The following is a 56007-nucleotide window of genomic DNA, read 5'->3' as shown; positions in this document are numbered from 1 at the left end:
GCATTGTTGAGTTGGATTTTCTTCGCCATGTCCGTCTTGCATCTGGAGCGTGGGCAGCCCAGGAATCGTGAGGCCGCCGGTCAGTCGATTCTCGGATTGTGGTAATACTTTGGTATGTCATTTGACAAGTCGTCCGTACCTGATGACTTGGAGTGAGAACTAAGTCACAGAGGATCGGGCAGGAACCGCGTGGGATCGGACGCAGTCTTCCAAACGCTCTGCGATAGGATGAAATCCCGCATCAACAGGGCGACCACATGTTTGTGATCACGCTGACCTACTTGCGGCCGCTGGAAGAATTGGACGCGCTCATGTCTCAGCATGTCGCGTGGTTGAAAAAGCACTACCAAAGCGGCCTCTTCATTGCGTCCGGCCGGCAGGTTCCGCGCCAGGGCGGCGTGATCCTTGCCCGTTCGGGCAGCCGCGAAGAACTCGAGACCCTTCTCGCGCAAGATCCTTTTGTGAAAAGCGGTTGCGCTCGTGCGGATGTCGTGGAGTTCACGCCGAGCATGACGGCGCCCGGCGCGGAAGTGCTCAAGGAACTCTAGGCCGGGCGAGGAAACTGGAAATGACCCCATCGAAAGGCTCCAGCCTCCCGTCGCTCGCGAGTCTCGCGCAGCGCGTGGGAGCCGCATTGAAAGAGCGCAAGGAGACGATCGCGGTGGTGGAATCGTCTTGCGGCGGGCTGGTTTCGGCCGAGCTGCTTGCCCTACCGGGCGCGTCGAGTTTCTTCCTGGGGGGTGCGGTCGTCTATTCGAGGCGAGCAGGCAAGGCGCTGCTCGGTCTGACGGCGGTCGACGTCGCAGGCATGCGCGCAGAAACCGAGCCCTACGCCGTCATGGTCGCAGGCAGAATCCGCGACAGTCATCGCGCGTCGTGGGGCATCAGCGAAAGCGGTGCGGCTGGCCCCTCGGGCAGTCCCTATGGGGACGCGCCGGGTCACGTGTGCATCGCCATCGTCGGCGCGACGGCGCTGAGCAGAACCATCGAGACCGGCAACGGTGATCGCGCGGCGAACATGGACCTGTTCGCACGCCACCTTCTTCAGCTGTTCGAGCAGGCGCTGCTTGGCGGCAGGGTGGACTGATTCTGGCGCAGAGTGACGCGGTCGCGGCGGCAGCGACAATCTGCAGTTCCCTGGAATGAACTCACCGATGCCTCCCGCACAGTACCTCCTCCTCTCCCTGGCGGATCACCCGTTGGCGTCGCAAGAGGCGCATCGGCACGATGGGGCGCCGGGCGCCTACATACGCTGCCTCAATGTCGCGGGCCGATGGGCGGTCCATGGCACCACGCACACTCCGCTCCTCGTGTGGCATGCGACGCAAGCAAGCGCTGCGCATGCGGCAGGCGAGCGGGCGTCCCGGGCTCGCAACTGCCCGGTCGAGGTGGTGTCGCGAGGGGATGCCGGCGGGCCGGAAGGGCGCCAGATCCAGCTGTTCACCGATGCATTCGAATCGGCTCTCCTTGGATCCGCCGCCCGGAGCGAAGCCAGGTCGAGGCGCTTGCGCAACGAGGCTGACAGACTCGCTGCCTTCTCGCTCATCGTCCGCGCCGCTTCGACCGCCGCGGACCAGGAGGCGTTCGCCGAGGTCAGTCGTGCCGCGGCGAAGGCGCTGCGCACCAAGTTCGGCGGCGGTTCGATCACGTCGACGTTCGCCTGGCTGGCGGGCCAGGCAGGGCGGGACGCGCTGGAGAGCGTGCTTGCCGGTGAAGTCGAGCTGACCGGACCGTTGTCGCTTCGGGAGGTCGTCGAGGCCGCGGAGCTCGCCCAGAAGGCGGAGCGCCTCCGGGAAGAGAGCTGATCTGCTCGCTCAGGAGTGGCACACCAGCCCGTCGCGCAGCTGTGCGATCTCCAGGCGCAGGTTGCCTCCGCGCGCGATGCGCGCCCGGTCCAGCGTGCCGTCGGATTCCCAGCGTCTGAGCGCGGCCGAGAGGTAGTCGCGAGAAGCGGCGTCACCCTCTGGCAGCCGCACGCCGGCGCCGTCGGCGGCATCGAGTGCGCTCACGAGCGGCCGGTAGAACCGCCATTGTTCGTCCTGCAGCAGGCGCTCCAGGACTTCTGCGTCTTCCACCAGTGCGGCGCATTCCCCCGCCATGAAGGCCGAGACCGCATGCACGCCGGAGGGATAGCGCTTCGGAACCGCGCCGTAGCGCGAGCTCACTGTGCGGGCGTAGCTCGACCCCTCGCCAGCGCACACCGTGGCGCCCCGTAGCGCCGTCGTGTCCTGGATGCGGCCCTTGCGGAGCGCCACGACCATGCCGCGACCCGGGCTGTAGTCGCCCGGTGCGATGGCCACACCCTCGGGCGCACGGGACTCCGGGACGCCCGCGAAGAGCACGTCGACCTCGCCCTGGCGCAGGGCGGCTGTCTGTGCCTCGGACGCCAGGCCCACGAGTTCCAGCCGTACCCCCAGTGATGCTGCCAGCCGGGCAGCCAGGGTCGCATCGAAGCTGTCGGGCTCGGGGGGTGTCGGCGCTTCCGGCGGTGCGGGCCGTGGATAGCTGCGGACGCCCACGCGCAGCACACCCCGCGCGACCGCGCGATCCAGGACGGGGCCGTGCGGCAGGGCCGACAGCGGTGTCTCGCTCCGCCAGGCTGCAGCCCCGGCAGCGGCGGCAACCAGCGCCGCGACCGCGAGGCCGATGCGCGGGGCGGGCCAGCGTCTCTTGCGGAGTCCGGGCGTTGCGCGCTGCGGTGCGGCCTCAATCATCGAGGCTCAGTCCCTTGCGCCAGCGCAGCAGCCGGCCTTCCAGCAGGGCCAGCAGGTAGTTGAGCAACAGGCCCGTGACCGCCAGCAGCAGGATGCCGCTGTACATGGTCGGGATCTGGAAGGTCTCCTGCGAGTTCAGGGTCAGGAAGCCCAGGCCCGAATGCGCCCCGATCATCTCGGCCGCAACGAGCGCGGTGATGCAGTAGGCACCGGCGAGCCGCACGCCGGTGAAGATCGACGGCAGCGCCGCGGGCAGCACCACCTGGAAGAAGATGAAGCGCTGCGAGGCGCCCATCGAGAGCGCCGAATTGACCAGCAGCCGGTCGACCTGCTTGACGCCGCCGATCGTGCTCAGCAGCACCGGCCAGAAGGAGGCCCAGAAGATGATCGCGACCTTGGACAGCTCGCCGATGCCCAGAAACAGGATGAAGACCGGGAACAGCGCGAAGGCCGAGGTCTGGCGGAACAACTGGAGGACCGGGTCGACGATGTTCTCGAGCCTTCGCCATCCACCCATCAGGAGCCCGAGCGACACCCCGGCAGCGATCGCGAGCAGCAGGCCCCAGAGGGAGCGTTGCAGGCTGGCGGCGAGGTGCTTCCAGAGCTGCCCGTCGAGGCCGAGCTGGACGATGGTGCCGAGCACTGCGGAGGGCGGGCTCAGGTAGGCGTCGCCCACGATGCCGAGGCGAGGCAGCGCTTCCCACAACGCGAGGAAGAGGAGGATGCCGAGGCCTCGCTCGACGATGCGGCCGAAACCGCGCAGCCGCCGGGCCAGGGAGGCGATCGGCCGCGGTGCGGCGAGATCCCGGGGCTGTGCAATCGCCTCGAGAGCTCCCTGGTCATGGAGGGGATCGACCGCGCTCACGCAACCTCCTGCAGTTGGCGCAGAGGGCTCGGCGCTGTCGAGCGCGCGACGGCTGCGGGATGCACGCCGAACTGAACTTCGTCCTTGAGCACGTCCCAGGCGCGCTGGCGCAGCGCGACGAATTCGGCCGAGTTGCGGATCTCGTTCGAGCGGGGACGCGCGAGCGGGATGTCGATGATGTCCTTGATCCGGCCGGGGCGCTGCGTCATCACGGCCACCCGGTCCGAGAGATAGATGGCCTCGTCGAGGCTGTGCGTGATGAAGACGATGGTCTTGCGATCCTGTTCCCAGATGCGCAGCAGTTCGGTCTGCAGGATCTCGCGGGTTTGCGCGTCGAGTGCGGCGAAGGGTTCGTCCATCAGCAGCACGTCCGGCTGGTAGGCCAGCGACCGCGCGATCGCGACGCGCTGCTTCATGCCGCCCGAGAGCTCGTGCGGATAGCTGTTGCCGAAGCCGTGCAGGCCGACGCGCTCCAGGTAGTCCTGTGCGGTGCGCCGCCGCTGCTCGCGGCTCACGCCGCGGATCTCCAGCCCGACGGCGATGTTGTCGAGCACGGTGCGCCACGGGAACAGCGCATAGCCCTGGAACACCACGCCCTGGCTGCGGTTGATGCCTGCAAGCTTCTGGCCGCCGATGCTGATGCGTCCGCCGGTGCGCGCCGTCAGTCCGGCCAGGATGCTTAGGAAGGTCGATTTGCCGCAACCCGAGGGCCCGAGCACCGACAGGAACTCGCCTTCTCGCACGTCGAGGTCGAAGCCGTGCAGCACCGACACGCGCTCCTGCGAGCCGCGCGCGGGAAACTCCATGCGCACGTCGCGCGCCGAGATCTTGACCGTCATCGCCGGGCCTCGCCTCAGGCCTTCGCCGGCTTGGCGGCGAAGGGGTTGAACTCGTTGGTGTAGACGTCCTTGATCGCCACCTTGCCCGCGGCAATCTTGCCCTCGGACTGCAGGATGTCGATGTAGTAGTGGATCGGCGGCTCCGTCACGACCAGATCCTCCACATAGGCATAGCGGTCGACGTTCTCGATCGCCATGTTGATGCGCTTGGACACCAGCTTGCGCGCTTCCTCCGGGTTGGCATTGACCCAGTTGCCGGCCTTGGCCAGGGCCACGACCACGTCGCGCACCGCCTCGGGATGCTCGCGAATGAACCTGCCATGGGCACTGTACGGCGCCATGCCACCCAGGCCGCCGTCGAGGTCCCAGTCGCTCCACAGTCGCACCAGCTGGTCGGCATGATCGGCGCGGCCCGAGAAGGGCGCGTGGATGATCGCCAGGTCCGTGTTGCCCGTGACCAGCGTCTGCTCGGCCTGCTCGTCGGGAATGACGAGGAAGTTGATCTTGTTCACGTCCACGCCTTTTTCGCGCAGGTACTTCTTCGTCACGAACTCCGCGCAGGCCCCGAAGCTGTTGAAGCCGATCGTCTTGCCCTCGAGATCCTTCGGCGTTCGGATGCCGGAGTCCTTGCGCACGAAGTACTTCATGTGCGGCGCTTCCTCCAGCGTCTTGCCGCCGGCCGCGACGACCTTCAGGTCGGCGCCCGAGGCGATCGCGGAGATCACCAGCGGCACCATGCGCGAGCCGAAGTCGATCTCGCCCGTGCCCACGAGCGGAATGATCTGCGGCGCGGCGATCTTGCCCACGTACTCGGGCCGCGTGTTCGTGCCTTCGAAGTAGCCGAGCTCGTCGGCCAGGTAGATGAGGTCGAAGGATGGATTGTTGGGGTACTTGAATGCCACCTTGTCGCCGGTCTTGCCGACGACCGCAGGACCGCCGCCCGCGGCGGAAGCGCCGGCACTGTCATGGCGCGAGCAGCCAGCGAGCGGCAGGCCACCGGCGCCGACGGCGATCAGCGAGGCCAGTGATCTCAGGGCGCGGCGGCGCGATGGCAACTTGGCCAACGAGGAGGGGGTGGTGATGTGTGAGGCCATGATGAATCCTTGTCAGGCGTCGTTGACGCGCCAGTTGTCCAGGTTGAAATCGCGATCGATGAGTTTCTCGGCCAGAAGGAAGTTCTTGACTTCGGCGAGCAGCGCCGTCCCCTCGGCCGGGTAGGCGGCCTCGGGATACTGCGAGAGCGGGTGCGAGACCTTGACCACCTCGAGCGGAAAGCCGCTGACCTCGGCATGGAAGGCGTAGTAGGCCTGCGGGTCGCGGTGGATGTCCGCGAGCGCCGAACGCCGCGCGCGGGTCCACGCTGCGGCCAGTCCCGGCCTGGCTTGCAGCACTTTGTCCGAAGCGACGATCACCGAAGTCCCGCGCAGCGACGGGTGCTGATCGGCCTGGTCGATGACCGGATAGCCGCGCGAGGCCAGCAGCGGGCCGACATCGATCTGGGCTGCGAACGCGGCGATGGAGCCGCGGTCGAGCGCGGCCTCGCCATCGCGCGGGAACATGTGAATCACCTTGACCGATTTCTGCAGGCCGTGCGCCTTGAGCAGGCCCAGCACATAGCGGTGCATGTAGGAGCCGCGCGCCACGCCGATCGACTGGCCCTCGAGTTCCTTGACGCTGCGCACACCGCCGCGCGGGGTCAGCAGCCACACGTTCATGCCGACGGCATCGAAACCGATCAGTCGATTCTCGAGCCCACGCGAGTGCGCGACGATGGCTGGCGTGTCGCCGTAGATGCCCACGTCCAGGACGCCGCCTGCGAAGGCTTCGTTGAGGTCGGGGCCGTTGGGGAAATTGCGCGTCGAGATCTCCTGGATGCCGAGCGACGCGAGCTCGCGCTGCAGCAGGCCCTGCCGCAGGGCCCAGCCGGTGGCGGCAGCCGGCTTCTTGCCGGGGCCGATGTAGCCGAGGCGCAGCACGGCGTCGGTGCCCTGGGCGTTGGTGAAGGCGGGCAGGGCGCTCGCGATGGCAGCGCCGACGGCGCCGCGAAGCACGCGCCGGCGGGACGCAAGGGGTGAAGTCGAAGGGGTCATCGGGTTCGAAGGAGGCAGAGCAACTGGTGCGTCAGTGCGCGCGCCGCAGCAGTTCAAAGCTGGCATCGGCCGATGCCGTGGATTGACGCCCCCGGCCCCAGCCGATGGCGCGGCGGTAGCTGCCCACCAGCTCTTTCGTGGCGGGCTCGCGTTCATCGGCGCTGGCGCGGCGGTCCGCGATGGGCGCGACATAGAGCGCGTCCTCGGGGCAGTACAGCTCGCACATGAAGCAGGTCTGGCAGTCGTCCTGCCGCGCGATGCGTGGTGGGGCGCCGGCGACGGCCTCGAACACATTGGTCGGGCAGGCGTTGACGCAGATGTTGCAGGCAGTGCAGCGTTCGGGGCTGATGAGTTCGATCATGCGGTGAGGGCTTCCGTGAGGGGCTGTGCGCAGACCCAGACCTCGTCGAGCCCGCCGCTGAGGAGTCGGTGGCGCTGGGTCGGATCCAGCGCCTCGTGTTCGCGGCGCCGGTGCATGCCGCGGGTTTCGGTGCGCTGCAGCGCGCTGCGGTACATCCAGCGTGCGGTCGCGAGCATGGCGGCCGCCTCGCGGGCGCGCACGGCTTCGCTGGCGGTGGCCGCTGGTGCGCTGTGGCGAAGGCGAGTCCAGAGTGCGTCGAGTCGGCCCAGGGATTCCGCCAGTACGTGGCCTTCGCGAAACCAGTTGCGCTCGTACGGAAAGACCTCGGCCTGGACCGCGCTCACCACCGCCTGGCTGTCGTAGCCCTCGGCGCCACGGGTGGCGAGCGCCACGCCGCCAGCGCGTCGCAGCGCACGCGGCGCACGGGTGCGCGCATCCTGGCCGAAGGCCGCCGCGCCGGCGCCGGCCCAGAAGCCGGAGGACAGGGCCCACGCCGCGTTGTGGCTGCCGCCGCCCGTGAAGCCGCCGCAGATCAGCTCGCGCGTCGCGGCGTCGCCCGCGGCATACAGGCCGGCGACCGAAGTGGCGCAACTGTCGTCGATCAGGTTCAGCCCGCCGGTGCCGCGCACCGTGCCCTCCAGGCGCAGGGTGACAGGGAAATGCTGGGTGAAGGGGTCGATGCCCTGGCGATCGAACGAGACGAAGAAGTTGGGCTGTGCCGTGCGCATCCAGGCCCGGATCTGCGGGTCGGCGCGGTCGATGCAGGCATAGACTGGCTGCGTTTGCAGATTCTGGGCGATCACGCTGCGCCCGCGCGAGGAGCCGGCGCCTTCGATCGCCTTGCCATCGCGGTCGTAGAAGGTGGCCCAGTTGTAGAACAGCGACTTGGTGACTGACGAAAAGGCCGGTCCGAGTCCATAGGCGTTGGAGAACTCCATGCCCGACATCGCCGCGCCGACCTCGGCCGCCATCAGCTGGCCGTCGCCGGTCAGCACGTTGCAGCCCAGTGCCTTGCTGAGAAACGCGCAGCCGCCGGTCGCGATGACCACCGCGCCCGCGCGCACCACCCAGGTCTCGCCGGTCTGGCGGTTCACGCCGGTGGCGCCGCCGACCGTGCCTTGCGCATCGACAAGCAACTCGAGCGCGGGGCTGTGATCGAGGATGCGTGCGCCCGATGCCTTCACCCGCTTGCGCATCAGCCGCATGTACTCCGGGCCTTGCAGCGAGGTGCAGCGAAGCTGTCCTTCGTCGTCGCTCGGAAAGGGATAGCCCCAGTCCTTGAGGCGCTCGACGTTGTCCCAGGTCTGCGCCAGGACGCGGTCCATCCAGGCGTGTTCGGCGAGATGACCGCCCATCGCGAGGCGGCTGGCCTTGGCCTCGGCACGCGCGCTGCCCTCGGGCGAGACGTGCCACAGGCCGGTGCCGGAGGGCGCTGTCGCGCCGGACGTGCCGCAGAAGCCCTTGTCGGCGAGCACCACGCGCGCGCCTTGCGCCGCCGCGCTGATGGCGGCCCAGGTGCCCGCGGGCCCGCCGCCAATCACGAGAACGTCCGCGTCGTGGCGATGACCGCCATCGGCACCTGACAGTGCCTGACCTTCGAAATCTCTTGCGCCCATGTCTGTTCCGCCGTGTGTCCGTGAGGCTGGAACCCTAACCAGCAGGGGGCAGGATGCAAAGAAGGATTCCGTTCAACCATATGCGTTCTGCGGTGCATGGCCTTATGCGTATTCCGATGAAGGTCGCGCCGATTTCTTCGTTGCCCAGGGCAACGGAGCATCGAAGAATCCTGGCTGGTTCCGATTCCACGCATGAACGCCCGCATTCCCATTCCACCTGCTTCTTCCGTCGACGACCTCGCCGGCCTGATCGAGACCTTGCACGCCAGCGCCCCGGAGCGCGACCGAAAAGGCGGACACGCGGCCGAGGAGAAGGCGCTGATCCGGACGCACGGCCTGCTGCTCGACGTCGTGCCGCGCGCTTTCGGTGGCCGTGGCCGCTCTTGGAGCGATGTGTTCGCCACGGTGCGACGCATCGCCGCCGTCGACAGCGCGCTCGCCCACGTGCTGGCCTTCCATCACTTGCAGGTCGCGACGGTGCTCATCTACGGCAGCGAGGAGCAGCAGGCACGCTGGCTCACGGCGACGGTGCGCGAGCAGGGCTGGTGGGGCAATGGCATGAACCCGCTCGATAAACGGCTGCAGGCGCGCGCGGTGGAGGACGGCTTTGTGCTCGACGGCACCAAGAGCTTCTGTTCCGGCACCAGCGGCTCCAGCTACATGACGTTCTCTGCCGAGCAGGCCGGGACGGGCGGCGCGATGCTGCTCGGCATCGTGCCCACGCAGCAGGCCGGCATCGTCGTGCTCGACGACTGGGACCCGATCGGCCAGCGCCAGACCGACAGCAACTCGGTGGCCTTCTCCGACGTCGCGCTGCCGGCGCGGGACGTCATCCGCGCCGCCGATGCGGTGCCCGCACCCTTTCACACGCTGCGCACCTGCATCGGCCAGTTGGTGCTGGTCAATCTCTATCTCGGCATCGCCATCGGTGCGCAGCGGGAGGCACGCCACCATGCGCGTACCAGTGCGCGGCCCTGGGTGAGTTCGGGCGTGGCGCATGCGACGGACGACCCTTTCATGCTCAACCGGTTCGGCGAATTGCGGGTGCAGATCGCGGCATCGAACGCCTTGGCCGATCGTGCTGCGCACGCGCTGGACGCCGCCTTCGCGCAAGGACATTCGCTGAGCGCGTTGGAGCGCGCCGAAGTTTCCGTGGCCACGGCGGAAGCGAAGGTGGTGGCCCATCGCGCGGGGCTCTACGCGAGCCAGGAGCTCTTCGAGGTGGTGGGCGCGCGCGGCACCCGCTCGGTGCTGGGCTTCGACCGCTTCTGGCGCAACGTGCGCACGCACACGCTCCATGATCCGCTCGACTACAAGCTCAACATGCTGGGGCGCTGGGCGCTCAAGGACGAAGCGCCGCCGCCGTCGCTGTACAACTGAGAGCACGACGTAGTGCGCCCGAATGGCGTGCGTGCCGCCGTACCATTGCGCGATGCATTCTTCCGCCGCAGTCCGCGGCCATCGCGTCATGGGCACCCCCACGTTTCGCCAAGCGGTTCCACTGGACGACGCACGCTGCTTCGAGATCGAAAGCACGGCGTACGAGGGCGATGAAGCCGCCACGCTGGCCAGGATCTCCAAGCGGATCGCCGAGTACCCGCAAGGCTTCCTGATCATGGAGCTGGACGGACGAGTCATCGGCTTCATCAACAGCGGCTGCGCCGACAGCGTCGTGATGTCGGACGAGTCGTTCAAGGAACTCGTGGGACATGACGCTGCTGCTCCGAACGTCGTGATCATGTCGGTCGTGATCGATTCGGCTTATCAGGGCCGCGGCTACGCGACTACCCTGATGCGGACCTTCGTCGGGCAGATGCGACAAGCGGGCAAGAAGACCATCCACCTCATGTGCAAGCAGCGGCACGTCGATCTGTATGCCCGCCTGGGCTATCGGTACGTGCAGCCTTCCCCCTCGGATCACGGCGGAATGTCATGGCACGAGATGACCATGGACCTTTGAGCGGGGGCTCGGTCCCCGCCATACACACCTGTTGCATCGGCTGACAAATCGACGGTCGGCGTGCCCCACCGCGGCGCAATACTCGGGCGCCACATCACAAGAAAGGAAGTGACCGTGACCCTCGAAACAATTTCGGAGAAGGAAGCCCAGGAGATTGCAGTCGATGCCTACATCTACTGTTACCCCCTCGTGACGATGGACCTCACGCGATTGCAATCGACCAACATCGAGCCCGGCAAGCAATTCGGCAAGGGTCCGATGAACATGTTTGTGAACATCCCGGCCTACCCGCCGGCAGACCTGAAAGTGGTCGTGCGGGTCAACTTCGACACGCTCTACTCCATTGCCTGGCTGGACCTTACCGAGGAGCCACAGGTCGTCTCCGCGCCGGACACCGCCGGGCGCTTCTATCTTCTGCCGATGCTGGACATGTGGTCCGACGTTTTCGCTTCGCCCGGCTGGCGAACGACCGGCACGCAAGCTGGCGATTTTCTGGTCACGCCGCCGGGTTGGACCGGTCGACTGCCCGATGGCCTGACGCACATCCCGGCGCCGACCCCCTATGTCTGGATCATCGGCCGCACCAGGACCGACGGGCCGGCGGACTATGAAGCAGTCAGGGCCATACAGGCGGGCTACCTGGTCACGCCGCTATCGAGCCGGGGCAAGCAAGCAGCGCCGACGGCGGTGAAGATCGACCCCGCCGTGGACATGAAGACACCGCCGAAGACACAGGTCGACACCATGCCGGCCGCCAAGTACTTCGGCTACGCGGGTGAACTGCTCAAGCTGCACCCGCCGCACCTGACCGACCAACCGATCGTCGCCCGGATGAAGCGGATCGGCCTCGAGCCCGGCAAGAGCTTCGACATCGACAAGCTCGATCCGGTGGTGCAGAAAGCACTTGCCGGCGCGTCCGCGCGCGCACAGCAATTGATGGCCTGGAAGGTCGCGACCATCGCCCGGGTCGCCAACGGATGGTCGATGAACACCGACACCATGGGCGTCTACGGGAACTACTACCTGAAGCGCGCCATCGTCGCCCAGCTGGGCCTGGGCGCCAATCTACCCGAGGACGCCATCTATCCGCTCAACCTGGCAGACGATACCGGCAAACCGCTGGTCGGCACCAACAAGTACGCGGTTCACTTCGACAATGGCGCTACGCCGCCCGTCAACGCCTTCTGGTCCATCACGCTCTACGATGAGGAAGGCTTCCAGGTGGCCAATGCGCTGGATCGCTTCGCGCTCAGCAGCTGGATGCCCTTCAAGCCCAACGCGGATGGGTCGCTCGACCTGTATTTCCAGAACGACAGCCCGGGCAAGGACAAGGAAGCCAACTGGCTCCCCGCGCCGAAAGGAGCCTTCAACCTGACCATGCGCCTGTATTCGCCGAAGGGGGATGCCTTGACGGGAAAATGGGATCCGCCGGCAGTCAAGAAGCTGCAGTAGTGCGTCCGCGCCGGCGGACGGGTCACTTTCTTGCAAACATCGGTTGCTCGTAGTGCCCCACGCGGATGGCGCGGCCCGCGATGCACAGCTCACGGAACTGGTAGAGAAAGGCCGCGGTCGGCGCAGCGATCCACGTGTCCCCCACGGGCATTCGCAAGACGGGGTGCACGCTGTCCTCGATCGCATCGAGCAGCGGCGCATCCGGTCGCATGAACTCGCTCACAGGGATGCGGTGGATGCTTGCGACCTCGGCGTCGTTGATCACGAGGCTTTTCGCTATCCCCGCCCACATGACGACAGGCGTGATGACAAATCCTGATCGCGTGGTGAAGTCGTCCAGCTTACCGAGCACTTGTGCCATGCCCAGTTCCAGTCCGACCTCCTCGCGAAGTTCGCGCAGCGCAGCCACTTCGGCGGATTCTCCGGGGTCGATCGTCCCTCCGGGAAGTGCCCACTGACCCGCGTGCGCGCGAAGCGTCGCGGACCGGCGCGTCAGGAGGATCGCCGGACTGTCGCTCCAGACCGGTGGAGGGTCGATGCCCGGAAGATTGGCGCCCAGCCCCTCTTCGAGAACCACGAGGGCGACTGCAGCGGGCCGCAACGCTTGCGAGTCCATCGCGAGACGCTCCTGGCGTTCGAGGCCCGCGCAGATACGTCGTCTCAGGTCCTCGTCCAATGGCATCTGGTGGCTGGGTCACGACCCTGAAGTGAATTCGGAACCGCCGCGGTCCGAGACGATGATCTTAGCGGCCGTCCGATCGCGGCGGTCGCTCACCTCAGCGGAGCACGACAACGCCATCGGCGGCGCGCACGCCGGCGCCTTGGGGCAGCACGAAGACAGGATTGATCTCGGCCTCGACCAGCCGGTCGCCCAGTTGCGCGGCCATGCGCGAGAAGGCGACGATGGCATCGACCAGCGCCTCCACGTCGGCCTTGGGCCGCCCTCGAAAGCCGTCGAGCAGCGGCCAGGTCTTGAGCTCACGCGCCATGGCCCAGGCCTCGTCCCTGCCGAGGCCGCCTGCTGCCGGCAGCAGGCGGATCGTCGTGTCCTTGAACAGTTCGGCGGTGACGCCACCCATGCCGAGCAGGATGGCCGTACCGAGCGCATCGCGGTGCATGCCGAGGATCAGCTCGGTTCCGCCGCTCACCATCTCCTGCACCAGAAAGCGCCCGGGGCGCACACCGGTATTCCGCTCCACCTCGGTCGTCATCGCGCCGAGCCGAGCCGCGACCTGTTCAGGCGAGACATTCACGGCCACGCCGCCGACGTCGCTCTTGTGCGTGATCTCGCTGGACAGGATCTTCAGGACGACCTGTCCCCCCAACTCGCGCGCTGCGCGCTCCGCCTGCTCGCCACTCTGGACGACCCACTCGCGTGCGCAGGGCACGCCGAACCGCGCGAACAGCTGCTTGGCCTGCGCCTCGTCCAGCGAGCCCGTGGGCAAGTCGTGCATCGGCACTCGAGCAGCGCTACCGGCTTCCCCTGCCGGCGGTTGCCACTGGCCCGCCTGCAGCATGCCCACGAGCGCCGCCGTGCAACTCTCCGCGGCAACGAACGCGGGCACGCCGCGTTGCGTGAGCAGGGCGGCGGCCTCGGGTGCATGCGGGCTGACATAGGCCAGCACCGGCTTGTCGGACAGCGCCAGGCAGTCCGCGATCGCGCCGGCCATCAGCTCGGGCCTGCCGACGCCCGACGAGCCGACGATGACGGCCAAGGCGTCGTAGCTGGGACTGGCCAGCAGGGCCTGGATCGCACCGCGCAGCAGATCCGGTTGCAGGCCGGCCAGCGTGACGTCGATCGGATTGCGGTCCAGTGCCGCGTGGTCGCCGGTCTGCAGGGCGCGCAGGGCCGCTGCCGTCTGGTCATCCGGCGCGGGGGTCTCGAAGCCGCAAACACCCAGGCTGTCCGACACGAGCGTGCCGGCGCCGCCGGTGGACGTCAGGATGGCAACCCGTTTGCCGCGCAGGACGCGCCCTGTCGCGAGGGCGGCCGGGACGTCGAGCAGATCGCCGAAGGTCTGTGCCCGGATCACGCCGGTCTGCCGAAACAAGGCGTCGTACATGCGGTCAGCGCCGGCCAGCGCACCCGTGTGCGACACCGCCGCCTTGGCTCCCGCCTCGGAGCGCCCGATCTTGAAGGCGACGATGGGCTTGCCGGCACGCGCGGCCCTGAGCGCGGCAGCGCGGAATTTCTCCGGGTGCCGGATCGCTTCGATGTACAGCGCGATGACTCGCGTTGCCGGATCGTCGACCAGCGCGTCGACGAAATCGGCCAGTTCGAGGTCGACTTCGTTGCTGGTCGACACCAGCTTCGACAGGCCGATGCCACGCGCGGCGGCACGTGACAGGAGCGCTCCGAGGATGCCGCCACTCTGCGACACCACGCCGATGGCACCTGCGTGGAAATGATCCATCTCCAGCGCGCCGCTGGCCGAGAGCACGATGTTGTCGGTCAGATTCACCAGCCCAATGGTGTTGGGGCCCAGGATGCGCATGTTTCCGGCCGCTTCCAGCAATTGCTGCTGGCGCCGGGCGCCTTCCTCGCCGGTTTCGGTGTAGCCGCTCGCCAGCACGATGGCCGCGGAAGCGCCGCGCGCGGCAAGCTCTTGAACGGCGATGTGCGCCCGCTCCGCTCCCAGCAGGACGATGCCCACATCGGGGACCTCCGGCAGCGAGGCCACACTGCGGTAGCAGGGCAGCTCGCCGATGCGATCGAGCTTCGGATTCACGGGGTAGATCGCGCCGGCGAAGCCATGCTTCAGCAGGTACGACACGGGCCGGCCGGCGGTCTTGGCCGGGTCGCCCGAAGCGCCGATCACGGCGACGTTTCGGGGCTGGAGCAATCGGGAGAGGGCTTCCATGTCCATCATTCCTTGGTGTCGACGTTGCTCTTGGCCAGGAAGGCCTGGACCGACTCGCGGTGTTCGGAGCTCGTGTAGCAGATGCCCTGCGCCTGACTGCCCTGCGCGAAGACCTGCTGGGCCGGCAGCTCGAAGGTCTGGTTCAGGATCGTCTTGGAGAGCGCAAGCGCTGTCGCGGAGCCCTTGCTCAATTCGCAAGCCCAGTCCTGGGCTTCGGCCACGAGCCGGTCCGCCGTGGTCTTGCGGTCCACGATGCCCAAGGCGAGCGCCTCGTCCGCATCCACCTTGCGCCCGGTGAAGATCAGCTCCTTGGCTTTCGGCAAGCCGACCCGGCGCGGGAGAAAGTACATGCCGCCGCCGTCAGGGATGATGCCCCGGTGGATGTAGGACCAGCTGAAGCTGGCCCACTCGCTGGCGATGATGAAGTCGCATGCGAGGGCGGTGTCCGCGCCAAGGCCGGAGGCGGCGCCGTTCACGGCTGCGATCACCGGCTTGGGCATCGTGTGCAGGAGCGCCTGCGTGTGGTGCACACGTTGCTGCCGGTGCCAGCCATTGAATGCGATCTCGCCCGCCGGCGCGTTCATGCGTCGCTCCATGCCCGCGATGTCGCCACCGGCGCAGAAGCCTTTGCCGGCACCGGTGAGCACCAGGGCTCGAATGCCCTTGTCGCCGGCAACGCGTTCCAGGGCATGGATGAACTCGGTGCGCAACTCATCGCTCATCGCGTTGCGCTTCTCGGGGCGGTTGAAGGTGATCGTGGCGATGCCGTGTTCGACCTGCAGTTGGATCAGTGCGTAGTCCATGGGATTCATCCTTCTTCGGTCTCAGTCGACCTTGACGTTGTTTTCCTTGACGATCCGCGACCAGCGGGCGGTCTCGGAGGCGACGAACTCACCGAGTTCGGCCGGGGTGCCGGCACTGACGGTGAGTCCTTCCGGTTCGAGCAACTTGCGAAACTCGGCACTCTCGGACGCCTTCTTCGCCGCTGCGTTCAGCTTGCCGATCACCTCGGACGGCGTAGCCGCCGGGACGAACAGGCCATACCAGCTCTCCACGGCGTAGCCGGGAACGGTCTCCGCGATGGCGGGCACATCCTTCAGGGCCGGCGCGCGGCGTGGCGTCGTGACCCCCATGGCGCGCAGCTTGCCGCCGGCGACCTGGGACGAGGCTGCCGCCGCCGTGGCGAACATCATGTCGACCTGGCCGCCGAGCAGATCGGTCAGGGCCGGGCCGGCGCCCTTGTAGGGGATGTGCGTCATCTGCACCTTGGCCAGGTTCGTGAACATCTCACCCGCAAGATGCGCCGAAGTCCCGTTGCCCTGAGAGGCATAGGTGAGCTTGCCCGGGTTGGACCGCGCGGCGGCCACCACGTCGGCCACCGACTTGTAGGGGCTGTCTGCACGCACGACGAGGACGTTCGGGCCACGCGCCAGCAGGACGACCGGTGCAAATCCCTTCTGCGTGTCGTACGGGAGCTTGGCCATCAGGCTGGGGTTGACCGCATGCGCGAAGGTCGACACCAGCACCGAGTAGCCGTCAGGGGAACTCTTGGCCACGGCATCGCTGCCGATGATGGTGCCTGCACCAGGCTTGTTGTCGATGACGACCGGCTGGCCCAGGGCGTGAGACATGCCCACGCCCAGCGCACGCGCAATGGCATCGGTCCCGCCGCCCGGGGCGAAGGGAACGACCAGTTTCAGGGGCTTGTCCGGAAACCCGGCGAAGGCCGCGGAGGCTGCCAGCGCGGTTGCGGCCAGACAGCCAGCCAGGCGCTGCAAAAAGGAACGGAAGGTAAGGGTCATGGGTTGTCTCCTGCCACGGGGGCAAAGCTCTCTGCCAGTTGGCGCTTCCGGTCGAAGCCGCCATGAGAGGTAGCTTAGAAAGCCTGGCTCCGTTTGACACCCCTCCGATTCCATGCAGTGGAATCCACTACACTGGCTTGGTCGTGTCGTGCGGCTTGGATGGGGGCCTTCTGAATCTCATGAATTCGTCAAGACTCGCGCAGTCTCTCGGGGTGGAAAAGCCCGGTGTCTCCCCCGCAAACAGGTCTCTGGAGCGGGGCATCGAGATCTTGCGATCGTTCCGTCCGGGCTCGGAACTGCTGGGCAACGCCGAGATTGCGGAGCGAACAGGCCTTTCCCGTTCGACGGTGAGCCGCCTGACGCAGACGCTGGTGGGGTCGGGGTACCTGCAGGTGGAGCCACGCACCCGGGCGTATAGCCTGGCTCCAGCGGTCCTGAGCCTGGCGCACGCCATGCGCTCGGGTTCCACCGCGCTCGCGATCGCGGCACCGCACATGCGCGACGCTGCCCAGGCGCACCGGATCAACGTGGGCCTGGCCGCTCCCGATCGGGACGAAATGGTCTACCTGGAATCGATCCGGTACAACCGGCGGCCCTCTCTGCGCAGGGTCGTTTCGGGCCAGCGTGTGCCGATGGAGCTGACTTCCCTCGGTCGCGCTTACCTGGCCATCGCGCCGGAAGGCCAGCGCAAGGCCTTGCTCGCGCACTTTCGCCGGACCCGACGTTCGCAATGGGCGGGGCTCGAACCGGCGCTCACGGCCGCGATCCGCGACGTCGAGGAGAAGGGTTTCTGTGCGGCCGCGTGGCAGCCTGAAGTCGTCGCGGTAGCGGCACCACTGGTGTTCAAGGGTTCGCCATACGCCTTGAATGTGAGCCTGTCGACGGCTGAACCATGGGCGGCGGTGGTGCGCGAACTCGCTCCAACGCTGCTCGCCTTGAGAGCGCGCATCCAGCACGGTTTCGATGCGGCGACGGATGCGTGAAGGCTTGGGCGTTTGCCATTCATCCTGCCGGACGGTCTTGACCCCTCATTCGACCGTTGCGCCCGACCGCTTCACCACGTCAGCCCACTTGACGCGCTCGGACTGGATGTACTTCGTCAGTTCCTGAGGTGTGGATCCGATGGGCCTGACACCGTCCGTCGCGAAGCGCTCGCGAAGATCCTTCGATTGAAGCGCGGCCACGGAGCCGTCATGCAGGCGCTTGACGACGTCGGAAGGCGTGGAGCGAGGAGCGAGCAGGGCATACCAGACCCCGGACTCATAGCCTGGTACGCCCGCCTCGGAGATCGTCGGAACGTCCGGCAGCGCCGGCGAGCGCTGGCTGGACGACACCGCGAGAACCCGGATCTTGCCCGCCTTGATCTGCTCCTTGCCGGTTCCGTAGCTTACGAACATCGCCTGCACGTTGTCCGCGAGAAGGGCGGTCAGCGCCACGCCGCCGCCTTTGTAGGGGACGTGCATGAGATCGATGCCCGCCATCGACTTGAGCAGTTCCATCGACAGATGCAGGCCGCTGCCGTTGCCCGTCGATGCATAGGACATGGCGCCGGGCTTCGACTTGGCGAGCTTGATGAACTCGGCCAGGTTCTTCACCGGCACCGACGCGTTGACCGCGAGGAAGTACGGTGCCGAACCCAGCAGCGTGATCGGCACGAAATCATTGATCGCGTCATAGCGCAGCTTGGGATAGAGGGCCTGGTTGATCGCCAGCTGCGAGGTGAGGGCGAGCACGACCGAATAGCCGTCGGCGGGCGACTGAGCCACGTACTCCATGCCGATGTTGCCGCCCGCGCCGCCTCGGTTGTCGATGAAGAACGAGGCGCCCAGCTGCTTGCCCAACTCCTGGGAAAGGGGGCGGCCTACCACGTCGCCGCCGCCGCCGGGCGAGTAGGGAACGACGATGCGCACCGGCTTGTCCGGGTAGGGCGCGGCCATGGTCGACACGGAAAGGGTCAGGACTGCCAGCAGCGAGAGAAGTCTTTTCATGAGGTTGTCTCCGGGTTCGAAGGAATGGTTGAGAAAGAGGCCGTCGAGCGGCTCGCGATCGCCGTGACGGCGGCGTCCAGTTGCGTCTCGGCCAGCGACAGGTGGGCCCGGCGGGATTGCGTCCAGGCTAGATCGGCAGCGATCGCCTCCCGTTGTCGGGCAAGCATCCGGCCCACTTCGGCGATCTGGGGGCCACCCGCGCCCTTGCGGCCGAACACCATGTATTCGGGGCTCGATACTTCGGCGAACGCTTTCGCGTCCAGCGGGAAGGCGTGCGACGCCATGGCTTCGTAGATGCGTGCGGCCTCGCGGTAGGGAATCTCGCGCAGGCTGAGCCTGCGCGAGCGGCCGAAGTCCGTCAGTGCCGACGCGAAGTGATGGCCGATGCGGAAGGGGACGTCCGCGCGCTGCAGCAGGGCATCGGCGATCTCGGTCGCGGTCGAATAGTCGCTGTGGACTTCGGCCAGGGCGCGTTCCCTGTCGACGACAACCCCGCCGAGGACCTTGCGCAGGAGTTCGAACACCGCGAGGGCGCGGGCGCTCGGCACCGGGTCGTAGGAGCGGTAGTCGAACATCCCGGTGCGCACGTTGTGCGCTATGAGGGACACGGCCTGCATCTCGCCGAGGAGCATGCTGCTCTGCACGCGCAGTTGTTCCAGGGCCGCCGGATTGCGCTTCTGCGGCATGATGCTGCTGACCCCCACGAGTTCGCCCCGCTGAAGGGTCATCCATGGCGCCGGCGTCGCATATTGCGCATGGAGATCCTGGGCGAACTGTCCGATCTGGACCGCCGCGATGCCGAGTGCCGCTGCCACTTCCAGGCTGGTGTCGACCGGCGCGAGATGGTTGGCGTCGTAGGCGTTCTCGACCAGGCCCTCGAATCCCAGCAACGAAGCCAGGCGGTGGCGATCGAGCGCGAAGCTCGACGTCGTCAGCGCCGCCGAGCCCAGTGGTCCCTGGTTGACATGCCCGTACGCGGCCCGCAGTCGGGACGCACTGCGAGCCAGCGCGCCGCCCACGCCAAGCAGGTAGTGGGCCAGCGTCGTCGGCTGAGCCTGCACGCCATGCGTGTAGGCCGGGACGATGGTTTCTTTGTGTGCTTCCGCCAAGCCGAGCAACGCTTGGCGGGCCAGGATCAGCGCATTGCATTCGTCCAGCACCCCTGCGCGGAGGTTCATGCGCGCGATGGTCGCCGAGATGTCCTGCCGGCTGCGTCCGCAATGCAGTCGCGATGCATCGGCGCCCACGGCGGCAAGCAGCTTCGGCTCGTAGTCGAGGTAGTCGGCGGACCATGGGCGGTGGCTGCCTTGCTCGGACTGGATCACCGCGAGGATGCCGGTCGCGATGCGTGCGGCCACGTCCGCGGACACGATGTGCGCTTCGGCCAACGCGACGATCGAGGCCTTGTTGATCAGGTCGAGGTATTCGAGAGCGCGTCCACCACCGCGGAAGCTCGCGTTGACGTCGTGGGAATCGGCTGCTTGCATGTTGCTGGTGTCCGCATGGCTTGGATGGGCCGATTCTTGACCTCGCAGACCATTGTGTGAAATGAATATTCAGGTCGCTATCATTGCCGTGAAGGAATAGTTGAGGAAAGCAATGCCCATCACCTTCCAGCAACTCCAGTGCATGCGCCAGGTGGTCGACAGCGGCTTCAGCGTGTCGCGCGCGGCCGATTCGCTGCATACGACCCAGCCCGGCGTGAGCAAGATGATTCGTGCGCTGGAAAAGGAGATCGGCGTCGAGCTTTTCGTGCGATCCGGCAACCGCCTGACGGCACTGACCGAGCCGGGCAAGGAAGCGCTCGCGCTGTGCGCCCGGGTCCTGCAGGACGCCCAGGCCCTCCAACGCCTCAAGCAGGACCTGCCTGCCGATAGCGAAGGCACGCTGCGTGTGGGCACGACGCACATCCACGCGCGCTATTCGTTGATCGAGGTGACCCGGCAATTCCTTTCCGTCTATCCGCAGGTGAAGCTCGAGTTCACCGTGGGCCCGCCCTCCCAGATCCTGGCGGGCGTGACGGCGGGAACCATCGATATCGGCCTTTGCACCCTCCCGGATCCGATGCCCAAGGGCGTCGTCTCGGTGAAGGCCTACGACATCGACCGGTGCCTGATCGTGCCCCCACGGCATCCCCTGTTGAAGATGGGGAGGCTGACGATGGAGCAGATTGCGCGGTGGCCACTCATCACCTACGACAACAGCTACACATCCGGGTCCGTGGTCCAGGGCGAGTTCCGAAGGCACGGCATCACGCCATGGGTGGTGATGCGAGCCATGGACGCCAGCATCATCAAGGCCTACGTCGCTGCCGGCGTAGGCGTCGCGGTGCTTCAGAAGATGGCGTTCAACGCGGCGCTGGACAGGGATCTGCGCTCGATACCGGTCGATCATCTGTTCCCATCGTCAAGCGCGATGATCAGCTTGCGAAGGGACCATCTGTTGAAGAAGTTCGCCTTCGACTTCATCCGGATGGTCGCGCCCGAATGGTCGCGCGAGGCGATCGAGGCCCAGGTTCACTGACATCCGATTGCCGGCTGAGACTGTCGTTGAGCCTACCAAGCCCGAAGCGCGGGTGACCGCGAAGGTCGCCAACCGGGTGCCGCCAAGCAACAAAGCGCAGGTTGCACTCCTTCGCTACGATGGCGGGACTTCGTTCGTCATGCACCCCGCGACCCGAGTGCCCGCCTCGCATTGCCCAATCCCATGACCACACCCAGGTCGCCACGGCGCCGACGCACAACCAAGTTGCTGCTGTGGGCGATCGGGCTGCTGCTCGCCGCGGCCTCCGGGGTTGTGCTCTTCCTGCAGACCCTCGACGCCGAGGTCTACAAACGAGCCTTTGAGCGAAAGCTTTCATCCGTTCTGGATCGGCAGGTGTCGATCGGCAGTCTGTCGTTCGACCTTGCCGTACGACCGACCTTGTCCGTGCGCGATCTGCGCATCGCCAACCCTGCCTGGGCATCGCGACCGGACTTCGTGACCGCTGCGAGCGGTGAGGCACGCCTCGATCTCATCGCCCTGTGGAATGGTCAGGTCGAAATGCGCGCCGTGCAGCTGGAGGGTGTCGACCTGCTGCTCGAGCGCAATGCGGAGGGCCAAGGCAATTGGTCGTTCGGCACTCCCGATCGGGGCACCCAGCGTGCGCCATTGCCTGATTTCGGCACCATGTCGCTGACTGACGTACACATTGGCTGGCGGCAAGGCGGCGGCTCCGTCGAGCAGGTTCGCATCGACACCGCCGAGGCCACGATCAGCGACGGCGTGCCGTTTCGGGTTCAAGCGCTCGCCGACTATCGAGAATCTCCGATGCACCTCACGGTTGAGGCCAACGCTTCACTGCAGGCAGCGCTCAACGGCGAGCCCTGGCGTCTGTCCGTCGGCCTGCGACCGAAGGGCGCGTCCCTCACGCTTGACGTGCGGTTGGAATCGATCGCGTCGCTCGAGGGCGCTGCGCTCGGAGTTGAGATGACGGGCGAGCATCTCGACGCGTGGTCCGGCGTCCTGGGGCGGACATTGCCGGGATGGGGCCCCTATCGTCTGTCGGCGCAGGCACGCTACGGACGAGGCAGCCTGCAGGTCGAAGACTTGAGTCTGTCACTCGATGGACTGCCGATGCAGCCGTCGCGCCTCGAGATCGGGTCGGGCAAGGCGGTGCTTGGCGCGAGCGTCGACACGCGACTGGCGGTCGAGGGCAAGATCGGTGAAGCGGCGTTCTCGCTCCAGGCGAGCACCGCGCCATGGCCTGAGTTGCAAAAGATCGATGGCGCTGCGCCTCTCACCCTGCGCGCCGAGCTTGCGGGCTTCACGCTGACCGCCAAGGGGAGCATCACGCCCGCGGCCGAAGCCACCGACTTCGACTTGGCGTTGACCGCCCGTGGCGACGCGCTGGCGCCGCTGCGCGAGCTTGCGGGCTTGCGCCGAAGCCAACCCTTGCCGGTGGATCTTGCGGCTCAGGTGACGCATTCCAGAGAAGGCTATTCGGCCAGGAACATCCGTGGCCTGGTACTCGCCTCGTCCGTGTCAGGAGATCTCAAGTACGCAACTGCGCCGCGTGCACTGCTCAGCGGCGCGCTGAACCTCGGCCGGTTGGACTTGAATCAGCCCGATGTCGAAGCTCTCGAACAGGCCGCGCCTGAGTCACGACCACGGGACGTCTCCGGTGCGGGCGCGCCGGCGTGGCTCCAGCGCATCGAGGCGGATCTGTCCCTGCGGATCGCAGCCCTCACCGGCCTGCCGGTCCCGGCCAGGAATCTGACCGGGCGGGTGCACTGGCGCGACAACGTGGTCGGGCTCCAAGGGCTTGCCGCCACGCTGGCCGGCACGGTCGTCACGGGAGACGGCACGCTGCGCTGGAGCGATGGCCGGCCGCAGATCGATGGCAATGCGAGCATCGCGGTGCTCGATTTCGCCAAACTCGGCGGTAGCGTGGCCAAACAAGGACCGCGCAGCGCATTCGACGATCCACTGCCGCTGGCGCCGCTGCGTGCGTTCGATGCCAGGCTGCGGTTCGACGTTGCCCGCATTGCGGGCGCACCGGTGCCGATCGGCAAGCTTGCTGCGCTCGCGCAACTGCGGGGCGGAAAGCTCGTCATCGACCTGACATCTACCACGGTCGCCAACGCTCCGGTGCAGGGCCATGTCACGCTCGATGCGAGCGGGCGGGCATGGCGCGTCGATGCCAACGCGAGGGCCGACCGCATCGACGTGGCGGCGCTGATGCGCTCGCCGAACCGGCCGGGCACGACGAGCGGCGTGATTCAGGGATTGCAAGTCCTGTTTGGCTCGCAGGGCAAGAGCGTGCGCGATCTCATGAAGCAGGCGAAGCTTTCCGTTCGCAGCGCTCCCTTCGCACTTGCGGTGGGTCGCGACCGTTCACCGGTCCGAGTGGAGCAGGCGAACATTGAGGTTGAACCGGGCGGCCCGGTGCGCACGAGCGTGGTTGGCCATGCCCTCGGCGCGCCGATGGATTTGACGGTGGTCGCCGGGCCGCTGGCCGAACTGCTGAATCCCGAGACCGCGTGGCCGAAGATAGAAGCGAATCTGCGCACGGCACTGGATGGAGAAACACTCCAGGTCTTGGCGACCAGCGGGCCGCTGCAGCGGGTGGTCGGCCTGCGTGACGTGCCGCTGGCGTTGCAGGCAACGCTGCCTGGCGCGCGCGCCACCCTGACGGGCAACGTGAGCAACCTCGCGGCGCCCACGGGCGCGCGGCTCGCCGCCCGGATCGAGATCGACAGCCTGGCGCAGACGGCGAAGATGTTCACCGCTTCGCGCCTGCCTGCCCTTCCGTTCACCGCCGCGGGACAGGTCACGCTGGGAGACGGGGAGGTGGCCGTCGACGATCTCAGCGCACAGGCCGGCAAGTCGGATGCGGCCGGGCGGCTGCGAATTCGGTGGCGTGACCGGCCGAATCTGTCGGCGGATCTCACGTCCAAACTGATCGATACCACACAGTGGGCGGAACCCACGGCCAATGAGACACCGGTGCTGGATCGGCCCATCCGCATGCCGTCCCTGCTCTCACGCGACGCGCAGCTGCGGCTGCGAGCAGAGCGCTTCCTTTTGCATCGATACGACCTGGCGAAGCTTCAACTCGATGGCACGCTCGCGAACGGACTGATCGAGGTTTCGACCACAGCGGCCGAAGGCGAGTTGCGCGGAGACCTGCGCCTCGATCTGCGCCAGGACGTGCCTGGAGTGGCGTTGCGTCTGTCGCTCAAGGAAGTCGATGCAGAGGCGCTGTATACGGCACGAGCGGCGCGGTCGAGCGGGGCCGCCACGCCGTTGCTGTCGATGAGCGGGCAGTTCGCTGGCGCCGGTACCACGCCGCGCAACATGCTCGGGGCCGGGCGCGGTGAATTCCTGATCACGGCCGGCGCGGGCACATTGCCCATCAATTCGGGTTACGGCTTCGAGCGGATTGCCGGCAACCTCCTGCTGGCGCTGGTGCCCGGCCGCAGGGCGGTGGACAACACCCAACTCGAATGTGCGGCTGCGCGCTTCACCGTCGCCGACGGTGTGGCCACCTCGAGCGACGGCATCGCGCTGCGCCTGACGCATCTGGATATCCTGGGCGGTGGCGCGGTGAACCTGAGAACGGGCGAGATCCTGTTCGGGTACCGGGCGGTGCGACGCGAGCTCTTCAGCTTCAGCTTGCTGGGCCTGACGAGTGGAGTCGCGAGAGTCACCGGAACGGTCAGCGACCCGACTTTCGAATTGGACCCCAGCGGCATGTTGCTCGTGGGTACCGCGGCCTGGGCCACCGCCGGGGCGTCGCTGCTGGCGGGCGACTTGTGGCGCAAGCTCGAGTCGACGGCCAACCCCTGCGCCCGCATCGCTGCCGGCGCCCAACTTTCGAGTGACCCACTCGACGTGCTGATGCGATCCTCGCGATCGGTCAAGCCCTGAGTCTGCGGGTTCGGCGATCCGCTGTTGGGGTCATTCGGCCGCAACGTCGAGTTCGGACACGACTTCAACGGCATCATCTGCAACGCGCGGGACCTCGACGCGCCGAACCCGGGCGTTGACCCGGTCATCGCGCGCTATGCACATCCCAGCAGCTCGGCTGGCGGCGCGCTCGAATCCTCGCTGGTCTGATCAGCGCAACGCCGCGGCTTCGACGAGGCAGCTTGTGAATGTGTCGATCGCCTTCGATGCTGGTGCACCTGACAGCGTGAAGGACCGATACCGGCATCACCAGCCCCGGCGTGTCGACGTCGAGCGTGCGGACCTGGCCCGCCATCGCCAGCCGACGGGCCAGATGTTGCGGCAGCACAGCCAGCGCAGCCCCGTGCGCCAGCAACTCGAGGATCAGGTCGAGCGACAGCGTCTCTGCCAGCACCCGAGGGGGTGCGGACCCGTTGCGCCGAAAGAGTGCTTCGATCGCAGCGCGCACGCGCGTGGCCCGAGGCGGAAGCACCCCGGCTTCTGCGACCATGCCGTGCCACGCCGGCTTGCGCTTCGCGGCCAACGGGTGGCGCGTGCCGCAGACGATGACCGGCGCATCGATGTAGAGCGGCGTGCAGTCGAGATCGGCGGGCACCACGGCATCTCCGGCGGCGCCCACCACCAGGTCCAGTCTGCCGGTGCGCAGTTGGCGCAGCAGGTGCTCGCGCGTGCCCTCGCTCACGGTCACCGTCAACTCCGGCAGCCGTTCGCGGCCCTGAAGAATGGCTGCATTGAGCAGGTATCCGGTCCCGGCCCCGGCGGTGGCTCCGACGGCCACCGCCGCGGCGATTCCCTGCTCGATGCCCGTCAGCTCGTCCACCGCGCGGACGATCTCGTTGGTCATCAGGTGCGCATATCACGGCGGACGTCCATTTCGACAATGTGCATGTCCCCGCTGCGGGTGTTTGTTTCAACGACATGAACGCTGAGGTGCGAAAACGCACATTCAGCAGGCTCCTTGTGGGCGCAAACTTCATCCCACACCAACCCGTCATAGATCCTGAAAGGAATTCGACAATGAACACCGCTTCCAAGCTCCTCTCCGGTTTTGCGCTCGCGATCCTCGCCGCCGCCGGCGTCCAAGCAGAAACCTATGACGGCGTCACCAAGGTCACATCGACCCAGAGCCGTGCCGCAGTTCGCGCTGAAGGCGTCGTGGCCGCACACAGCGGCGACCGGTTCAGCGATGCGGCCGGGCAAGGCGTCGTGAAGATGGCCAGTTCGGTTGACCGCGCTTCGGTTCGCTCGCAAGGCTTCGCCGCCGCTCACGGCGCGAACCCGTACGCGGAAGGCTACGGCCAGGGGGTGGCGCGCGTTGAATCAAGCGTCGATCGAGCCAGCGTGCGCCTCCAGGCCCGCGCCGCCGCGCGCGGCGATCGCCTGCCGATCTGAAGCGCGGCGCTTTAGAGAAAGCCGGGCTAGCCCTGGGCTGGCCCGGCCCATCAGAAGCGCTCGATCGTGAGACTGTCGAGAATTACGTGGTCCTGATGCCATCGCCGCCCAGGCGAAAGTTCAGCAAGGAATAGACCGGTCTGGGCCATGGCCTCGAAGAAGGCCAGCTTCCCGGGCGCGCGGCAGTGCCTTCAGTGGGAGTTCGGCCCGCAGAGCGCGATCCCCGTGTAGTACACGCGACCCTCGCATTCCAGGAGATAGAGCCCGTAGGGCGTGGACGGACTCAGGTCGGGAGCGAGGCACGCGTTGATTGTGTCGCGTCAATTTGCGGACGGCGCAAGGCAAGCGAATCTCGGCACACCGGGATAGCGAAGCCTTCGGGCCACGGCGGCCAAGCCCGCACCACTGCCGGCGACCGCGAAGCCACTGCTGCTTCCCGACTGGGCGTGCACCTCCAGACGATCGCCCGGATTGAATCCGGCGAACCCGGCGTCGCAACCGGGCACGCGCCGGGCCTCTGCGCCCGCTCAATAGGGGGATGACGTCAACGCGCCGGAGATTGCGTCGACGAAGTAGCTTGGCAAGCCCGTCCAGTCGGACAGGTTGAAGATCGTCTCGGAGTCCGCGAGCTTCTTGATCTCGATGTTTGTCAGGGTCAACGGCGCTCCGGACGCGCAAACAGTGGGTGAAATCAGCGGGCGCACGAAATACACCGCGCTCTCCGTCGTCGTGGACGGGTTCGTCACTCGTCTCGCAGTGAAGCCGTGCGGCCCCTTGTTGCCCTGGACCAGCAAGGCAGTCTCGACATCCACGCCGATGCCGCGGGCGGCCGTGGAGCTGGTGCCCGAAGCGAGAATGCCACCCGGGCAGCCAGTATTCGAGTTGACGGCCACGAGCCGTGCCACGAAGGTGATCAAGCGCCCCATTCGATCACGGCTGTCAAGGTGAGCATCGAGGATCGTCGAGGCCAGGGCCGGCGGCGCGAGAAACCCACCCGTCGGACTCAGCGGACTCGGGTCCAGCGTCATGTATTTGTTGAACGGGTCAGCCAATGCCTGCGTGGTGGTGACGCTTCCTCGAAGAGCGGCAAAATCGACCTGGCCCAACACGGCCAATCCGGCACTTGTGCCACCGACCGGCACATTGGCCGCCATCAAGCCCTGAAGGGTTTGATCCAGCCTCGTGCCTTTCCAGAAGTTGATGTAGTCGCTCTGATCACCGCCCGCAATGAACACCGCATTCGCCTTGCTCACGACCGAATTCACGAATGCATCATTTGCTGCCGCGACACTGGGTATGACGAGCGTTTCGACCGAACTCAGACCGAGCGATGCGCCGCCGACCCACTGTTCCGCGACGCTCGTCGAGGTCGTCAGCGCTGCATCGCTGTAGTAGATGTAGGGATCGTAGGCCTCCGTGCCCGTCGCCCGGAGCACCACGAAACGTCCCCCCGTTCCAGGCTTGATGCCCGCTCTCGCGATCATCCAGCGGAACGCCTCGTCGACGTCCGGGCCACCGCCCATCAAGACCACGGAGGACGTCGACGATGGTTTCAACGCCGCGACCTGCGCGTCAGCGTCCCCCGTGACGAAATAGCTGTAGGGCTTGCCTGCACTGGCGGTGCCCAGGAGCACCCCTAGCACCGCCCCGACTCCCCAGCGTGCAAGCCCTTGCCGCGAGATCCAAGTCGTCATCAGACGCGGGCGAAGAAGGGAACTGAATGTCATCATCACCGGCCCCCTGAAGCGACACTGAACAAGTGGGGCATTCTGCGTGAAATTCGCCCCAGCCGATACGGGGCGACGCGGGGAGATCAAGCAGGAGCGGGCGTGGATCGTGTACGACGGATCGCAAAGCGCGAGATCGACGCAGGCGAGATCGAAGGCATCTGCCAGACCCGGTCCCGCTGCTGAGGCGACTTCAGACTCGCCTGCTTTCGCCCGCATCGCCAAGCGTTACCGCGCAGACATCCTCTTCGTCCATGCTGTGGCCGTCAACCATCAATCGTTCGATCGCGGGTCGTTCGAGCGCAGCCTCCACCGCAGCTTTTGCGAGCAGGAGGACACGATCATGTGACACTCGCATGCCAGCGGACAGTTGATTGACTTTGTCAGAGTAGCCAATCAGTCGAGCGGCTGTTTCGGGGCGCCCTTCGTGCGCCGCGAACAATGCAAACACGTCTGCGAATACGCTCAAGTAGTCCCATTCTCGGCTGCGAGACGCCTCGAAGAATTCGACCAAGGCAAGCCGAGCCTCCGCGACTCTCCCCTGGACAAGCAACCCGGCGGCGAGTCCGCCCGTCATCGAAATGATGAATGGACCCGGACTCAAACGGTTGCCGGCAAGCGCCTCGCGGGCGAACCTGACCGCCTCTTCGGCATCACCCAGCGCGAGCGTCGTGTCGGTCAGGAACATCATGCACACGGCGACCCACCGCTTCAGTCCACGCGCGGTTGCACAGGAGAGTGCGGTCTCGATCAACGAACGCGACTCCAGGTGGCGGCCCTCCCGTCCGAAGAGAGACAACTGCGCAAACATGCGCACTTGGAGCTGGTTGAAAGGCCAATCCGAATGCTCCAGGCGCTTCATTTCAACCAGCATCGCCCGAGACTCGTCGACGGGAGCGCCTGCACTCATCACGGCATAGCCGAGCGCTGTATAGAGACCGCTTTCATCGCCGGCTTTCCGATGGAGTTCCGTCGCCTTGACAGCGAAGTCGTACACCAACGGAGATCTGTAGTTGAAAACGAACAGACATCGCCGCTGCCAGTAGCGCGCCGCAGTGGCGGGCGGGATCGCAGACGTGACCGCGGGTTCGAACATGGCGAATCGCCGACGTGCCTCGTAACGCAGCGACAGGTGCAGGAACAGCTCGCTGGAAGCGCCGATCAGCGCCACCCCCAGGGGCGGATCGTTCTCGGCACACCAGTCCAGCGTCAGGCGCAGGTTGTCAAGCTCGGGCTTGAACTGTGCGAGGCGATACCTGCTGCTGCCCCAGGGGCCTTCGTACGACTGTTCGAACAGAAGGAGCAAGGCTCTGGCCTGCCGTTCGTGGGTCAGGTTCCGCTCGCGCGCCTCGTCCAGCTTGAGTAGCGCATATTCCCTCGCGCTTTCCAGAAGGCGGTAGCGCGGAGCGTCTTGTCCGTCCGTCATGACGAATGATCGATCCGTCAACTCCTGCAGCACGTCGAGGACAGCCCACTCATCGTGTGGGTCATCGCCTGCAACCGCGACCGCGAGGTCGAGCGAGAAGCCGCCCGAGAAAACACCCAGCCTGCGGAACACCGCCTGCTCCTGCGCTGAGAGCAGGCCGTGGCTCCATTCCATCGCGGAAAGCAGCGTTTGCTGGCGCACGGGCGCGGTGCGAGGTCCGCCTCCCAGAACCTTGAATCGTTCCGCCAGCCGCGCATGAAGGCCGGGCAGGCCCAGGAGTGGCAGCCTTGCCGCAGCGAGCTTGATGGCGAGTGCGTTGCCCTCCAGCCGGCAGCACAGCGCGATGACCGAGCCCACGTTGGAATCGTTCAGCGAGAAGGAACGATCCGCGGCTTTCGCCTGATCCACGAACAACGCGACCGCGCCGTAGCCAAGCGCCATGTCGGCACTGATCTCGGTTGCAGGCACCGCCAGGGCGCCCAGACGAAAGAGTCGTTCTCCTTCAACCTTGAGCGCAGCCTGGCTCGTGACCAGCATGCGCACGTCATCGCAGCCCGTCAGGATGGCTTGCGCCATGCGCGCCACTTGCTCCGCGACATGCTCTGCGTTGTCGAGGATGAGCAGCAGGCGAAGCGGCCTCAGGGCGGTCACGAATGACGCCAGTGGCTTGCCCGTCCCGCCCAATGACATGTGCAGGGCCTGGGCGACTGTGCTGCAGATGAGCCGGGGATCGGAAACGGCCGCGAGATCGACCCAGACGACGCGGCCGTGTTGCCGGCCCTTTCGGCCATGCGCGAGCGACAGTGCGAAGGCAGTCTTGCCGATCCCGCCCGCGCCGGTCACCGTGATCAGGCGGTGTTGCGACATCAGCGACTCCAACGCCGCAACATCTTCCCCACGGCCGAGGAAGCTGGGTGGTGGGGCCGGCAGTGCCACAGGGTCTGGATGCCGCGACGGAGTGGGCGCGGTGGCTTTGACCAGGATGTAGCCGCGACGAGGAATCGTCTTGATCACGCTCCGGCCGGCTTCGGCGAAGGCATGACGCACGTCGACGATGGCCTGGATCACCGAATCGTCCGTGACGACGGCACCGGGCCACACCGCGCCGAGCAATTCCTCCTTGGTGACCAGACGACCCGCGTTCAGCGCCAGGTAGCGAAGAACCCGAAAGGCCTGCGGCCGCAACTCGACCGCCACGCCCCCACAGTCAAAAAGCGCCTCGCGGCCAAAGTCGATCACGAAACCGCCGACCTCGAGCCTGGGTGGCGTCACAAGCGGCATTTCGTTGGACCGGTCCATGCGCCTCCCTTCGGCGCGCCCCCCGGCGGCGGCCGTCCCACAGTCCTCCAACTGGCGACATTCGTTTGTTTTCGTGAATTCTCGGCGCTCGGTCGTTACTTCGGAACCAAGTTCGAGGACAGTTTCAATTGCGTATCGATTGATGCAAATCAGGGGGCCGCTCGATCGACGGAGGACGTATGAACTCTGTTATGGAAGCACCGAGCCTGCGACGCCTGGCGTGGTCGCTGCTCATGGCCTTGTTGATGGCATCCTGCGGCGGCGGCGGGTCATCCGACGGCATGTCGACAGGGTTCGCATCGGAAGCGCAGACGCAGGCGCAAGCGGCAGCCGCAGCACCCGCCATCAGCGCGGAGGCCAAGGACGCCGCCGCCAAAGTGGCAGCCGGGGGCGGCGAGCCAGCAAAGGCGGTCGCCGCCGCGCTCGCTTCCTTTCAGGCATTCAGGGCGGACCGCATTCAGCAGGTCATCGTTTTCGGAGACAGCCTGAGCGATGTCGGCACCTACAAGGTCGGCTCCATTGCGCAAGCCGGTGGCGGCAAGTTCACGACCAACCCAGGCCCCATCTGGCCCGAGACTGTCGGCGTGCTGCTCGGTACTTCGGTCAGGCCGTTTCGCCAGGGCTTCGGCGGACAGTCGCAAATCTCCATACCTCTCGGGACCGGCTTCGCGATGGGGGGAGCTCGTGTATCGCAGCAACCAGGCATCGGTTGCAATCCGGATCCGGTCGGTGCGTGCAGGGCCGCGCTGACCTTTCCCGTGGCGCAGCAGATCGGCGACTATCTCGACACCCATGGCCAGCGCTTCGACCGCACCCAGATGGTGTTCGTCTTCGCAGGTTCGAACGATCTGTTTTTCCAGCTCGACAGGTACGCCCACGGACTGCAGACGGCCGCAGAGACCCAGGCTGCCGTCGTCCAGGCGGCGGTCGATCTCGTCGGACAATTGCGCCGCATCGTCGATCACGGTGCGACCCGCGTCGCGGTCCTCACGGTGCCGGATCTCGCGGACACGATCGCAGGCCGCACGCTCCCACTAGCGATTGCTGCGAACCTGTCGGCGTGGGTCACGGACTTCAACCTCACGCTGACCGCCGGCATCGGCGGAGGCGTCAAGGTGATCGACACCTACGCTGAGTTCAAGCAGGTGGTCGCGGACCCGCGCAGGTTCGGCGTCTCCACCTTGAGCCTCCCGGCGTGCGACCTTGAGGCCATTGCCGAGGGCTCGGGACAGCCGCTGGAAGATGCGTCGAGCCTGTTCTGCTCGCCCTTGACGCTGGCGGAGCTGAATGCCCCGTTCCAGTATTTCTATGCCGACACCGAGCATCCGACCACGCTCGGGCATCTGATCATCGCGCGCTTCGTGCTGACCGAGATGTATCGACAGGGACTGATCTGACCCCCCGGGCTTCCGCGGCCCGCCCTGTGAGGAGTGCCCCATGAACTCACCGCTTTCATCGCCGACAAGGCGCTATCTGTTGCAACGTTCGGCGGGCGTCGTGGCGGCTAACGGCCTGCTTTGCGCCCTCGGTGCATTGGCCAGTCGCCATGCGGTGGCTGCCGTCGGCAAGCAGACCGTGTCGGCGCGATCGCCGTATGGCCCGATCGCCCCGGTGCGCGATGGCAGCACGGGCCTGCCGCTGCTCGCGCTGCCCGAAGGATTCGAATACAGGTCGTACGGCTGGAGCGGTGACACGATGACCGACGGTCGCCCTACGCCCGACAGCCACGACGGCATGGGCGTCCTCAGGGTGACGCGAGGCGATTCGGATTCATTGGGCCTGCGCGAACACGACAGGCCGGATGGGTCGGTGTCGTTGGTCGTGCGCAACCACGAACGCGGCCTGGTCGCGACCACGGCGGACGTGGTCCAGGCGCCATCGATGTACTCCACATCCCCGGTCGACGGCATCATCACCATCTTCTACGGCACCCTGCCGATTCGCATCGGTGCGGGTCCGACTTTCGTCGGGGACACGACGCTCCCCGATCCGCCGCGGTTCGTCGGCTATGCGGGCGGCGGCACGACCAACCTCCTCTTTCTCGGCAACAGAGGCGTCCTGTCGACCTCGTCGCTGGGCGGCACGCTGGGCAACTGCGCCGGGGGCGCCACGACCTGGGGCAGCTGGCTCACGTGCGAGGAGACGATCGTCGACTTCTCCTTGATCAACGGCAAGAAGCACGGCTATGTGTTCGAGGCGGCGGCCATCCCCGCGAGATCCATCGCGACGCCGATCGTTGGCATGGGTCGCTTCGTTCACGAGGCGGTGGCCCTCGATCCGGCCACCGGCGATGTCTACGAGACCGAGGACAACCGCAACCTGTCGGTGCTCTACCGCTACAGGCCACGCAACACGGCCCGCCGTCTCGGGGCCCTGCAGCAGGGCGGCACCCTCCAGGCGGCGCGCATCGTCACCATCGTGCGGCAGGCTCGGTCAAGCACGCTGGCCGAGGCCAACAACGAAGCACTCCTCAACCCCGACATCGGCGATGAGTACGTCGTCGAGTGGGTCAACATCGCGGACCCCGACGCGAGCCCTGTGTTCGTTGCCGGCCAGCCGGGCCTCGAGACCTTGGGCCTGAGTGCCGGGCCGACCTATCAGGCGCTGTCGAACGGCTGCGCGCGGATGAGCCGTTGCGAAGGGATCGCGTACTCGGACGACCGGATGTTCATCGTGGACACCACGGCGGGCGTTGACGACCGCGAACGCAAGGGCCGCGGCGAGGGTGCGGTGTGGGAACTCCACCTTCGCACCATGCACCTTCGCGCGGTGTTCGTCAGCGGCAGCCAGACAGCGGGAAACAATCCCGACAACGCCACCGTCAGTCCGCGCGGCGGTCTCGTCTTGTGCGAGGACGGTGGTCTCGGCGACGGCGGCTCGCGGCTGCTGGGTCTCAACGAAGACGGCGAGGCCTACGTGTTTTGCCGCAACGAGGTAAATCTCAGCGCGAATGACGTTGCCACTGCCGGCAAGATCGTGGCTCCATTCGACTATCGGGGCATCGAGTTCGCCGGGGCGTGCTTCGACCGGCAGGGGTCGGTGCTGTTCGTCGGGATCCTCAGGCCGGGCATCACGTTCGCGATCAAGGGGCCATGGACGCTTGGCAATCTCTGATGCGGGAGCGCGAAGCTCGTCAAGCCGGAATCGACGAGTGGGGGAAGTTCGCCAACGTTCAGCGCGCAGCCTTGATCGGATAACGGACGTAGAACGACGCCAAGGCTGCCGCCATGCCGCCTGGGTTCTGCACATGCAGCAAGTGCGTCGTTCCGGGCAGCACGAACCCTTCGGCGTTCGGAAGCCAGTCGAGCAGAACTTGTTGGCGCTCGCCCCAGATCGGGGACACCTCGGTGCTCTTCTCGCCGATCACGGCGAGCACCGGTTGCGTGATGCGGCCCGCATCTTCGCGTGCGAGCCGCCACTGCTGAATGGCTGGCAGTTCCTGGCCGAAAAAGGTGTCGGCGTCCGTCACGCCGCGATCGAAAGCGCCCGGCAGCGCCTCGTCGAATGGCGCTCGGTACGCGGGGCCCGCGACGACACGCATGAATCCATCCACCGCGGCCGCCTTGTCGCCCTTGCGGTAGCTCTCGAGCACCGGCGCCATCGCCGCCTGCCGCGTTGAAAGCAGGCGCTCGGAACTGTCGCCGACAGGCAAGGCCGGCTCGAGCAATGCCAACGAGTGCACGCGCTGAGGCGCGTCAATCGCCAGCTGGAGCGCGATGTTGGCCCCTGACGAATGGCCGACGACATGGGCCCGCTCGATGCCCAGCTGGCGCATCAGCGTGTCGACTTGCGCCGCCTGCTGCGCGATGCTGACCGGTCCTGCGACGCGGCTGCTGCCCGCATAGCCCACGCGGTGCAGACTCAGCACGCGATAGCGGGCGGTGAGTGCAGGCTCATTCAGCAAGGGTTGGAACCACTGCGCGAACAGGCCGGCGTGGAGCAGAACCACCGGTTCCCCCGTGCCTTGCAACCGGTACTCCAATTCGATCGCCGGCTCGACGCGGGCCCGGTCCATTGCAGGTGCGGCTGGCGCGCCGGTGGCCGCCCCGGCGACCCCCAGGAGAAATGTTGCGAACAGGACGCTTTGGGCACGGAGCCGCTGCCGAATGCGATATGGCTTCATGTCGACCTCGATTCGGCACCATGCCGACGGGGCCATTGGAGCGCGGAGCCGCAGCCGCGTCATGAGGCGGGTGTCCCACGCAACACGCATCGGCGCAGGGCCTCGGTCCTAGCGCACATCGGAGAGGGTCATGTCGACGGCACCGCGTGGCCGAAGCCGACCTCCCGCGCGCGCACGATCGCCTGGGCGCGGGTGGGCGCGGCGAGCTTGCCAAAGATGCTCGTGATGTGATTGCGCAAGGTCTTCGGGCTGATGGCCAGCCGCTGCGCAATGGCGTCATTGCCAAGCCCTTGGGCGATCAGCTCCAGCACCTCGCGCTCGCGTCGCGTCAGGTCGTCGAAACCGAGGCTGGTGTTGGCGTCCTCAGGTACTTCAGGAGCGGGAAGGAAGCGGCGAAGCGCGGCCTGCAGCTGCGGCCAGGCCGGCTCGTTCTCGAGGATCACATGGTTCGCACTGTCCAGCGTGACGAACTCGGCGCCCGGAATCAGCGAGGCCATGAGCTTGCCTTCCTCGTACGGCACGATGGCGTCGTGTCGTGCGTGCAGCACAAGGGCCGCGCACTGCACCTGCCGGGCAAGGTCGCAGACGTCGATGTCCTGCCATAGGCGCAGCATGCGCTGCGCGGTTTGGGGCGATGTCGCCATGCGCATCTTGTCGGTGAACCAGCGCCATTGCTCCGCCGTGCCGCCCGGCACCATCAGCGAGGTGAAGACCTGGCGGAACGCCGGCTCCTCGGCACCCCACCCCTGCCCGATGAGTTCCAGCATCACGCGCGCCTTCTCTTCGGCCCCGCGCGCATTGCGCCGGAGCCGGCCCCTGCAGAAGCCGCCGCAAAGGACGAGATGGCTGACCCGCTCAGGATGGCGCACGGCATACGCGATCGCCACTGCCGGCGCGCCCGAGATGCCCCACAGCGCAAAGCGCTCCAGCCCGGTCGCATCGACGACCGCCTCGAGGTCGTGAACCCAGGCGTCAAAGGACATGTCGCTCACTTCGCGCTCCGACATCCCGACGCCCCGGCAGTCGTAGCTCAGCAACCTGTGGCGGCTCGCCATCTCGACGACCAGATGGCGCATCACGGGGCTCTCCCAATCGTGCTCCACATGGCTGATCCACGTCGGCACGCACACCAGCGGATGACCTCGGCCGCAGATGGCGTAAGCCAGCCGCACGCCGTCGAAACTGGACGTGAAATGGACGGAACGCCGGAAATCGCCCATGGCAAGACCACCCTCACGACAGCTTAGTCTCGCTGCGTGGTCCCCACAAGCGTGCCGCCCAAAAGGGAGCCCAGCACCCCTGCAGATGGCCGCGGGGGCTGTCGCGGCCTCACTGCGACTTCAGGTACTGGGCGAGATCAGTAATCTCCTGGGGGGTGAGGCCCAGCGCTCGTCTGGTGTTGTAGGTGGCTGCGACCTCCTCGAGCGTGGCGGCGGACCCGTCATGGAAGTAAGGCGCGTTCTGCCAAGCGCCTCGCAGTGGCGAGGTGCGGTACATCCTGGTCGCCGAACGGAAAGCGTAGCTCGGCGTTTCCGGTTCCGCCATCGAGTCGCTGGGGGGATGCAGGGTCGAGTTGGCATCGGTGAGGAGGGCGCCGCTGTGGCAGCTCGCGCACTTTCCTGCGCCGTCGAAGACCACTTTGCCGCGCGCGGCTGCAGCGGCGTCGAAACTGCCCGCCGGCGCAGCGGGAGCCTTCAATGACAACTGGTAGGCCTGCAACGCGGGCAGCTTGCTCGTCACGAAGTCTGCGGTACCGTGGGTGATGTTCAGGTTCAGGCGCGGATCGGAGAAGTTGCCCTGGCCGCCCATCTGGGTCACGGCCACATACCGGTTCCAGTAGGCGATGTCGGTGCCGTCGCCGGTGAAGGTCACGCTGTGAATGCCTTCCAACCCGTAGGCCGGCGGGATGACCACCGGCTTGCTGAGGCCGTCGATGTTGAAGCGCGGATCGTACTTGCCCTTGCCCCACGAGAGGTAGATCGCCTTCCGGGCCGCGTCCAACGCAGGCGAAAGCGCGATGATGGCGCCGGGATTCAGGTCCCGATTGGCCCAGCCATCGAGCCGCTTGCCGATGCCCGGCGCGAAAGAATTGTCGACGGTCGAATGACAGAGCGCACAGGTGACACCGACGCGGGTCAGCGCGTCCTTGCCGCCAATCGTCTCCACGGTGCCCTTGAGGCCGACCACAGCGTCCAGCTTCAGCAAGGCGACGGTCGTCGCGGGACTCTTGAGATCGACACTTCCATCCTGGATGCCCTGCACCACGGCAAGCGGCAGCGCCTCGGCGTCGACCTTCAGCCCGACCTCCAGCGCCGTCGCGGGACTGACTGCGGTACTGATGACCTCATGCATCCGCAGGGTGCCGGTCCAATGGGCTTCGTCGCCGAAAGTGTCGAAACGGAAGATCTGCTTGCCCTGTGCAACCAGAGCGGCTTGCTCGGCCGCCGAACCACCTGCGCCACCTGTGGCGAATGCGAATCCGCCGCCCCCGTGCCCGCCACCCCCGCACGCGACGGCAAGTGCGGCAGCGACCGCAGTCATTGTTGTGGTGAGCACGGTTCGTGCGCCGACCCTGGTTGCAACTCCGCTCGCTTCCATCCATTCAAGACGTCTGGCGGTCATCTGCAGCTCCTTTCGCAGCACTGGGCTGCATGGCGCCCGCAGCGGGTTGCGAGTCAGCAGCCAGTGACCATTAGATGGAGCAGGGGACCGTTCTGTTTCCGCACACCCGGAACGGCGGAAGTTGGATTCAACTGGCCGAGCAATCGGTCATGGCGGACAGTTCCGCTTCGAGGTCCAAGCTGGAAGGTCCTTTGCACCAAAGGGCCGTTGCGGAAAGAGTGCCTCACTTCTAGCATGTCGGTTCCCTGGAGCCCATGGCCTCGGATAGAGGCGGAGCCCTGCAATCCAGCGTGAAAGTCTTCATGGAGTCGATCATGAACGCGTCCTATGCGGTAAGGGCTCTGACACCGGCGCACGGCGATCTCGCCAACGCGGCCGGCGTGCCCGCCCAGCTGGCCAATGCGAAGTACGTCGAATCGCTGGCCCGCATCGTCTACTACTGGGGCTACCCGGCGGTCGATACCTTCGGCCGCACGAGCGCGTGGCAGCTGATGAAGGAACCCGGCGCCACCCTGGGGCTGTTTCCGGGTGCGCCGAAGAATCGCATGGGCTATCTCGCGGACTACATGCCAGCGCCGCAGCGCAAAGTGGTCACGCCCAACAACGACACGATCTACGGCGTGGGCCTGGTCGACCTGGCGAGCGACAGCGTGGTGATCCAGACACCGACCGACGCGCCGAAGGGCCACTACTGGACGATTCAGATCGTCGATCTCTTCACCACCGTGACACACCAGCTGGGATCGGCATCGGGCACGCCGGGCGGCAAGCTGTTGCTGGTGGGGCCAGGTTGGAAGGGCGAGAAGCCGGCCGGCTTCATCGACGTGCTGCGCTCGCCGACCAACGTGGGTGGCGTGTTCGGCCGGAGCTTCGCTGCGCACTCGCCCGAAGCCAAGGCCCGCGCGCGCGCCGTGCTCAACCAGATCGGCATCGTGCCGCTGAGCCAGGACAAGCCGGGCCGCCTCGTTTTCGACTGCGAAGCCAGCGCGCGCAACAAGGTCTTCCCTCCTGGGCTGACGGCCGAGATGGTGACCGCCGACCCCGATTTGTTGCGCGGTCGACCGGTGAATGTCAAGACCTTCTGGGACGACCTGAAGAAGGCACTCGACGCGAACCCTGCCGTCGGCCCTGACGACGCACCTATGGCTGATCAGGCGCGCACGCTGCTCGCGTTGCGCGAAGCCGCTCCGGCCTGGAAGACGCTGCTCGACCGGGTGGCGCTCGAAGCGGATGCCGAGCTGCACGACGGCGCCAGGTACCACCAGGTCGGCGTGGATGCCGGCGGCAATGGCTGGCAGCGACAGGAGAACGGCGGCGCGTGGGGCACCGACTGGTTCGGTCGCGCGCAGGCGGCGGTGATCTACATCTTTGTCAACGACTATCGCGAGGCGATCTACTGGATACGCGGCACCGATGCCAAGGGCGCTCTGCTGTACGGCCGATACGGCTACACGATGAATTTCCCGAAAGGTTCGCTGCCACCCGTTGATCGCGACAAGGGCGGTTTCTGGTCACTCTCGATGTACGACCAGGATTACTACATGCTGCCCACGAGCCCGAACGGCCGCCACAACATCGGCACCGTGAACCTCGACGCGGACGAACTGGAGTTCAACGCAGACGGTTCACTCACGCTGCACCTATCGCACCAACCGCCCGCGGACAAGTCCGCGCAGGCCAATTGGCTGCCAGCACCCGAAGGTCAGTTCGCGCTCATCGTCCGCACCTACGTGCCGTTGCAGCCGCTGCTCGATGGCAGCTACAAGCTGCCGAACGTGCAGCGCGTGTGAGGATGGCCGGCGGCCTTGGTCGACCCGGCAGCCTCCGCCAAGGCTCTGACGGACTGCGGGCGCAAATGAGCAGACGAGGCCAGGGGCCGAAGCGCACATCCGGTAACGGAGCTTCACGCTTCTGCGTGCCGACGACACGGGACCGACACCGGAGCGCCTGACGATGGGATCTCCAACCCACGGAGACCCAGATGAAAAGCCTCGCACTCATTCTCGCCGCGTTGACCTTGTCGGGCTGCATCGTCGCGCCGTACGACAACTATCGTCCGCCGCCGTCGCGTGGCGGCGCCTACATGGACCGCGACCGCGACGGTGTGCCCAACCGCTACGATCGCCGCCCTAACAACCCTTATCGCTATTGAGCCTGGGACGAAGGCATCGGCGGTCCGACGCGCGCGATCGGTCAGGGCGCAGGCTCTCCGAGCCCGTCAGTGCATAGCCCCGCGACCGGCGCTTCGCGAGGCAATCGAGAGCCAGCTCCTGCGGGGCGATTGCAGCAACGAACGCATCGACAGCATGTTCGGGGGCCACCGGCATACGCTCTACCGGTGGCTTGGAGGCCAGGGTCCAACTACACGCGCCTGCTGGAGGAGTCGCGCTGCCTGCTTGCGACGCGGTTGCTGTCAGGCACCGACATGCCGCTCGGCGAAATCTCCGCGATGCTCGGCTACAGCACCCAAGGCAACTTCACGCGAGCGTTCTGCCGGTGGTTTGAAGGCACGCCGAGCGCGTGGAGGCAAGCGAATGCCAAGGCGGGCCGAAGCCGCCGGCCTGGCGCGCCGTACGGTCCCGAAATAGAGAGTGATGAGTATCTATCCCGAAGACTCTTCGAGAAATGCCATACAGAGGTTCCCTCAGAGCGAAGCAAGCTCTGGCACCGCCCTATACAGGTCGGCCTCCAGGCCATGGTCGGCGGCGCTGAAGATCGGTCCCTCGGGGTCCCGGAGACACCCAACTCGAAAACGCGAAGTTGGCTCCTCGCCGCCTGAGATGGGTACGTCAAGTGCGACGCAGCTCGCCGCAAAAGATCACCTGACCGCCGTCCCCCGGCGCAGAACGAAGGGCGATCGAATATCGACCGCTCAAGAGCTCGCTCATTTGCAGCGGCGATGTGTGAGCGAGGCTTTCTGCGGGACCGCCCACCCAGTAACTGGAGACGAGCACCTTCTCGTTCAAGGCATACGCGGGTTGGGGCGGCAGCGCGCCGCAGGCAGCCTCGTAGATGTAGGTGTAGACATGGACCGGCATGGTGGTGTGCCATGGCACACCAGTGAAGTAAAGCAGCACGCCGGTATTGCCGTCCAGCGGCAGCACGGTCACACGCCCCACCTTGCCGGCATTGATGGGCGTCGCCTTCAGCGGTATGACGACCGCGTCGGCCGCCGCACTCGGTCTCGTTGTCGAGCCCGTGCCCGCGCAACCGCTGATGACGAACTGGGCAATGGCAATAGCTGCCAGAAAGCGCAAGTTCATGGCGCCTCCGAAACTGCAAAGCACAAGCGAGAGAGAATACGCCGAGGGGATAGGCGGTCAAGCTGCGCTGCAGCACGCTCGCTTCACGAATTCACGGTCTGAGAGGGACTCCTCGGACTAGAACAGGAAATACCGCTGCGTCATCGGCAGCGAGATTGCCGGATCGCAGGTCGGAAGTTGCCCGTCGGCGCGCACCGCATAGGTCTGCGCATCGATCTCCATCTTCGGTGTGAACGCGTTATGCACCATGTGCTGCCTCCTGGCCCGGTGCGACGGCCTCTCCGAAGCTCAACCCGTCACAGCACTTCGTTGAACATGTACAGCGCGTTGTCCTTGCAGCGGTGCCAAAGACCGCGACGCGCCCACGTGGCTGCGTCCAGCTCAACGCACTCCTGCATGTCGCGCTCGAAGATCTCTTCAAGGCGCTTGGCCAGCGCGCCGTCGAGCAGACCGAGCGTGATCTCGTCGTTGATCTCGAACGAGCGATCGTCGAAGTTGCTCGACCCGATCGCGCACCACGTACCGTCCACCGCCATGACTTTTTGATGCAGCAGGCATGTCTGGTATTCGAAGATCCGGACGCCGCCGGCCAGCAGCAGGTGGAAGTTGCGATGCGCCGCGTGCTGAACCATTGGCATGTCGGAGGCTTCTGCCGACGGCACCATCACGCGCACGTCCACGCCGCGCCGCGCCGCCGTGCACAGGGCGTCGATGGCCTCGCTGTCCGGAAGAAAATAAGGGTTCTGGATATAGATGCGCTGGCGCGCAACGCAGACGACGAGGTGATGAAGGATCTTCACGGCAGGTGGGGAGCCCTCGGCCTTGATGCTCGCCACGTGGACGGCTACGTTGCCCACGGGTGCGAGCGGCGGGAACACCGCGTCGCCGACGAACAGCTCGCCGGTGTCCTCGACCCAGTTCTCGCTGAACGCGGCCTGCACCGCGTGCACCACCGGACCGCGCACGCGCACGCCGATGTCACGAACGTTGCCGCGGCCCTGCGCCTTGCAGAGCCAGCCGTCGACTATGCAATGCCCGCCCACCAGCGCCACACGCCCGTCGACCACCGCAAGCTTGCGGTGATCTCGGTCGTTGAAGACGCCGATGTGGCGCACGTGGCGCGGGTGGTGCAACTCGAGGCGGCAACCCGCCTCCCGAAGGCGGCGCGCCGCATCCTCGCCCATCTTCTTGCCGCCATCGGCGTCCACCAGCACGCGTACCAACACGCCGGCGTTGCGGCGCTCAATCAGTGCATCTGCCAAGCGCCCGCCGAGCACGCCCTCTTTCCAGAGGAAGGTCTCGAAATGGACGGAACGCGTGGCGCCCCGGATCTCCTCGAACATGGCTTCGAAGAAGGCGCCATCCTCCAGCAGCTCGACCGTATTACCTTCATAGACCGCGCCCTGCGTCAGTCCGGAAAGCGATGGCATCAGCTCGTCGATGGGACTGTCGCAATCGATCGCGAGCTTTGGATCGCGGTGCCGCCGAATGGACCAGATCACCACCACCAGTCCGGCGACGACCAAGAACAGCACAAGCGCAAGCCAAGTAGGCCACCCCGCGGAACTCAGGTGATCGACGAGCACATGCCACCCTTCGCGGAGTTGAGACACAGCATCGTAGCCGCGATCCACGCCCGGTGAAGCGGCGGGAGTTCAGCCCTTGCGGCCCAGCAGCAGGAGCGTTGGCAAGTGGAATATGTTCGCCGGAGCAGACCGAAGGTCGGCTATCGTGCAGATTGAACCGCTCGGTGAATGACGGGTTCTGGCCCGACAGTCCAGTTGGAGCCAGGGCTCTGAAGAGATTGCGGTCTGGCGCGTCGTGAGTGGCCGGATCGCCGTAGGGCCAGTGGGCACGTGCCAGACGGGGCATGTCGAAACTTCCCGACCCTCGACGTTGACCGTCTTCTCGTCCGCGGTCGGCTGCGTCAGGCGCGTCTCGATGAAGCCGAGGGCCACGCAGTTCACGTTGACCCGCTCTCGGTGCCGGCATTGTCAACAGCCGCAATGGCGAGTCGAAGTGGTCCCTACCCCATGCGGGTAGTTCGCGCGGAGGTCGTGCTCTGATCTGCTTCCCCTAGACTGAAGAAAGACGGAGCAATCGAAGTGAAGGCACTGGTCGCAGTCAAGCGCGTCCTGAGCGTATGCAGCAGGCGGCCCTCGATCGGCACTTCGTCGGGCAAGCCCCAATCTCGGAACCGTCCCAGCCAGTCCTTCGCTCCTAGCGAAAGCGGTCGTTCCACTTCCGCGTTGGCCACGATGGGCGGAGCGGTGACGCTACAAGGAACGCATCAAGCCGCCGTCGACGCGGATGCTTTGTCCCGTGATGTACGCAGCGTCCTCTGAGGCAAGGAAGGCGATCGTCGCAGCGATCTCTTCGCTCGTGCCGTAGCGTTGCATCGGTACGCTCTGACGCCGGTCTTCCTTCGCGGGGAGGCTGTCGATCCAGCCGGGCAGCACGTTGTTCATGCGCACGTTGCAGGCCGCATACTGGTCTGCGAAAAGCTTGGTGAAGGCCGCAAGTCCCGCCCGAAAGACGGCCGACGTTGGAAACATCGAACTGGGCTCCAACGCCCACGCCGAAGAGATGTTGATGATGGCGCCACTCTTCTGTCTTTCCATCACGGGCGCGACCAGGCGTGTCGGCCGAATCACGTTGAGCAGGTAGACGTCCATGCCGGTGTGCCACTGCTCGTCGGTCAGCTCCAGCACTGGCCCCTTGGGCCCGTGGGCAGCACTGTTCACGAGCACGTCGATGCGGCCCCAGCGCTCCAGGGTCATGTTGATCAACCGGTTGAGGTCATCGTTCGACTGGTTCGATCCCGTGACACCGATACCACCCAGTTCCTTGCCAAGCGCTTCGCCTTTGCCGGACGAAGACAGGACGGCAACCTCGAAGCCCTTTCCTGTCAGCTTGCGCGCAGCTGCGGCACCCATGCCGCTTCCGCCTCCCACCACGACAGCAACTTTTACGGACATCGCCTTCTCCTTGAGCGTCTTAAGAACTCAAACGACCAACGCGGGGTCGACCAACCGGACACGGTGATCCACGTAGTAGCCGCCGTACTCCGTATAGCGCAGGAAAACGCTGCGGCATGTGCCGCACGCGTACACGTCGCTCCGGTTGAAGGGGAACCACGAGACGGCGATCGGCGCGTCGGCCGACCCATACCGGGTGCCGTCCGGGTGGAATTCCTCGAACGTTGGTTCGTCGATGTCCGGGGGCCGCAGCGTCCCGACCTGCTGCACCCCGGCAGGCCAGCGCTCGTCGGTGACGCTCTCCCAGGATGCCTGCTGCAGAACCTTGCAGCTGCACCGCAAGGCTTCGGACTTGATCTGTAGCGAACTCAAGTCGCGCAGCTGGGCAGCATCGATCATCGCTTTGGAGTCCGTCTGGATTGGGTCGAGCGCCTATTGTGACGCGCAGCGATGCTCCTCCGGCGGATGGCGGCCTGATGCCAGTCGTCTTCGAAGAGCTGGCGAGCTGCGCTGACAGAAGCAAACCGTTGTCGCGATCCGTCTTTTTGCCGCTCCGCCTCGACTCCTCGGAGGCGCTCGGTGTCTATTTCACGACATATTTAGAGCGTGACCGGCGCCAGCTGGCCGCCGCGGCGAAGTGACCGGCGCTGGCCGAGTTCTGCCCGACGGACGCAAGGCGAGGCGTCACGGGTCCTCGTGCTTCAATTTGCGTAGTTGCTCCTCCGAATGGTCAAGTTCCTTCCGCAGTTCTCGGATTTCTTTCTCCAGCCTCTCAATGTTCGCTGCCCGTCTCTGCTCGGGGGCAAGCGTCTCGCAACGAGACTGCACCGCGGCCAGAGCCTCGGCAAGTTGCCGTCGGCGCAGCATTTGGCCGTTGGAGCGCGCGACGGCCATGTCCCGCTCGATAGCGGCTTGTTCGGCTTTGCATTCGGTGTTGTCCACCTGACCCGTGGGCAGTGCGATCGCGGGACCTACCAAAGCTAGCGCGATGGCCAAAAAACAAGGGTTCGCGCACATACAAGTACCGGAGGGGAAGGAGACGCTGAGCATGCCAGCAACTGCCGCTGTTGGCCCCTAGTTGTTCTTGTACCGATTGGCCTGGTCTACGCTTTCGGCGTGTGGGAAGGAGGAAGAGTGCCCTGCATGGCCTCGCTGAGTCGGCTTGCATCTGCGCGACCTGACGCTCCAGCTACCACGCACGAGTTGAGCTGACGTCCTTCTTTTTAGGGGTGCGGGTGAGTAGTACTTTTTGCTTGCAGTACATATGATGTCGCCACCAAAAATGGAGCTTCGAGGAGAAGATTTGTGAAACGCCACATGACGTTGACCGTCGCATCTTTGCTAGTTGCCGGTTGCGCGAGCGCACCCTCGACAGCGCCCCTGCCGGCCGACCTGGCAATTGTTGCGCCAGACCCGTCGGTGCCTGCTGACGTCCGAGCGCTTTCAGGCAAGTGGTCCGGTAAGTGGCGGGGCTTGGCAGGAGGACAGCAGCAGGAGACCGTCCTGATAGTCGAGAAGATTGCTGGCAACGAAGCCACGGTCGTGTACTCGCAAGGTGACCACAGTCGATTCAGGTCGCTCTACCACCGCGCGACGGCAAACGTTGAACCCGGCTTCCTCACGTTCACATTTGCGCTGAAGGACGGCCCGGCTGTGTACACCTACCGTCTTCAACCAGACGGGTCCCTGGACGCGAAGATGGAATACCGCGGCTTCAACGCGGTCTCCACCTTGAAACGGGCGACGTAGGTGCTGCATTCGTCAGGCGTTGCACGCGGTGGTTCCACCGCAGCCTGGACGAAGGCTGCGCGTCGGGGGGCTCAATGAGAACATCGGCCGCCATCATTCTGACGGGCATGGTGGCCGTCGCCTGGGCCGCTCCACCACAGATGTTCGGCAATGAAATTGTCAAGCATGAGCCACTGTCCGAGGAGCAGTTCCGCCAAGTGTTCCGCGCAGGGGCAACGGTGCACTACACGACCACAAGAGGTCATGTGGTGCGGAGTTGGACACTCGGCTCCGACGGTACTTTCGTGGCGAGCACGACCGAGAGCGAGGCGCTAGGCGGTCGGCACTTCCCATTCTTCTCTGGGCGCGGAAAGTGGTCCGTCCGTGCGAACGAACTGTGCGTCGACATCGACTGGCGCGACAAGGGAAATGCTTCCATCGGCACCGAGAAGTGGTGCCGCGCTGCGTATCCCATCAATGGGGCGTACTACATGGCGCCGGCGCCACATCGAATGCTCGAACGATTGAAGGAACTTCCTTGGGGGACTGTGGAGGTCTCAAACTGACTCCAGTACAGGCCGGGTTTTGCGTTGCATTTCGAGGCACCATCGACCGTCCGCTGTTGGTCGCTGTCGCCTGCGAGCACGCGCTTTCCGAAGCGGTCGCCAGGGCATGCTTGCCAAACTGAGGCGCTACGAGTCCGAACCCTTCAGAGGCCCAAGCCCATGGAGATGGATGAGATCGCGTTGCCGTAGTGCTCTAGCGTCCTGGCGTCGATGCGGGGCCGACATCGGAGCGGGGGTGAGGTCGCGATGCGCCTGTTTCAGGGCGTTGCGCTCCCCCACCACCAACGAGCAACGTCCTTTTCGCGCGCCAGAATGAAGCATCTCCGAAGCTGCTTCGCCGAGTGCAGCGACAGCGGTCTCATACTTCAAGCGCAAGGCATGTGTCGGCATGGGGACTCGACGGTGGCTCCGTGTGTATTCTGCGCCCTGGTCCGCCCCGCTGTTTGCTCGGAGGGGGAGGGCATGGCTCTGCCGGAGATCGGCCGTTGGGAGGTCCGGTCGTGGCCGCGTTTTGCCTTTCACGGCCGCGGACCGCGGAATGCCCGGTGGTCTTTAGGAAGTCGATGCAGCGCAATGCGCGCACATCGCGGCGATCAACGCTGACGGAGCATCCAGGCGCTCTGAGACGCTATCCATCCCCGCAATCAGGTCTGCCGCGGTTGCATCAACAAGGAACACAATCAAGCGCTCGCGGGCGCAACAACGGTTGACCGCAATGAACGACCAACGCATATTTCGCGCTGTCACCGAGGGAGACCCGGAAAGCCAAGCCATGAACGGACGAATACACCGGCTTGCTCAGGAGGAACTCGCTATGTGTAGCGTTTCGATTGGGGTAGGAGCGCTTTTGTGCCCTTGTGGCGCGGTCGCCTCTGGCGCTTCATCTGACGGCAAGGCTGCTGCGAGCCAGGGCAGATTCTTTCTGCAGCTGCGGTCGCGCACCACCCACTTCTGTCCGGCCCAGCTTCCCGGGCTCCGCCATGTCTACTGAGCGCGTCGAAACCATCGTGATCGGCGGTGGTCAGGCGGGCTTGGCGATGAGCTACCACCTGGGGCGACTGGGCGGCGAGCATCTTGTGCTCGAGCGTGGAAAAGTTGCGGAGCGCTGGCGCAGCGAGCGCTGGGATTCGCTGCACTTCCAGTCTCCCAACTGGAACATGAATCTTCCGGGCTGGTCCCGCATGACGGCCGACCCAGATGCCGACCCCGATGCCTTTGCACCTCTGCGCGAGGTGACCGACTACATCGAACGCTATGCGGCGACCATTCGCGCTCCCATGCGCACTCAGAGCGCAGCGCTCTCGGTCACACGTAGGCCGGCGTCGCGCTTGTTGCAGGTGCAGACCGACGGGACCCTTTACCTCGCACACACCGTCGTTGTGGCCACGGGTCCGTACCAGATCCCGCGTGCGACACCTTCACTTGGCGGTACCGTGTTCGAGCTCCACTCGACCCGTTACCGCAATCCCATGCAACTGCCCGCCGGAGCGGTGCTGGTGGTCGGCAGTGGGAACTCGGGCGTGCAGATTGCCGAGGAACTGTGCCGCGCCCACCGGCGCGTTTTCCTTTCCGTCAGCTCGCACGAGCGGATCCGGCGTCGCTATCGCGGAAAAGATTGCATATGGTGGCTGATCACAACGGGCTCCGCCGATTCAACGCTGAGCGAGTGGAAAGGCGCTCGCCTGTCTCGTTTGATGACTGGGGTGGATGGCGGGCATGACATCGACCTGCGCCGCCTGGCGGCCGAGGGGATCGTGCTGATCGGCCGCGTAAAGGCTGCCGAAAACGGCAAGATCGCCATTGCCGACGATCTTGCCTCCAGCATGGCTCACGGCGAAGAATCGCTGAAGGCCTTCACTCGTCGATGCGAGGACGCGGTTCGCGCGCAGCATTTGGATCTGCCTCCGCCTGATCCGTCTGCCGACCCTTTGCCGGATCCTCCGGAGCTTCGGACGCCGATCCGCAACCTCGATCTCGCTCGCGAGGGGATCAACTCGGTAATTTGGGCCAACGGTGCGCACGCCGACTTCAGCTGGATCGACCTGCCCGTCTTCGGCCAGTCACCCGAATCGAAGAGGGCACCTGTGCACCAGCGCGGAGTGACCAGCGAAGCAGGTCTGTACTTTTTGGGCCTGCCTTGGCTGCACAAATGGAAGTCGGCCTTCTTGTTCGGCGCAGACGAGGACGCGGCCTACTTGGCGGAGAACATCGTCTCACCGAAAAGGAGCTGATCGACCCGAGCGCAACGGCTATGGGCGTTGGACGACACCCACACCGACCAGCATTTCACAAGGACCGACGAAACCGTCAACGGTTTCAAACCGGCTCAGCGCCTCTTCGATGGCTTGCCAGGCCTGAGCCCTTTCGGCATCGCTCAGACCGACCATCATTTGGTGCAGCGCACCAAATGACTCTCGCTCGAAACGCACACATTCGGCCGCACTCGTCAGCTTGACGGGCGATGGCACCTTGCGCACCTCGATGTCGCGCAGGCCCGCTTTTGCAAACGCCGCTTCGAGCACGCCTTCTGCGCCGAGCGAGAACGGGCCCGGCTGTCCGGGCAGCGGCGGAGGCAACTGCGCCCGCTCGCGAATGATCCTCACCGGAATCGAGAAAAAGGCGTTGTTGTCCGCCGTCGAATAGACGATGGCCGCGACTCTGCCGCCTGGTCTGAGCGCGCGGCAGATGCCAGCCAGCGCACGCTGTTGGTCGGGAAAGTAGATCAGCCCGACGCGGCTGATGGCTGCGTCGAAGGAGGCGGCAGGCAGCACGTCGAGCGCCTCGCCGTCGATCTCGCGCGTTTCCAGGTTTGAGAGGCCCGCTTTCCTGGCGTCCGCCGCCGCCCGTTCGAGCAGCGCGGGCGCGATGTCCGTTGCAAGCACATGCCCGTTCGTGCCCACGCGCCGTGCCGCGGAGATCGACTGCTCGCCTGCGCCCGCGGCGACGTCGAGCACGCGGCAGCCGGGGCCAATGCGCGCCAGATCGAACATGACTTCGGTTGCCTCTCCAAGCCAGGTCCCGACGAAGGGGCCCCAGCGATGCCACGCGTCGGCGGCGGCTTGCCACTGCGCGCGGGTAGTGTTCTTGAAGGCCGTAGCGTCGAACGATGGCTGCAGAACGGTGCTCATGGTGAATCTCCACTACAGGGTTGGTATGCGCAAAGCATCGTCCCGCGAGACGGCAAGTTCCAGTCCAGAAATTGCACTAGCTCCGGCGCCGTGGACGGGATAGATTGACGTCACCATGATCGACTATGGTCAGTTCTGCACCGTCGCACGCGGCGCCGAGGTCCTTTGCGAACGCTGGACCCCTCTGGTCGTACGCGAACTGCTGTGCGGCAGCACCCGTTTCAACGACATTCGGCGCGGCGTTCCCCGAATGTCAGGTTCATTGCTGGCGCAACGACTGCGCAAGCTCGAGGAGGTGGGCGTCGTCAAACGCGTACAGGGAAAAGGCGTGTCGGCTGAATACCACCTGACCGGTGCGGGCGAGGAGCTGCGACCGATCGTGATGGCGCTCGGCCATTGGGGCGCGCGCTGGATCGGCAGTCGCCTCAAGCGCGGCCAGGTGGACGCCGGCTTCCTGATGTGGGACATGCGCCGCTTCGTGCGTCTGGCCGAGTGCCCGCCCGGTCGTTGCATTGTGGTTCACTTCCGCTTCACCGACGCGGCCGAGGGCGAAAGGCGCTGGTGGCTGGTGGTGGATCATGGCGGCGCCAACCTGTGCCGCGACGATCCGGGCGAGGACGTTACGCTCATCGTCGAATCGTCGGTTCTGACGCTGACCGAGGTCTGGACCGGCGACCGCGATGCCGAAGAGATGGTTCGTCAACGCAAGCTGCGCGTCATCGGCCCGGCACGTGATGCCCGCGATCTGTGGCGCTGGTTGGGCCGCAGCGCCTTCGCCCAGACCCGCGAGGTGTCTCGAACACTGCCATAGGCGCCAATCCACCTACGGTGGCTGCAGCCTCGAAGCGATCCGGGCTATGACGCCCTTCGCGGCCTCGTTCCTGGTGCACTGATGGTCGACGACGGCGACACCGCGTGCTGCCGGACCCGCTTCCCTCAATGCCCTGAACGGTGCATCGGGCGACGGCTCGAAGAGCGGCGGGACGTACCTTCCGAATACGCGACAACTGCCGGCACTTCAGCAGGACGCTGACGCTGTATCGACAGGGCTCCCGGCTGGGGCTATTCGTTGGACTGGCCACTTTGGTACTGCTGAATTTGCCGTGGTATGCCGTACCAAGTGCAGGGCAAGTTCTGCAATCCCTGACGGCTGTAGTCGGCTTCTACTTCGCTGCGCGTTTGACGGCGTCGCGAACGCCGGTCGATATGACCGCAGACGATGCCGCTGGACATTGGCTTTGAGCGCCGCTGTCGACTGCGGATTCAACCGGTCCTAGGCTCGAAGTCGGCATTCGCTGCATTCTCGTGGCTCGGTTCGGCCACGAGCGGGCCATCGCGTCCGGCGCGATGGCTGCCTCCGTTCTGGGGTATTCCCTGCTGACGCGCCTTGACTGACAATGACTCTGGTCACCCGCAGCAGATGCGGTGTTGTTGGATAGCGGCATGTCCTGTCGTTGGAGAACCGGCGGGACGCCAGAAGGCCCCACTACCAAATGACCACGCCTGAAACTCGTTACGCAAAAGTCGGGGACGATCGCGTCGCCTATCAGGTTCTGGGCGACGGGCCACGCGATCTGGTTTTCACGACGGGTTGGTGGGCATCCTTGGATCTTGAATGGGAGGAGCCTGCCATTGCGCGCTTCCTCCGGCGTATGGCGTCGTTCAGTCGGGTCATCCGCTTCAGCGCTCGTGGGTCCGGATTGTCCGATGCGCGCCCCAAGGATGGGCGAGATGCTTGCCTTTATTGGACGGAAGACCTACTGGCGGTCATGAATGCCGCCAGGTCCAACACGACGGCCCTCTTTGCCATGACCAATGGCGGCTCCATGGCAATCCGGTTTGCAGTTGCTCATCCTGAGAGGGTATCGGCGCTGGTCTTGCTGAACACCACGGCATGCTGGGTTGCATCAGCGGATTACCCGGCAGGCTTTCCGCCGGAAGAGCTAGCCGGTTTTTCTCGCTTTGCTCGGAAGCATTTTGGTACTGAGCGTTTTGCGCGCGTACACAATCCAAGCCTTGATCAAGACGAGCGCGCGTTGAGCCGGCAGGCAAAGTACGCGCGAGCCATCGCCTCGCCCAAGGCCGTCGCCGAGATTTTTGAGATCGAGTTGGAAAGGGATGTGCGTCCGGATTTATGCGCCGTCCGAATGCCGACGCTTGTGATGACGCGTCACAATTGCCTGTGGGCATCTTTACCCCAGGGGCGCTACATCGCCGAGAATGTCGTCGGCGCGCGCTTCGAGGAGCTACCCGGTTCGGACTCTCTTCCCTATTGGGAGGCTCCAGATCTGATTCTGGACCATGTCGAAGAATTCCTGACTGGAAACCGCCGAGGCGCTGAGTCGGATCGCGCCCTGGCGGCCGTACTGTTCACCGACATCGTTGACTCGACCAAACACGCCGCCGATCTCGGGGACGCAGCGTGGCGAGAGCTGCAAGATCGTCACGAAGAGATCCTGCGCGAGCAGATTGGGCTCTTCCGGGGTCGCCTGGTCGATACTGCCGGCGACGGCGTTCTTGCCGTTTTCGAACGCCCCGATCGTGCGATTGAATGTGCGCAGGCCCTGCACACTGCATTGGCCAGCTTGAAGCTTTCGATTCGTGCGGGCATACATTTTGGCGACGTTGAGTTGCGCAACGATGGCCAGGTGGGCGGCATGACCGTGCATATCGGCGCGCGTGTGCAGGCACTGGCCAAGGCTGGCGAAGTGTTGGTTTCACGTACGGTCCATGATGTTCTGGTGGGCTCCCGCTTCAACTTCGTTGGCCGCGGCGAGTACGAGCTGAAAGGGGTGCCGGGCCGCTGGGAGGTCTGCGAGGTCGTCGAGCGTCTCGATCCCACTGGCACCCTATGAATCCGAGCGGCATTGAACGGCTGCTTGCGCGTATCCAAGCTGGGGCGCTTGCAAAGCCGCTTTGGGCACGTGCGTGTGTGCGTGCACGCCTCATGACTGCTTAGCGTCTGCGGATTCAATGAGGTCGTGGTCGCGCCGCCTGGGCCGCACTCCCGCGCGACTCCGCAAAGACGTGCGCAAGGTCGGCCACTCGGCCGACGCGGTGCGCGAGTACCTCACGAGCCGACGTTAGACAAGCCGGCCGCCTTCGTCTCCCAAAAGGAAGAACGTCCTGGCGTACGCAACCGTTCAGCCAGGATTTCTTCTCGGGCGCGCCCTATGAAATCCGCGATCAGCATGGAGGAGACTCAGTTTGCTCCGGATTCGGGCACCGGTCTATGCCCGTTTTGCCGAAGGCTATCCGCAGGAAAGCACTGGAAACTCCTTCTCGTCGCCCGCTCCGTGTCTACTTCTTGGGTGCTTCAGGCGCGGGCACTTGCATCGTGTTGCTCCGCAACTTGCCGCCGCCTTCGACGCTGCCACGCGTTGTGGTCTCCCCGGTGCCCATGACGCGCTTTTCACACGCCTCGCGTGCGGTCCCAGCCGGCTGGCGCTGGCAGCGCGCCAGAGCGTTTTTCTGATACTGCTCGTCCCCCTTGGTGGTCAGCTGACCCTGGCGCTTGGCCTCGGCGGCTGCCCCAGCTTCACGACTTGCCTGCGCAGATGAATTCGAGGCAGCAAGGGCGGCACTTCCCAGGATGAAGGCAACCGATGCAATGCGAGCAATGGTCATCATTTTGGATGCTCCGTTGATGTGAAGGGACGGGAAAGTTAGTTTGGAGCCCCACTTAAGTCAACAGCTTGCCTGTCAGAACGTCCACCTGGCACTGACTCGTGCACTCCTTGGTTCCATCGGATGCACATGGCGATCTTCGATGCCTGCGCCGCAGGCGCCGCTCGCGATCTCGCCGGCGGTGCAGGACGCATAGAAGTACTCGATGTCGTTGCCCTTCTTGCCGGCCAGATTGAAGACATCGAGGCCCAGCGTGAGGTGCCGATTGACCGTGTAGCGCGCGCCGAGGTTCAGCAGCGTGTTGCTGCGCGAGCGGACCGTGTTCAGTGTGTCCAGCGCGCGCGGGCCGAGGTAGCGCAGCCATAGCGAGGCCGTCCACGGCCCTTGGATGTAGGTCAGGCCCGTGGCGAGAACGCTTTCGACGGCGTTGTCGACGTAGTTGCCTTCGCCCTCCGGCGGCACGCCGCGGAACCTGGCGCGCGAGTACGCAGCATCGACATCGAGCCGAAAGCCGTTGGGCAGCTTCCAGCGGAGCGTAGCTTCGATCCCGCGCCGGTTGCTCGCACGGCCGGGCTCGGTGGAACCCGCGTCGCCGATGAAGACCAGCTCCGAGTCGAGCCTGAGCTGCCACAAGGCCACGGTGGCCGTCACATCCTCGTTGGGCTGGAAGCGCCAACCCAACTCTGCGCCGTTGCCCTTGGCCAGTGCCGGCACGCGGTCGGCCGGCTGGCCGGTCTGCGGATCGACCGTGATGGTCGCGCCGCGCACGTCATTGCTGTGGAAGCCGACACCGGCATTGAGATAGAACTCCTGCTGTGGCGAGAGCGTGAAGATCAGCCCCGCCTTCGGGGTGGCCAGCGAGTCGTGGCCGCTGTTGCTGTTGAGCGGGCCGTAGACCGGCTCGCGTCCCTGCACGTCGTAGCGCAGCAAGTCGCCGCGCAGGCCGAGGTAGCCGCGCCAGCGCTCGCTGAAATAGACCGACTGCTCCGCGTAGACCGACAGCAGGTCCTGCGACACCTTGTCCTTGCGCACCGTGGACAGTCGCTCGCGCGCCTCGGTGTTGAAGAGACCCACCTCGCCGATGCGGTCGCCGCGCCATTGCGCGCCGAAGCTCAGTACGCCGTCGAGTGCGCCCAGCTTGTTGGGCATCTGGTGCGAGGCCTGGGCGCCGAACACGTTGCGCCGGTCGGTCTGCTCGAACTGGTCGCCGTTGACCGGGTTGTTGAGGAAGTAGGTGAAGTCCGAGAACAGGTCGAAGCGATAGGCCATCGCATACGCGTTCAGATGGGTCTCGCCGGTGGCGCTCTTGTCGAACCACTTGCCCGACAGGCTGTAGCGCTGGCTCTCACCGCCATCGGTCGGATTGAGCGAGCCGAAGCGAGGCAACTCGCCGCTATTGATCAGCCGCTCGGGCACCTGGTCGGTTGCGTTCCAGCGGGCCTTGTAGGCCATGCCGGTGATGCTGAAGCCGCGCGTCGGCGAGCCTTGCGAGAACCGCAGCACGGCGTTGGCCTTCCTCAGATCCTCGGGAACCACCCACGGCCCGTCATTGCCAACCAGTTCAACCGCACCCAGCCAGGTCTGGTCCTGCACGGTGCGCGAGCCGGCCGCGAGCAGGCGGCGGTAGTTGTTGGAGCCCAGTGTTACTTCAGCGAAAGGCGCATCGAGCGCGCTGAAGTAGTCGATCGTCGCGCTGCCGGCCAAGGCGAAGTCGCTGTTGTCGGCGAAGTAGGGTCCCTTGCGGTAGCGCACGCCCGAGACCACTTCGGGGATCAGGAAATTGAGATCGGCGTAGCCCTGTCCGTGGCCGTGGGTCGGCATGTTGACCGGCATGCCGTCCACCTTCATCGAGAAGTCGGTGCCGTGGTCGAGGTTGAAGCCGCGCAGGAAATACTGATTGGCCTTGCCGTCGCCGGAGTGCTGGGTCGCCACGACGCCGGGAACGGCTTCGATGATGTCTCCCGGACGCAGCTTGGGCCGGGCCTGGAACACCTCGCGCTCTGCCGCGCCCTCACTGGCGCTATCGGCGGAGCCGATGGTCGCATCGCGTGGCCCGCGTACCTCGATCTCGGGAAGATGACTCTCTTGGGCCCAGGTGCTGCCGCCTATGAAGGCCGCCAGGGACAGGAGGCGGGGCAATCGGCAGGGCAGGCTCATTGGACGATTTTGTGTAAGAAGGATCTGACTTATTCATATGCACAGACCATCGCGAAATGCGCCAATCGCCACAGGCGCTCAATCGAGCGGCTTCAAATGCGTGTGTGGTTTGCCGTGACCGTGGGAGGGGAGCTCGCCGCCACTGTCGAGTGGCACGAGGTGTACGTTGCCATGGCGCACGCCCCGGAGCGCCACGAGCTGGTCTGCGCAAGCCTGCACTGTCAGAGTGGGCCCCCCGCAGCACCACAGTCTTCATGCAATGGTCGTGGTCGAGGTGGGTATGCAGGCTGGCAATCACCACGTCGTGATGATTGTGCTGTAGGCCCAGCACGCAGCTGGTCACCGTGTGGTCGTGGTGGTCGAAGACGAAGCTGACGTTGGCCACGCACCAGTTCGCCCTCTGGCGAGCAGGATGGTTCAGCGTGACGCTGTCCAACTGCGGGCGGATCAGGTCGCGCACCGCCCCGAGTGGTTGATGTGTCCCTTGTCGGCAACGAGCGCATCGAACTGTGCCGCCAGTTCGTCGTCGAGCGAGATCGTGAAGCGTTGCATGGGGCGCGCTGTGGGTGGGCGAGCGAAGGATCATAGTTCCGCTTGTATGGCGTAACGTGCCCTTAGGGATTCAGGTCTGGAACCCCTTCGGATTGCGCTTAGTGCTCATAGATCCCGCGATCCCATCAGGGCTTCGGAAGTGATTCGACTCGCCCCCGGCAAGCCGCATTCATGGATGCAAACCGTGTGAAGGATCGCTTGCAGTTGACCTCGCGTTGCGCTTTAGTGACGCTAGTCAATTCCGGGTTCAATCTTCAATAGCATGCCGCGCTCTTCGATGAACGACACCACGTCGGCCAGACCCGCGTGGGTCTTGAGATTGGTCATCACGAAAGGCCGTTGCTTGCGCATGCGCTTCGTGTCCGCCTCCATCACGCCCAGGTCGGCGCCGACGTAGGGCGCCAGGTCGGTCTTGTTGATC

The 56007-nt window shown here is 65.6% G+C and carries 50 protein-coding genes and 4 pseudogenes; 21 read left to right on the top strand and 33 right to left on the bottom strand.

What is annotated here, in order from left to right; genetic code table 11:
- Window positions 1-257: 257 nt before the first annotated feature.
- Genes QTI24_RS25065 through QTI24_RS25055 form a run of 3 tightly spaced genes read left to right on the top strand, consistent with a single transcriptional unit; the run spans window position 258 to window position 1805 of the window.
- The gene (locus QTI24_RS25065) at window positions 258-548 is read left to right on the top strand and encodes a YciI family protein (protein ID WP_286604087.1); all 291 of its coding nucleotides are present in this window, start codon (window positions 258-260) and stop codon (window positions 546-548) included.
- A gap of 20 nt (window positions 549-568) precedes the next feature.
- Window positions 569-1087, top strand: coding sequence for a CinA family protein (locus QTI24_RS25060; protein WP_286604086.1), 519 nt, complete (start codon window positions 569-571; stop codon window positions 1085-1087).
- A gap of 55 nt (window positions 1088-1142) precedes the next feature.
- Window positions 1143-1805, top strand: coding sequence for a hypothetical protein (locus tag QTI24_RS25055; protein ID WP_286604084.1), 663 nt, complete (start codon window positions 1143-1145; stop codon window positions 1803-1805).
- 9 nt (window positions 1806-1814) lie between these two features.
- Here QTI24_RS25055 and QTI24_RS25050 read toward each other — a convergent pair whose 3' ends face one another.
- The 7 genes from QTI24_RS25050 to QTI24_RS25020 form a co-directional block, all read right to left on the bottom strand.
- The gene (locus QTI24_RS25050; protein WP_286604083.1) at window positions 1815-2714 is read right to left on the bottom strand and encodes a transporter substrate-binding domain-containing protein; all 900 of its coding nucleotides are present in this window, start codon (window positions 2712-2714) and stop codon (window positions 1815-1817) included.
- Complete coding sequence (locus QTI24_RS25045; RefSeq protein WP_286604173.1) at window positions 2707-3498, bottom strand: ABC transporter permease; 792 nt, start codon at window positions 3496-3498, stop codon at window positions 2707-2709. The genes QTI24_RS25050 and QTI24_RS25045 overlap by 8 nt, the downstream gene beginning before the upstream one ends.
- Before the next feature lie 77 nt (window positions 3499-3575).
- The gene (locus QTI24_RS25040) at window positions 3576-4418 is read right to left on the bottom strand and encodes an ABC transporter ATP-binding protein (protein ID WP_286604082.1); all 843 of its coding nucleotides are present in this window, start codon (window positions 4416-4418) and stop codon (window positions 3576-3578) included.
- 14 nt (window positions 4419-4432) lie between these two features.
- The gene (locus QTI24_RS25035) at window positions 4433-5512 is read right to left on the bottom strand and encodes an ABC transporter substrate-binding protein (protein WP_286604081.1); all 1080 of its coding nucleotides are present in this window, start codon (window positions 5510-5512) and stop codon (window positions 4433-4435) included.
- A gap of 12 nt (window positions 5513-5524) precedes the next feature.
- Window positions 5525-6508: an ABC transporter substrate-binding protein gene (locus QTI24_RS25030; protein ID WP_286604080.1), complete on the bottom strand. Its 984-nt coding sequence runs from the start codon at window positions 6506-6508 to the stop codon at window positions 5525-5527.
- A 31-nt stretch (window positions 6509-6539) separates the two neighbouring features.
- The gene (locus QTI24_RS25025; RefSeq protein WP_286604079.1) at window positions 6540-6869 is read right to left on the bottom strand and encodes a 4Fe-4S dicluster domain-containing protein; all 330 of its coding nucleotides are present in this window, start codon (window positions 6867-6869) and stop codon (window positions 6540-6542) included.
- Entirely contained in the window at window positions 6866-8485 is a 1620-nt protein-coding gene (locus tag QTI24_RS25020) for an FAD-dependent oxidoreductase (RefSeq protein WP_286604078.1), read from the bottom strand. Before QTI24_RS25020 ends, QTI24_RS25025 begins: the two co-directional genes overlap by 4 nt.
- 192 nt (window positions 8486-8677) lie before the next feature.
- Here QTI24_RS25020 and QTI24_RS25015 point away from each other — a divergent pair, with 192 nt between their 5' ends.
- The 3 genes from QTI24_RS25015 to QTI24_RS25005 all read left to right on the top strand — a co-directional run bounded on the left by QTI24_RS25015 (window position 8678) and on the right by QTI24_RS25005 (window position 11897).
- Window positions 8678-9865: an acyl-CoA dehydrogenase family protein gene (locus tag QTI24_RS25015; RefSeq protein WP_286604077.1), complete on the top strand. Its 1188-nt coding sequence runs from the start codon at window positions 8678-8680 to the stop codon at window positions 9863-9865.
- Between the two features lie 88 nt (window positions 9866-9953).
- Window positions 9954-10445 carry a GNAT family N-acetyltransferase gene (locus tag QTI24_RS25010; RefSeq protein WP_286604076.1) on the top strand — a complete coding sequence of 164 codons (492 nt, stop codon included), beginning with the start codon at window positions 9954-9956 and terminating at the stop codon, window positions 10443-10445.
- A 114-nt stretch (window positions 10446-10559) separates the two neighbouring features.
- Window positions 10560-11897, top strand: a complete 1338-nt coding sequence (locus QTI24_RS25005; RefSeq protein ID WP_286604075.1) for a DUF1254 domain-containing protein — start codon at window positions 10560-10562, stop codon at window positions 11895-11897.
- A gap of 22 nt (window positions 11898-11919) precedes the next feature.
- On the opposite strand, the gene QTI24_RS25000 is transcribed toward QTI24_RS25005, so the two are convergent.
- From QTI24_RS25000 to QTI24_RS24985, 4 genes are all read right to left on the bottom strand, one after another.
- Window positions 11920-12513, bottom strand: a complete 594-nt coding sequence (locus QTI24_RS25000) for an NUDIX hydrolase (RefSeq protein WP_286604074.1) — start codon at window positions 12511-12513, stop codon at window positions 11920-11922.
- Between the two features lie 160 nt (window positions 12514-12673).
- The gene (locus tag QTI24_RS24995; protein WP_286604073.1) at window positions 12674-14758 is read right to left on the bottom strand and encodes an acetate--CoA ligase family protein; all 2085 of its coding nucleotides are present in this window, start codon (window positions 14756-14758) and stop codon (window positions 12674-12676) included.
- Between the two features lie 5 nt (window positions 14759-14763).
- Window positions 14764-15561, bottom strand: a complete 798-nt coding sequence (locus tag QTI24_RS24990; RefSeq protein ID WP_286604072.1) for an enoyl-CoA hydratase/isomerase family protein — start codon at window positions 15559-15561, stop codon at window positions 14764-14766.
- Between the two features lie 21 nt (window positions 15562-15582).
- Complete coding sequence (locus tag QTI24_RS24985; protein WP_286604071.1) at window positions 15583-16560, bottom strand: tripartite tricarboxylate transporter substrate binding protein; 978 nt, start codon at window positions 16558-16560, stop codon at window positions 15583-15585.
- A gap of 179 nt (window positions 16561-16739) precedes the next feature.
- Between QTI24_RS24985 and QTI24_RS24980 the strand changes: the two genes are divergently transcribed.
- A complete protein-coding gene (locus QTI24_RS24980; RefSeq protein ID WP_286604070.1) occupies window positions 16740-17543 on the top strand; it encodes an IclR family transcriptional regulator in 804 nt (267 codons plus the stop codon).
- A gap of 45 nt (window positions 17544-17588) precedes the next feature.
- Here QTI24_RS24980 and QTI24_RS24975 read toward each other — a convergent pair whose 3' ends face one another.
- Together QTI24_RS24975 and QTI24_RS24970 are read right to left on the bottom strand one after the other, a co-directional pair.
- A complete protein-coding gene (locus tag QTI24_RS24975) occupies window positions 17589-18548 on the bottom strand; it encodes a Bug family tripartite tricarboxylate transporter substrate binding protein (RefSeq protein WP_286604068.1) in 960 nt (319 codons plus the stop codon).
- The gene (locus tag QTI24_RS24970) at window positions 18545-20035 is read right to left on the bottom strand and encodes a lyase family protein (RefSeq protein ID WP_286604067.1); all 1491 of its coding nucleotides are present in this window, start codon (window positions 20033-20035) and stop codon (window positions 18545-18547) included. The genes QTI24_RS24975 and QTI24_RS24970 overlap by 4 nt, the downstream gene beginning before the upstream one ends.
- Before the next feature lie 112 nt (window positions 20036-20147).
- Here QTI24_RS24970 and QTI24_RS24965 point away from each other — a divergent pair, with 112 nt between their 5' ends.
- Together QTI24_RS24965 and QTI24_RS24960 are read left to right on the top strand one after the other, a co-directional pair.
- Window positions 20148-21071: a LysR substrate-binding domain-containing protein gene (locus QTI24_RS24965; protein WP_286604066.1), complete on the top strand. Its 924-nt coding sequence runs from the start codon at window positions 20148-20150 to the stop codon at window positions 21069-21071.
- Between the two features lie 183 nt (window positions 21072-21254).
- The gene (locus QTI24_RS24960; RefSeq protein WP_286604065.1) at window positions 21255-24959 is read left to right on the top strand and encodes an AsmA family protein; all 3705 of its coding nucleotides are present in this window, start codon (window positions 21255-21257) and stop codon (window positions 24957-24959) included.
- Between the two features lie 124 nt (window positions 24960-25083).
- On the opposite strand, the gene QTI24_RS24950 is transcribed toward QTI24_RS24960, so the two are convergent.
- Entirely contained in the window at window positions 25084-25842 is a 759-nt protein-coding gene (locus tag QTI24_RS24950; protein WP_286604064.1) for a LysR substrate-binding domain-containing protein, read from the bottom strand.
- A gap of 173 nt (window positions 25843-26015) precedes the next feature.
- Between QTI24_RS24950 and QTI24_RS24945 the strand changes: the two genes are divergently transcribed.
- Window positions 26016-26390, top strand: a complete 375-nt coding sequence (locus tag QTI24_RS24945) for a helicase SNF2 (RefSeq protein ID WP_286604062.1) — start codon at window positions 26016-26018, stop codon at window positions 26388-26390.
- A gap of 527 nt (window positions 26391-26917) precedes the next feature.
- On the opposite strand, the gene QTI24_RS24940 is transcribed toward QTI24_RS24945, so the two are convergent.
- From QTI24_RS24940 to QTI24_RS31530, 3 genes and pseudogenes are all read right to left on the bottom strand, one after another.
- Window positions 26918-28336: a cyanophycinase gene (locus QTI24_RS24940; protein ID WP_286604061.1), complete on the bottom strand. Its 1419-nt coding sequence runs from the start codon at window positions 28334-28336 to the stop codon at window positions 26918-26920.
- A complete protein-coding gene (locus tag QTI24_RS24935; RefSeq protein WP_286604060.1) occupies window positions 28311-30119 on the bottom strand; it encodes an ATP-binding protein in 1809 nt (602 codons plus the stop codon). Before QTI24_RS24935 ends, QTI24_RS24940 begins: the two co-directional genes overlap by 26 nt.
- A gap of 54 nt (window positions 30120-30173) precedes the next feature.
- A pseudogene (locus QTI24_RS31530) lies at window positions 30174-30824 on the bottom strand (winged helix-turn-helix domain-containing protein); the annotation flags it as partial.
- A 197-nt stretch (window positions 30825-31021) separates the two neighbouring features.
- On the opposite strand from QTI24_RS31530, the gene QTI24_RS24925 reads away from it, so the two are divergent.
- Window positions 31022-32239 (top strand): SGNH/GDSL hydrolase family protein, encoded by a 1218-nt coding sequence (locus QTI24_RS24925; RefSeq protein WP_286604058.1) that lies wholly within the window; start codon window positions 31022-31024, stop codon window positions 32237-32239.
- Window positions 32240-32279: 40 nt separating this feature from the next.
- Window positions 32280-33956: an alkaline phosphatase PhoX gene (locus tag QTI24_RS24920; RefSeq protein ID WP_286604057.1), complete on the top strand. Its 1677-nt coding sequence runs from the start codon at window positions 32280-32282 to the stop codon at window positions 33954-33956.
- 58 nt (window positions 33957-34014) lie between these two features.
- Here QTI24_RS24920 and QTI24_RS24915 read toward each other — a convergent pair whose 3' ends face one another.
- The 3 genes from QTI24_RS24915 to QTI24_RS24905 form a co-directional block, all read right to left on the bottom strand.
- Entirely contained in the window at window positions 34015-34965 is a 951-nt protein-coding gene (locus QTI24_RS24915) for an alpha/beta fold hydrolase (RefSeq protein WP_286604056.1), read from the bottom strand.
- Between the two features lie 128 nt (window positions 34966-35093).
- Window positions 35094-36185 (bottom strand): alpha/beta fold hydrolase, encoded by a 1092-nt coding sequence (locus QTI24_RS24910; protein ID WP_286604055.1) that lies wholly within the window; start codon window positions 36183-36185, stop codon window positions 35094-35096.
- A 109-nt stretch (window positions 36186-36294) separates the two neighbouring features.
- Window positions 36295-37587 (bottom strand): c-type cytochrome, encoded by a 1293-nt coding sequence (locus QTI24_RS24905; RefSeq protein WP_286604054.1) that lies wholly within the window; start codon window positions 37585-37587, stop codon window positions 36295-36297.
- A 314-nt stretch (window positions 37588-37901) separates the two neighbouring features.
- On the opposite strand from QTI24_RS24905, the gene QTI24_RS24900 reads away from it, so the two are divergent.
- The 3 genes and pseudogenes from QTI24_RS24900 to QTI24_RS31525 form a co-directional block, all read left to right on the top strand.
- Window positions 37902-39377: a DUF1254 domain-containing protein gene (locus QTI24_RS24900; RefSeq protein ID WP_286604053.1), complete on the top strand. Its 1476-nt coding sequence runs from the start codon at window positions 37902-37904 to the stop codon at window positions 39375-39377.
- Window positions 39378-39568: 191 nt separating this feature from the next.
- Window positions 39569-39739 (top strand): hypothetical protein, encoded by a 171-nt coding sequence (locus tag QTI24_RS24895; protein ID WP_286604052.1) that lies wholly within the window; start codon window positions 39569-39571, stop codon window positions 39737-39739.
- 69 nt (window positions 39740-39808) lie between these two features.
- Window positions 39809-40105, top strand: a pseudogene (locus QTI24_RS31525) (helix-turn-helix domain-containing protein); the annotation flags it as partial.
- 126 nt (window positions 40106-40231) lie between these two features.
- Here the strand turns inward: QTI24_RS31525 and QTI24_RS24890 are convergent.
- The 7 genes and pseudogenes from QTI24_RS24890 to QTI24_RS24855 all read right to left on the bottom strand — a co-directional run.
- Window positions 40232-40324, bottom strand: a pseudogene (locus QTI24_RS24890) (electron transfer flavoprotein subunit alpha); the annotation flags it as partial.
- 52 nt (window positions 40325-40376) lie between these two features.
- Window positions 40377-40850 carry a hypothetical protein gene (locus QTI24_RS24885; RefSeq protein WP_286604051.1) on the bottom strand — a complete coding sequence of 158 codons (474 nt, stop codon included), beginning with the start codon at window positions 40848-40850 and terminating at the stop codon, window positions 40377-40379.
- A gap of 117 nt (window positions 40851-40967) precedes the next feature.
- A complete protein-coding gene (locus QTI24_RS24880) occupies window positions 40968-41099 on the bottom strand; it encodes a hypothetical protein (protein ID WP_286604050.1) in 132 nt (43 codons plus the stop codon).
- A gap of 47 nt (window positions 41100-41146) precedes the next feature.
- The gene (locus tag QTI24_RS24875; protein WP_286604049.1) at window positions 41147-42385 is read right to left on the bottom strand and encodes a phospholipase D-like domain-containing protein; all 1239 of its coding nucleotides are present in this window, start codon (window positions 42383-42385) and stop codon (window positions 41147-41149) included.
- A 741-nt stretch (window positions 42386-43126) separates the two neighbouring features.
- Window positions 43127-43828: an SDR family oxidoreductase gene (locus tag QTI24_RS24865; protein ID WP_286604048.1), complete on the bottom strand. Its 702-nt coding sequence runs from the start codon at window positions 43826-43828 to the stop codon at window positions 43127-43129.
- Window positions 43829-43855: 27 nt separating this feature from the next.
- Window positions 43856-44227: a hypothetical protein gene (locus QTI24_RS24860; protein ID WP_286604047.1), complete on the bottom strand. Its 372-nt coding sequence runs from the start codon at window positions 44225-44227 to the stop codon at window positions 43856-43858.
- Window positions 44228-44512: 285 nt separating this feature from the next.
- Window positions 44513-44878: a DUF1090 family protein gene (locus tag QTI24_RS24855; protein ID WP_286604046.1), complete on the bottom strand. Its 366-nt coding sequence runs from the start codon at window positions 44876-44878 to the stop codon at window positions 44513-44515.
- Between the two features lie 267 nt (window positions 44879-45145).
- Between QTI24_RS24855 and QTI24_RS24850 the strand changes: the two genes are divergently transcribed.
- The 3 genes from QTI24_RS24850 (at window position 45146) to QTI24_RS24840 (ending at window position 48353) form a co-directional block, all read left to right on the top strand.
- Window positions 45146-45577: a hypothetical protein gene (locus QTI24_RS24850; RefSeq protein ID WP_286604044.1), complete on the top strand. Its 432-nt coding sequence runs from the start codon at window positions 45146-45148 to the stop codon at window positions 45575-45577.
- 74 nt (window positions 45578-45651) lie between these two features.
- Entirely contained in the window at window positions 45652-46122 is a 471-nt protein-coding gene (locus QTI24_RS24845) for a hypothetical protein (RefSeq protein ID WP_286604043.1), read from the top strand.
- Window positions 46123-47102: 980 nt separating this feature from the next.
- The gene (locus QTI24_RS24840) at window positions 47103-48353 is read left to right on the top strand and encodes an NAD(P)-binding domain-containing protein (RefSeq protein ID WP_286604042.1); all 1251 of its coding nucleotides are present in this window, start codon (window positions 47103-47105) and stop codon (window positions 48351-48353) included.
- Window positions 48354-48371: 18 nt separating this feature from the next.
- Here the strand turns inward: QTI24_RS24840 and QTI24_RS24835 are convergent, their stop codons facing one another.
- Window positions 48372-49112, bottom strand: coding sequence for a class I SAM-dependent methyltransferase (locus tag QTI24_RS24835; RefSeq protein WP_286604041.1), 741 nt, complete (start codon window positions 49110-49112; stop codon window positions 48372-48374).
- Between the two features lie 253 nt (window positions 49113-49365).
- Here QTI24_RS24835 and QTI24_RS24830 point away from each other — a divergent pair, with 253 nt between their 5' ends.
- The 3 genes from QTI24_RS24830 to QTI24_RS31520 all read left to right on the top strand — a co-directional run bounded on the left by QTI24_RS24830 (window position 49366) and on the right by QTI24_RS31520 (window position 52337).
- Complete coding sequence (locus QTI24_RS24830) at window positions 49366-50061, top strand: winged helix-turn-helix transcriptional regulator (protein ID WP_286604040.1); 696 nt, start codon at window positions 49366-49368, stop codon at window positions 50059-50061.
- Between the two features lie 682 nt (window positions 50062-50743).
- Entirely contained in the window at window positions 50744-52105 is a 1362-nt protein-coding gene (locus tag QTI24_RS24825) for an adenylate/guanylate cyclase domain-containing protein (RefSeq protein WP_286604038.1), read from the top strand.
- A gap of 118 nt (window positions 52106-52223) precedes the next feature.
- A complete protein-coding gene (locus tag QTI24_RS31520; protein WP_353506111.1) occupies window positions 52224-52337 on the top strand; it encodes a DUF3606 domain-containing protein in 114 nt (37 codons plus the stop codon).
- Window positions 52338-52550: 213 nt separating this feature from the next.
- Here QTI24_RS31520 and QTI24_RS24820 read toward each other — a convergent pair whose 3' ends face one another.
- The 5 genes and pseudogenes from QTI24_RS24820 to QTI24_RS24800 all read right to left on the bottom strand — a co-directional run.
- Complete coding sequence (locus QTI24_RS24820) at window positions 52551-52880, bottom strand: hypothetical protein (RefSeq protein WP_286604036.1); 330 nt, start codon at window positions 52878-52880, stop codon at window positions 52551-52553.
- 72 nt (window positions 52881-52952) lie between these two features.
- Window positions 52953-55016, bottom strand: a complete 2064-nt coding sequence (locus tag QTI24_RS24815; RefSeq protein WP_286604035.1) for a TonB-dependent receptor — start codon at window positions 55014-55016, stop codon at window positions 52953-52955.
- Window positions 54898-55365 carry a hypothetical protein gene (locus QTI24_RS24810; RefSeq protein ID WP_286604172.1) on the bottom strand — a complete coding sequence of 156 codons (468 nt, stop codon included), beginning with the start codon at window positions 55363-55365 and terminating at the stop codon, window positions 54898-54900. Before QTI24_RS24810 ends, QTI24_RS24815 begins: the two co-directional genes overlap by 119 nt.
- Window positions 55366-55481: 116 nt before the next feature.
- A complete protein-coding gene (locus tag QTI24_RS24805) occupies window positions 55482-55586 on the bottom strand; it encodes a ribbon-helix-helix protein, CopG family (RefSeq protein WP_286604034.1) in 105 nt (34 codons plus the stop codon).
- A gap of 231 nt (window positions 55587-55817) precedes the next feature.
- Window positions 55818-56007 (bottom strand): annotated as a pseudogene (locus tag QTI24_RS24800) (urease accessory protein UreG); the annotation flags it as partial.

Source organism: Variovorax sp. J22P240 (assembly GCF_030316855.1).
Taxonomy (GTDB): Bacteria; Pseudomonadota; Gammaproteobacteria; order Burkholderiales; family Burkholderiaceae_C; genus Variovorax.
Note: the sequence above shows the minus strand (reverse complement) of the source record. Positions and strands in the feature narration are given on the sequence as shown.

What these genes read in the sequence shown, in the direction of transcription:
- QTI24_RS24965 (WP_286604066.1), top strand. Translation starts at nt 20,148, where the DNA reads ATGCCCATCACCTTCCAGCAACTCCAGTGCATGCGCCAGGTGGTCGAC.
- QTI24_RS31520 (WP_353506111.1), top strand. Translation starts at nt 52,224, where the DNA reads ATGAGGTCGTGGTCGCGCCGCCTGGGCCGCACTCCCGCGCGACTCCGC.
- QTI24_RS24900 (WP_286604053.1), top strand. Translation starts at nt 37,902, where the DNA reads ATGAACGCGTCCTATGCGGTAAGGGCTCTGACACCGGCGCACGGCGAT.
- QTI24_RS24895 (WP_286604052.1), top strand. Translation starts at nt 39,569, where the DNA reads ATGAAAAGCCTCGCACTCATTCTCGCCGCGTTGACCTTGTCGGGCTGC.
- QTI24_RS25050 (WP_286604083.1), bottom strand. Translation starts at nt 2,714, where the DNA reads ATGATTGAGGCCGCACCGCAGCGCGCAACGCCCGGACTCCGCAAGAGA.
- QTI24_RS24970 (WP_286604067.1), bottom strand. Translation starts at nt 20,035, where the DNA reads ATGCAAGCAGCCGATTCCCACGACGTCAACGCGAGCTTCCGCGGTGGT.
- QTI24_RS25020 (WP_286604078.1), bottom strand. Translation starts at nt 8,485, where the DNA reads ATGGGCGCAAGAGATTTCGAAGGTCAGGCACTGTCAGGTGCCGATGGC.
- QTI24_RS24840 (WP_286604042.1), top strand. Translation starts at nt 47,103, where the DNA reads ATGTCTACTGAGCGCGTCGAAACCATCGTGATCGGCGGTGGTCAGGCG.
- QTI24_RS24885 (WP_286604051.1), bottom strand. Translation starts at nt 40,850, where the DNA reads ATGAACTTGCGCTTTCTGGCAGCTATTGCCATTGCCCAGTTCGTCATC.
- QTI24_RS24960 (WP_286604065.1), top strand. Translation starts at nt 21,255, where the DNA reads ATGACCACACCCAGGTCGCCACGGCGCCGACGCACAACCAAGTTGCTG.
- QTI24_RS24945 (WP_286604062.1), top strand. Translation starts at nt 26,016, where the DNA reads ATGAACACCGCTTCCAAGCTCCTCTCCGGTTTTGCGCTCGCGATCCTC.
- QTI24_RS24985 (WP_286604071.1), bottom strand. Translation starts at nt 16,560, where the DNA reads ATGACCCTTACCTTCCGTTCCTTTTTGCAGCGCCTGGCTGGCTGTCTG.
- QTI24_RS24950 (WP_286604064.1), bottom strand. Translation starts at nt 25,842, where the DNA reads ATGACCAACGAGATCGTCCGCGCGGTGGACGAGCTGACGGGCATCGAG.
- QTI24_RS24820 (WP_286604036.1), bottom strand. Translation starts at nt 52,880, where the DNA reads ATGATGACCATTGCTCGCATTGCATCGGTTGCCTTCATCCTGGGAAGT.
- QTI24_RS24935 (WP_286604060.1), bottom strand. Translation starts at nt 30,119, where the DNA reads ATGGCGCAAGCCATCCTGACGGGCTGCGATGACGTGCGCATGCTGGTC.
- QTI24_RS24880 (WP_286604050.1), bottom strand. Translation starts at nt 41,099, where the DNA reads ATGGTGCATAACGCGTTCACACCGAAGATGGAGATCGATGCGCAGACC.
- QTI24_RS24835 (WP_286604041.1), bottom strand. Translation starts at nt 49,112, where the DNA reads ATGTTCGATCTGGCGCGCATTGGCCCCGGCTGCCGCGTGCTCGACGTC.
- QTI24_RS24915 (WP_286604056.1), bottom strand. Translation starts at nt 34,965, where the DNA reads ATGAAGCCATATCGCATTCGGCAGCGGCTCCGTGCCCAAAGCGTCCTG.
- QTI24_RS24865 (WP_286604048.1), bottom strand. Translation starts at nt 43,828, where the DNA reads ATGTCCGTAAAAGTTGCTGTCGTGGTGGGAGGCGGAAGCGGCATGGGT.
- QTI24_RS24860 (WP_286604047.1), bottom strand. Translation starts at nt 44,227, where the DNA reads ATGATCGATGCTGCCCAGCTGCGCGACTTGAGTTCGCTACAGATCAAG.
- QTI24_RS24975 (WP_286604068.1), bottom strand. Translation starts at nt 18,548, where the DNA reads ATGAAAAGACTTCTCTCGCTGCTGGCAGTCCTGACCCTTTCCGTGTCG.
- QTI24_RS24825 (WP_286604038.1), top strand. Translation starts at nt 50,744, where the DNA reads ATGACCACGCCTGAAACTCGTTACGCAAAAGTCGGGGACGATCGCGTC.
- QTI24_RS24940 (WP_286604061.1), bottom strand. Translation starts at nt 28,336, where the DNA reads ATGCGGGCGAAAGCAGGCGAGTCTGAAGTCGCCTCAGCAGCGGGACCG.
- QTI24_RS25035 (WP_286604081.1), bottom strand. Translation starts at nt 5,512, where the DNA reads ATGGCCTCACACATCACCACCCCCTCCTCGTTGGCCAAGTTGCCATCG.
- QTI24_RS24830 (WP_286604040.1), top strand. Translation starts at nt 49,366, where the DNA reads ATGATCGACTATGGTCAGTTCTGCACCGTCGCACGCGGCGCCGAGGTC.
- QTI24_RS24805 (WP_286604034.1), bottom strand. Translation starts at nt 55,586, where the DNA reads ATGCAACGCTTCACGATCTCGCTCGACGACGAACTGGCGGCACAGTTC.
- QTI24_RS24925 (WP_286604058.1), top strand. Translation starts at nt 31,022, where the DNA reads ATGAACTCTGTTATGGAAGCACCGAGCCTGCGACGCCTGGCGTGGTCG.
- QTI24_RS25015 (WP_286604077.1), top strand. Translation starts at nt 8,678, where the DNA reads ATGAACGCCCGCATTCCCATTCCACCTGCTTCTTCCGTCGACGACCTC.
- QTI24_RS25040 (WP_286604082.1), bottom strand. Translation starts at nt 4,418, where the DNA reads ATGACGGTCAAGATCTCGGCGCGCGACGTGCGCATGGAGTTTCCCGCG.
- QTI24_RS25060 (WP_286604086.1), top strand. Translation starts at nt 569, where the DNA reads ATGACCCCATCGAAAGGCTCCAGCCTCCCGTCGCTCGCGAGTCTCGCG.
- QTI24_RS24980 (WP_286604070.1), top strand. Translation starts at nt 16,740, where the DNA reads ATGAATTCGTCAAGACTCGCGCAGTCTCTCGGGGTGGAAAAGCCCGGT.
- QTI24_RS25000 (WP_286604074.1), bottom strand. Translation starts at nt 12,513, where the DNA reads ATGGACTCGCAAGCGTTGCGGCCCGCTGCAGTCGCCCTCGTGGTTCTC.
- QTI24_RS24990 (WP_286604072.1), bottom strand. Translation starts at nt 15,561, where the DNA reads ATGGACTACGCACTGATCCAACTGCAGGTCGAACACGGCATCGCCACG.
- QTI24_RS24845 (WP_286604043.1), top strand. Translation starts at nt 45,652, where the DNA reads ATGAGAACATCGGCCGCCATCATTCTGACGGGCATGGTGGCCGTCGCC.
- QTI24_RS24905 (WP_286604054.1), bottom strand. Translation starts at nt 37,587, where the DNA reads ATGACCGCCAGACGTCTTGAATGGATGGAAGCGAGCGGAGTTGCAACC.
- QTI24_RS25055 (WP_286604084.1), top strand. Translation starts at nt 1,143, where the DNA reads ATGAACTCACCGATGCCTCCCGCACAGTACCTCCTCCTCTCCCTGGCG.
- QTI24_RS25065 (WP_286604087.1), top strand. Translation starts at nt 258, where the DNA reads ATGTTTGTGATCACGCTGACCTACTTGCGGCCGCTGGAAGAATTGGAC.
- QTI24_RS25025 (WP_286604079.1), bottom strand. Translation starts at nt 6,869, where the DNA reads ATGATCGAACTCATCAGCCCCGAACGCTGCACTGCCTGCAACATCTGC.
- QTI24_RS24850 (WP_286604044.1), top strand. Translation starts at nt 45,146, where the DNA reads ATGACGTTGACCGTCGCATCTTTGCTAGTTGCCGGTTGCGCGAGCGCA.
- QTI24_RS24995 (WP_286604073.1), bottom strand. Translation starts at nt 14,758, where the DNA reads ATGGAAGCCCTCTCCCGATTGCTCCAGCCCCGAAACGTCGCCGTGATC.
- QTI24_RS25030 (WP_286604080.1), bottom strand. Translation starts at nt 6,508, where the DNA reads ATGACCCCTTCGACTTCACCCCTTGCGTCCCGCCGGCGCGTGCTTCGC.
- QTI24_RS24910 (WP_286604055.1), bottom strand. Translation starts at nt 36,185, where the DNA reads ATGGGCGATTTCCGGCGTTCCGTCCATTTCACGTCCAGTTTCGACGGC.
- QTI24_RS24920 (WP_286604057.1), top strand. Translation starts at nt 32,280, where the DNA reads ATGAACTCACCGCTTTCATCGCCGACAAGGCGCTATCTGTTGCAACGT.
- QTI24_RS24855 (WP_286604046.1), bottom strand. Translation starts at nt 44,878, where the DNA reads ATGCTCAGCGTCTCCTTCCCCTCCGGTACTTGTATGTGCGCGAACCCT.
- QTI24_RS25010 (WP_286604076.1), top strand. Translation starts at nt 9,954, where the DNA reads ATGGGCACCCCCACGTTTCGCCAAGCGGTTCCACTGGACGACGCACGC.